We start from the raw sequence: 56261 nt of genomic DNA, 5'->3' as shown, positions 1-56261 counted from the left end.
CGCAAGGACACCCGGGGCGGAGGCCACCATCCCACCCTGACGCAGATGTTTGCCCGGGGCTACCCCCTCACCAGGCACTCGGTACGGCGGAGGTCTCCCTGTCCCAGCGGCCAGGGCTTTTGGCGTGCCCCGGAGTACCCAGCAGGAACGCCTACATACTTTGCGTTTAGCGGGTCACACTCTTGACATTGAATGTGAGCTGGCGCACGATTTTGTTGCATACAGCGAAGGTTGTTGATCATCACGGAACGAAGCTCACCCGGATATGCTCCTCCCGTCCCCCGGCTCACCCGTGATGACTTTGGGGAACAGACGAACGAATTCATGATGGCCGATCCGAAAGGGGCCCTGGCCCGTGCATCGGCCGCACAACGCTGCCAGCATCCATGCGGCAGCGCCAGATCACCAAAGGAAACTGTCTATGACTATCAGGGATGGCAGCACCATCGATCAAAGCAGCGCGGGGCGCCGGAACCGGGGAACGACGCCGAAGTCTGTCCGTGGGTCCAGGAAACAGCGCTCTGGCGCCTTCAGCGGTTTGCGCTGAAGCCGGAAGGGAACAAATCTCAATGATCAATCCAACCAAGACGACGGGCCCCGTCGACACCTCCTCATCAAAAGAGACCAGCTCCAAGTTCAAACGCCGCTTCATGGTGCGGCTTGTCGCTGTCTTCATCGGCGGGATGTTCCTCGACGGCTACATCCTCGGCATCATCGGCCCCGTCACCGGACCCATGCGGTCAGATCTCCAGCTCGACGCCCTGTCGCTGGGCATGATTGCTGCAGGCCCGCTGGCTGGCATTTTCATCGGCTCCCCGCTGGCCGGGTGGGCTACTGACAAATTCGGCCGCAAGCCCATGTTCCTCGTGGACATGGGCCTGTTCCTGATCGCCTCAGCGGCCCAGTTCTTCGTAACCTCCGGAGACGGCGCCGTGATCCAGCTGGCGCTCATCAGATTCATGATGGGCGTCGCGATCGGCGGCGAGTACTCGATCGGCGGCCCGCTGCTGTCAGAGTTCTCCCCTCCGAAGCTCCGCGGGCGGCTGCTCGGGCTGACCCTGATCGCCTGGTACGTCGGCTTCATGATGGCATTCATCATTGGCACCCTCCTGCACGACGCCGGCACCCCCTGGCGCCTTGTCATCGGCACGAGCACGATACTGGCCTTCGTTCTGTTCATCGCGCGCATAGGCCTCCCCGAATCGCCGAGCTGGCTCATCACGAAGGGACGGCGTGAGGAAGCACTCGCGATCGCCCACAAATACGTCGAATCGCCACAGATGCACGACAGCATCACCGAGGAGATCGACCTGAGGATGATCCAGGAGGCCCAAGCCGCGAAGGGCAGGACCAAAATCAAGAACGCCTCCTTTGGAATGTTGTTCTCGAGGGAGCACTGGCGGACCACCCTGTTCACCGCGGGTTTCTGGTTCTGCGCGGTCACCCCGTACTTTGCGATCGCGACCTTCGCCGACGACGTGCTCAGCCAATTCGGCTTCGGCGGCGGCTGGGCCGGTGGAGTCGGCCTGTCCGCACTTGCGGCCGCGGGTGTTGTCACCACCGTGCTTCTGATCGACAAGCTGGGCCGCCGGATCCTCACCGTGCCCGGACAGTGGCTCTGCGCAGGCATCCTGCTGGTCATCGGCGTATGGGCGGACGCACCAGCGATCCTCGTCCTCGCCCTGTTCCTCGCGTTCTCCTTCTTCAACGCCGGCTACACCACATTGACCCAGGTCTATCCGGCCGAGGTATTCCCCGCCCCCCTGCGCGGCATCGGCATGGGCTTCGCCGCGGCTTTCAGCCGCATCGGAGCCGCACTCGGCACCTTCGCCCTGCCGTGGGCAATCAGCAACATCGGCCTGGGCCCAAGCATGGTCGTGGCCGCCATCGTTGCATTGCTCGGTGCAGTCCTCTCGCAATGGCTCGCGCCTGAGACGAAGGGACGCACCCTCGCCGAGATCTCTGCAGACGTTTCCCACTGACACCGGGACCGGACGGCCTCACGCCGCCGGATAACCGGAGCTGCACAAAGAGGCCTTCGCCGCACCAGCGGCGGGGGCCTCTTTGCCGCCCTTCGACATAGCGCTGCGGACCGTCGCAACAAAGCAGGAAACCCTTGACATCCCATGTGAGCTGAGACACTCTGTTGCATATAGTGATGCGCGTTGCTCATAGCGAAGCAAATTCCATCACCCGGTCAGGCGGATTCCAGCACCAACCAGGAGAACCAAAAATCATGAGCGCATCACCCCGCGTCGTCATCATCGGAGCCGGCATCGTCGGCACCAACCTCGCCGACGAGCTGGCAAGCCGCGGCTGGAACGACATCACCGTCGTCGAACAAGGACCGCTGGAGCTCGCCGGCGGCTCCACGTCGCACGCACCGGGCCTGGTGTTCCAGAACAATCCGTCCAGGACCATGACGGAGTTCGCCACGTACACCGTCAACAAGCTCCTCGCCCTGGGCAAGGACGGCCAATCCTGCTTTAACCAGGTGGGCGGCCTGGAGCTGGCAACCACTCCCGAACGCCTGGCCGACCTCAAGCGCAAGATGGGCCTGATGACCTCCTGGGGTGTCGAAAGCCGGATCATCGACGCCGACGAATGCGAAAAGATCTACCCGCTGCTGAACACCGGCAAGCTCACCGGCGGCCGCGAGGTCCTGGGCGGCCTGCTCATCCCCACCGACGGACTCGCGCTGGCGGCCCGTGCGGTACAGCTGCTGATCGAGCGCACGCGCGAACAAGGCGTCACCTACCGCGGCTCCACGACCGTCACCGGCATCGCCCAGGAGGGCGGCAAGGTCACCGGCGTCGAAACCTCCTCCGGCGTGATCCCCGCCGACATCGTGGTGTCCTGCGCAGGATTCTGGGGCCGTGAGCTCGGCCGGATGGTGGGCCTGGAAGTGCCTCTGCTGCCACTGGCCCACCAATACGCGATCACCACGCCCCTCGCCGAACTCGAGGGCGCCAACGAGCTTCCCAACGGCGCCGGCAAGCCCATCCTGCGCTACCAGGACAAGGACCTGTACTACCGCGAATGGGGCAACCGCATCGGCATCGGCAGCTACGCCCACCGCCCGATGCCCGTGGACATGTCCGCACTGCCGAAGGTCGCTGCCGAGGAGATGTCGGACCACCGCATGCCCTCCCGCCTGGACTTCACCCTTGAAGACTTCGTGCCCGCGTGGGAGGACAGCCGGGACCTGCTGCCGGCACTGCGCAGCACTGAGATCCAGGACGGTTTCAACGGCATCTTCTCCTTCACCCCGGACGGCGGCCCGCTCATGGGCGAGGCACCGGACCTCGAGGGCTTCTTCGTGGCCGAGGCCGTCTGGGTCACGCACTCGGCCGGCGTTGCCAAGGCCATGGCAGAGCTGATCATCGACGGCCAGCCGCAGACTGACCTGCACGGCTGCGAGCTGACCCGTTTCGAGAAGGTGCAGACCTCCGACGCGTACGTCAGCGAGACCTCGCAGCAGAACTTCGTGGAGATCTACGATGTGATGCACCCGCTGCAGCCCCGCGAATCGCCACGGGACCTGCGCGTCAGCCCGTTCAACGTCCGCCAGAAGGAGCTCGGGGCGTTCTTCCTGGAGTCCGCCGCCTGGGAGCGCCCGCACTGGTTCGAAGCCAACCGCGGACTCCTGGCCGAACTCCCGGAAGAATGGCGGGCCCCGGAGCGCGAAGAGTGGGCCGCCATGTTCCACTCCCCCATTTCCGCCGCCGAGGCGTGGAAGACGCGTACCGCCGTCGGACTTTTCGACATGACGCCGCTGAAGCGGCTCTCCGTCACCGGCCCCGGTGCCCAGGCACTGCTGCACCGGCTCAGCACGGGCAACATCACCAAGAAGCCGGGGGCCGTGACGTACTGCCTGCTGCTGGAGCACGACGGCGGCATCCGCAGCGACGTGACCGTGGCCAGGCTCGCGGAGGAAGAGTTCCAGCTGGGCGTGAACAGCAACGTGGACTTCGATTACCTCCGGGTGGAGGCCCGCCGGCAGTCAGCAGCCGATCCCGCCCAGTGGGCGCACGTGACCGACATCACCGGCAGCACCTGCTGCATCGGCCTGTGGGGCCCGCTGGCCCGCGAGGTCATCGGCAAGGTCAGCACGGATGACCTGAGCAACGACGGCCTGAAGTACTTCCGGACCAAGGAGATCTCGGTGGGCGGCATCCCTGTAACGGCGATGCGGCTCTCCTACGTAGGCGAACTCGGCTGGGAGCTCTACACCACCGCCGAGTACGGGCTGAAGCTCTGGGACCTGCTGTTCGAGGCCGGCCGGGAGCACGGCATCATCGCTGCCGGACGCGGCGCCTTCAACAGCATGCGCCTGGAGAAGGGCTACCGGCTGTGGGGCACGGACATGACCACCGAGCACCACCCGTACCAGGCCGGCCTGGGCTTCTCCGTGGCCAAGGACAAGACCGGGTTCGTGGGCGCCGAGGCACTTGCCGGACTCAAGGAACAGCCGGCGGCCAAGACGCTGCGCTGCCTGACGGTCGACGACGGCACGTCAGTGGTGCTGGGCAAGGAACCGGTGTACGTGGCCGGCGAAGCCGTTGGGTACGTCACCAGTGCGGCCTACGGCTTCACCGTCCGCAAGCCCATCGCCTACGCCTGGCTGCCCTCGTCGGTTTCCGAAGGGGACTCTGTGGAGATCGAGTACTTCGGCCGACGCGTGGCGGCCACCGTGTCCGCTGAGCCGCTGGTGGACCCGGGCATGGAACGCCTCCGCGGCTGATCTGCCCCAGCCACACCAGGTGGTTGGGCCTGCTTGAGACCGGCAGGCCCAACCACCTTTTTGTTGCCCGCGAACAGCGGGCACTGCGGCAACGAAAAAGGAACCAGTCCCAAGGTTGATCCTTGGGACTGGTTCCCATTCTCTTAAGAAACCGGGCTCCGGATATCAGTTGTTGAGGTAGCCGTTCGGGTCCAGGACATACTTCGTGGCAGCCCCGGCGTCGAACTCCGCGTACCCGCGCGGGGCATCGTCGAGCGAAATGGCCGTGGCGTTGACCGCCTTGGCGATCTGGATCCTGTCATGCAAAATCGCCATCATCAGCTGCCGGTTGTACTTCATCACCGGGCACTGGCCCGTGGTGAAGGACAGGGACTTGGCCCACCCGGTGCCCAGGGACAGGGAAAGGCTCCCCTTCCGGGCGGCCTCGTCCGCAGCTCCCGGGTCGCCCGTGACGTAGAGGCCGGGAATGCCCACGGAGCCGCCGGCGGTGGTGAGGTCCATCAGCGAGTTAAGCACCGTGGCCGGTGCTTCCTGGGCGCCGTGGCCGTGTCCGCGGGCCTCGAAACCGACCGCGTCGATGCCGGAGTCGACTTCCCGGACGCCGAGGATCTGCTCGATCTGGTCGGCGGGGTCGCCGTTGGCCACATTGACGGTTTCACAGCCAAAGGACCGGGCCCGTGCCAGGCGGTCCTCGTTCAGGTCGCCCACGATGACCACCGCGGCTCCCAGCAGCTGGGCGCTGGCGGCCGCGGCAAGGCCCACGGGACCGGCTCCGGCAACGTACACGGTGGACCCGACGCCGACGCCTGCCGTAACAGCGCCATGGAAGCCGGTGGGCAGGATGTCGGAGAGCATGGTCAGGTCCATGATCTTCTCCAGTGCCTGGTCCCGGTCGGGGAACCGCAGCAGGTTCCAGTCCGCGTAGGGAACCAGCACGTACTCCGCCTGGCCGCCCACCCAGCCGCCCATATCGACATAGCCGTAGGCTGAGCCGGGACGGTCAGGGTTCACGTTCAGGCAGATCCCCGTCTTGCGCTCTTTGCAGTTCCGGCAACGCCCGCACGAGATGTTAAAGGGGACCGAGACGATGTCCCCGACCTTGATGAACTCGACATCGGGCCCGGTCTCGATGACTTCGCCAGTGATCTCGTGCCCCAGAACCAATCCGGCGGGGGCGGTGGTCCGGCCGCGGACCATGTGCTGGTCGGACCCGCAGATGTTGGTGCTCACGGTGCGCAGGATGACGCCATGGGGAACCTTCCGGCCAATATTGGCGGGATTGACGCCGGGTCCGGCCTTCAGTTCAAATGTGGGATACGGGGTGTCGATGACCTCGACGACTCCGGGCTCTTTGTAGGCAACAGCTTTGTTTCCTGACATGGGCATGGCTCCTATCGTTGGCGTGCGATTGCCACGGAAGGCCTGACGCTAATGCCTCAGGCCTTCCGTGTGGTGTTACTTTTCACTTGCGGTGAATCTTTGGGGGTGCGCTCGGCTCCCGCCGTTCCAGGGGCCTACGCGTCGATCACCATGTCGGTGCGCGCGGTAGAGCAGCAGGGAAGGAACTTGCCCGCATCGATTTCCCGTTTGCGGATTCCGCCCTGGTGGTTCATGTCGATCTCCCCGGACAGCTTGACCACCTTGCAGGAGCCGCACATGCCCTCCTTGCAGTTGGCGCCGATCCGGACACCCGCGCGCTGGGCCACCTCAAGGATGTGCTCCTCGGGGTCGATCCGCACATTGATCCCGGTGCGCATGAAGGACAGGGTGAGGCTGCCGGTTCCCACGGTGTCGAAGCTTGAGGCATCAGGGGTCTGCGCCTCCGGGGCCGCAGCCGGGGTGCCGGCGGCGGCTTCCGGGGTGGCGGCTTCCAGGGCCAGTCCCGTGGCCTGCAGGGTTCCATCCTCGTCGTAGCCGGGCTCGTAGATCCCGAACGCTGCCGGCTGGCCTTCGAAGTAGTCCTCAGCGGACTCCGCGATTTCCTCCGCGATCTCCTCGGCGATGTCCGCCGCCAGGGCGAGCTCGGCCTGATATTCGAGGAGGGTCTGCCGGTCGCCGGAGAAGAACTCCATGTAGATGGACGTGTCGTCGACGCCCACGTTTCTGAGCAGCTCAGTGGCGGTGTTCAGGTACCCCTCCGGTCCGCAGGCGTACACCTGCCGGCCGTTGGCGTCGGGCGCCACCTCATCGATCATGGCCGCCGTCAGCCGTCCGCTGAAGCCTTCCCAGTCCTCGGGCCTGCCGCGGTCACCCAGGGCGTAGAAGACCTTGACCCGCGAGTCCACGGAAGCGATGTAAGCCAGCTCCCGGTGGAAAGCAAAGCCGCCGGCCTCCGCACCGTGGTAAAGCACCACCACGTCGGCGGTTCCCGGCAGGGAGTGGATGGTCCGCAGCATCGACATGATGGGGGTGATGCCGGCGCCGGCGGCCAGGAACAGGTACCGGGCGCGCCGGTCGGCATCAGGCAGGTGGAACGCCCCAACCGGTCCCAGCATGTCCAGGACGGTGCCGGGCCTGACATTCTGGTGTACCCAGGGTGAAACCAGTCCGCCGGCATCGCGCTTGACGGTGACGCTGAAGGTCCACGGTTCCGTGGGTGAACTGGACAGCGAGTAGCTGCGGTCCACCGGTTCCTGGTCCTCGCCGTTCACCGGGAAGGCGATGTTCACGTACTGGCCTGGGCGGAACGCCAGCGGTGCACCGTCGGAGCGGCGGAACACGAAGGTCATCATGCCGCCCGCTTCGGGAACGGTCTCGACGCATTCGGCCATGAACTCCTGCGGATGCCACGGGCCCAGGGCCTTGGCCGCGCTGGCCGGTCCTTCGATGCTGCCCATCACCCGGTTCCACGGCATTTCAAGGCCGCGGATGCGCTGTGGTTCCTGGACGGGCGTCTCGGTGAGGACCTCAATCATGCCAAGTGCTCCTGCACGCGCTGGACGTACCAGTTGATGAAGGCCTCCACCTGGTATTCGCTCTTCATGTACGGGCCGGGTTCGTAGGCGGGGCTGGCAGCGCCCTGCTGGCACAGCTCAACAAATGCCTTGTCCTGGATGTTGGTCTGCTTCCAGGTGTAGGTGAGCTTGTCGAGGTCGTAGTCGACGCCTTCCTCGGCGTCGTCGGCCACCAGCCACGTGGTGCGGACCAGGGACTGGTGCTCGTTGATGGGGAAAACGCCGAACGTGATGACGTGGTCGCCCAGGAAGTGGAACCAGCTGTTGGGCTGCAGGTGCATGGAGCAGCGGCCCAGGCGGAAGTCCCGCAGGTCCCCGAGCAGCTTCTTGGAAAGCCTGCGGCCGTCGGCCGAGAACGATTCGCCTTCTCCGTCAAGGGATTCCCGTGAAATGCGGATACCGGCAATGCGGGTGTCGAGTTCCTCCACCACCTCGTAGGGGAGGCCGTAGCGGCGGCAACGCTCCTCAAGCGAGGACTGGGCTTCCTTGTTGCGGTCCCAGACCTCTTCGAGGTGGGTCGGGATCAGGCCTTCCGTCAGGCCCCAGGTGGGGAAGAGGGAGCAGGCGAGTTCCGGGTGCCCGTCGCAGTGGTAGCACTCACGGTTGTTCTCCATGACGAGCTTCCAGTTGCCCTCTTCGATGATGTTCTGCTGGTAGGCAATCTTCGTCTTGGACAGGTCGTGGGGCGCGAGGTAGGGCTCGAAGATCTTGGCGGTCTCGTCGAAGTCTGCGGGCGGAACGTCTGCGATGCAGACGAAGATGAGCCCGGCAACCTCGCGGCTGTGGGCGCGCTTGAGGGCAAAGCAGTTCTTGTCGAACTTGGCCTCGCCGGGGGCGGAGGCGTGGATCAGGTTGCCCTCGGGTGAGTAGGTCCAGGAGTGGTAGCCGCAGACCAGGTTCCCGGTGGAACCGGCAGCTTCGGTCAGGACACGTGCACCGCGGTGGCGGCAGACGTTGTGCAGGACGTTGACCTCGCCCTCATCGGTGCGCAGCACGATCAGGGAGTAGGGGCCGTAGTCCACCGTGATGTAGTCGCCCGGCTCCGGAAGCTCGGCAACGCTGCCGGCAAAGATCCAGTGCTGGCCGAAGATGGCCTCCATGTCGAGCTTGAAGATTGTCGGGTCGGTGTAGAAGGGGGCGTCGAGGGAGTAGCCGGTGCGCCGCAGGGCGAACAGCTCCGTAATTTCAGCCAGCTGCTCGGCAGGCAGTGTTGAGGCGAGCTTTCCGCGTGCGCTGAGCGGCGCGTTCACTGAGGTAGTCATGTGTTTTCCTCCCGATAGGGCTGGATATTGAGCGAATTGAGGTGATTACGGAGCAGGTGGGGCAACAGGGGGTGTCCAAGACGCTCTGTTCATGAATGTGGGGAGGTCCATCAGCAACAGAAGCGATGACTCCAGTGGAAGACTGGAAGCATTCAACGCAACAGCGATCACCATATGCAACAGTGTGACGCCTGCCACGCCCACTGTCAATCAATTTCGGATGTGACGAAAAAGCGTCGCATCAGCGGCGCCCCACCCCACAACAACCGCCAGCCACCAACATCAGAACGGCGGCACACCGGGCTACCGGTGTGCCGCCGTCGCGGGCTTTGCTATGGATGTAATCGCGCGGCTAAGCCAGCGTCCCTGCCAGCTCCCCTGCAGACGCCTGGGCCGCCGCTGCAGAGCCCTGGTGCGGCTCGAAGCGGACGAACATGGCCTTGAAGCCCGGGGTGTTGGACACGCGGGCCACGTTTTCCTTGTGGACCAGGGCGTTGGCCTCCGGGAAGTACGCCGCGGCGCAACCCTTCGCGGTGGGGTACGCCACCAGGCGGAACTTATCCGCCCTGCGGTCCACGCCCTGGAACGTGCTCACCACGTCCACGAGTTCCCGGTCCTGGAAACCCGATTCAGCGAGGTCCTCGGGGTGGATCAGGATCACGCGGCGGCCATCGGAGATGCCACGGTAGCGGTCGTCCAGGCCGTAGAACGTGGTGTTGTACTGGTCATGGCTGCGGATGGTCTGCAGGACCAGGTGGCCCGGCGGCGGCGTCAGGTATTCCAGCGGGCTGACGGTGAACCGGCCCCGTCCGATGTCGGTGGCAAAGGACCGGGTGTCCCGCGGCGGGTTGGGCAGCACGAACCCGTTCCTGGTCCGGACCCGGGCGTTGAAGTCCTCGAAGCCTGGCAGGACGCGGGCAATGTGGTCGCGGATCACGTCGTAGTCCTCGGCCATGCCGCGCCAGTCCACAGGATGGTCCGGTCCGAAGGTCGCCTCCGCCATCCGCGCCACGATCACGGGCTCGGCGAGCAGGTGCTCGGAGACGGGGGTGAGGCGGCCCTGGGTGGAGTGGACCACGGACATCGAGTCCTCCACGGACAGGAACTGCGCGCCCTTGGGATGCTTGTCGTCCTTGTCCGTTCGGCCCAGCGTGGGCAGGATCAGCGAGGTGCGGCCGTGCACGATGTGCGAGCGGTTGGGCTTGGTGGAGATGTGCACCGTCAGCCCGATCCGCTGCATCCCGGCTTCAAGGGCTTCGGTGTCCGAGCAGGCAAGCGAGAAGTTGCCGCCCATCGAGACGAACACGTCCACCTCGTCGCGTTCGAAGGCCTCCATCGACTCGACGGCATCGTGGCCGTGGTGCCGCGGGGATGAGATGCCGAACTCGGAATCGAGTGCCGTGAGGAGCCATTCCTTCGGCTTTTCCCAGATGCCCATGGTCCGGTCGCCCTGCACGTTGGAATGCCCGCGGACCGGGCAGGCACCGGCACCTGGCTTGCCGAAGTTGCCCTGCAGCAGCAGGACGTTGACCATTTCCTTGATGGTGTCCACCGAGTGCGGTTGCTGCGTCACGCCCAGCGCCCAGCAAAAGATGGAGGCCTTGGACGCCACCAGCACCCCTGCCACCTTCTCGATCTGCGCGCGGGAGAGTCCCGTGGCCTTCTCGGTTTCGTCCCAGTCAAGCTGCGCACGGGCGTCGCGGTAGGCAGCGAACCCGTCGGTCTGCGCGGCGATGAAGGAATGGTCGACGACGGTTCCGGGGTTCTGCTCCTCGGCCTCCAGGAGCAGGTGGCCCAGTGCCTGGAACAGCGCCAGGTCACCGCCCACCTTGATCTGCAGGTATTCGTCGGCGAGCGGGGTACCGCCGCCTACCACGCCCGAGATGGTCTGGGGGTCCTTGAAGTTGAACAGGCCGGCCTCGGGCAGCGGGTTCACGGCCACTACCTTGCCGCCCTTGTCCTTGCATTCCTTCAGCGCCGACAGCATGCGGGGGTGGTTTGTGCCGGGGTTCTGGCCGACGACAAAGATCAGTTCGGCGTCGTGGATGTCATCCAGGGACACGGTGCCCTTGCCGATGCCGATGGTCGGATTCAGGGCCGATCCGGAGGACTCATGGCACATGTTGGAGCAGTCCGGCAGGTTGTTGGTGCCCAGCGACCGGGCGAACAGCTGGTACAGGAACGCGGTCTCGTTCGCGGTGCGGCCGGACGTATAGAAGACGCTGCGGTCCGGGGTCGTCGCCCGGAGGTGCTCACCGATCAGCTCGAACGCGTCATTCCAGGAGATCGGCGAGTAGTGGGTGTCACCCTCCCGGATCACCATCGGTTCGCTGAGCCGGCCCTGGTTCCCCAGCCAATACTCGGTCTTCCCTGAGAGCTCGGCAATGGAGTGCTTCGCCCAGAACTCCGCGCCCACGGTCCGCAGGGTGTTCTCCTCGGCCACGGCCTTGGCACCGTTCTCGCAGAACTCGGCAGCTTTGCGCTTCTTGTCCGATTCCGGCCAGGCGCAGCCCGGGCAATCGAACCCGCCTCGCTGGTTCAGCCGGAGCAGTGACTGTGCCGTGCGGGTGACGCCTGCCTGTGCCACCGCGCGCTCCAGGGCCACCATGACGGCCTTGACCCCGGCGGCCTCAGTCTTGGGCTTATGGACCTCGAGGTTGTCCTCGTTGATGTCCTCGACGGGGGCAGGCTGCTTGCCGAACTTCATTGTTCCAACTTCCTCGCCGGCACCCGGGAACTCCCTTGCCGGCAGCTATTGTTCACTTGCACTGGAGGCGCGCCGGACGTTCCCGGCGCGCCTCCACGGGCACTCTCTGCTGGTTTCCCTGCCGGCTACTGCGGAACCTTGGCCAGCGTTTCCTGCTCGGCGGCGATGGTGGTGTTGTCGCCGTGGCCGGTGCGGATCACGGTGTTGGCCGGCAGCGCCAGCAGCCGCTCGCGGATGGACTTCAGGATGGTGGGGTAGTCGCTGTAGGACCGGCCGGTGGCGCCCGGCCCACCGTTGAACAGCGTGTCCCCGGTGAAGACCGTCCCCTCGCTCTCCAGGTAGAAGCAGGTCGACCCCGGGGAGTGCCCCGGCGTGTGGATGGCCCGCAGGGTTGCCCCGCCCACCTCGAACACGTCCCCGTCGGAGTGGTACCGGTCAGGTTTGACGTCAGGATAGACCTGCTCCCACAGCACCAGGTCCTCCTGGTTCAGCAGGACCGGGGCGCCCAGGGCGTCAGCAACCTCCCGCGCGGCACCGATGTGGTCATTGTGCGCGTGGGTGAGCAGGATGGCCTTGACCTTCCGGCTGCGGACCTGGTTGAGGATCGCGGCGGCGTCATGCGGCGCATCGATGATGATGCATTCCTCGTCGTTGCCCACGATCCAGACGTTGTTGTCCACGTCCCAGGTGCCGCCGTCGAGCGAAAACGTGCCCGAGGTGACCAGGTTCTCGATGGTGACACTCATGCCGACGCCTGAGCGGGCTGGATCTCGACGACCGAGCGCAGGACCTTGCCCTCGTGCATCTTGCCGAAAGCTTCCTCCACCTGGTCGATGCTGATCCGCTCGGACACGAAGGCGTCCAGGTCCAGGTTGCCCCGCTTGTAGTGCGAGACGAGCATGGGGAAGTCACGGGACGGCAGGCAGTCGCCGTACCAGGAGGACTTCAGCGACCCGCCGCGGCCAAAGACATCCAGCAGCGGCAGTTCCAGCGTCATCTCCGGCGTCGGCACGCCCACCAGGACCACCCGGCCGGCGAGATCGCGGGCGTAGAAGGCCTGCCGGTACGTTTCTGGACGGCCGACGGCGTCAATCACCACGTCCGCGCCGTGGCCTCCGGTGAGGGCCCGGATGGCTTCCACCGCGTCCTCCTGCTTGGAATTCACGCCATGGGTGGCACCGAGGGACTTGGCCATCTCAATCTTGTTGTCGTCGATGTCAACGGCGATGATCGTCGTCGCACCGGCCAGCTTCGCCCCGGCGATCGCCGCGATGCCAACACCGCCGCAGCCGATCACTGCCACGGACTCGCCGCGCTTGACCTCGCCGGTGTTGATCGCCGCGCCGATGCCGGCCATGATGCCGCAGCCCAGCAGCCCCACCGCGGCCGCATCAACCTCGGGATCAACCTTGGTGCACTGCCCCGCGGCCACCAGGGTCTTCTCCGCGAAGGCACCGATGCCCAGGGCGGGAGAAAGGACCGTGCCGTCCTCAAGGGTCATCTTCTGCGTGGCATTGTGGGTGTTGAAGCAGTACTGCGGCTGGCCCTTGGCACACGCCCGGCACTCGCCGCAGACCGCACGCCAGTTCAGGATCACCCGGTCCCCCGGCGCCACGGAAGTCACGTCCGGACCAACTGCGGAGACCACGCCGGTGGCCTCATGGCCCAGCAGGTACGGGAAGTCATCGCCGATGCCGCCCTGCTTGTAGTGCAGGTCCGTATGGCACACACCGCAGGTCATGATGTCCACCAACGCCTCGCCCGGGCCCGGATCCGGCACCAGGATCGTCTCGAGCGACACCGGAGCGTTCTTCTCCCGCACAACGACAGCTTGAACTTTATGGGCCATGGTTCTGTGTTCCTTTCCTGGACCCGGCCGGATCCGGTGAGTCGGCACCAAGTGCCAATCTAGCTGACATGCCGCGTTCGGGGACCAGATCGTGCCCTACGATGAAGGCGCGTTGAATTGCCTATTACACAACAGAGCGCGCAGAGTGCTTACTGGAAATATGACAGCGGCCACACTTCATGTCAATAGATATATCAGTTGCAGGGGGCGTGGCTATCACAGGCTGGCCGTACCCTGCCGTCATTTTCCAGGGCCCCGAGGCCCCTGCTTCCCGTCGCGCGCACGACAAGTCCTGGCAGTAGGCTGGATGGCATGGCTTTTGAACAAACCCCTGCCGAGCAGCGCGAAGTGACCGTCCGCCGCGCTCCGAAGTATGTTCCCTTTTTGATTGTGGGGGCACTGGCAGGCATTATTGCCGCCGCAGTGGTGGCTTACGCCCTCCCTGGCGATGCCACGTTCGATCCCGGCGCTGTCTTCGGATTCTTCATGGTGATGTTCGCGGCTGCGGGCGCCCTCCTGGGCGCCCTCCTGGCGCTTGTCCTGGACCGCCGCAGCGTAAGGCGGCAGGAACGGGCAGTCGTGGAGGCCGTCCCGGAATCGGAACCGGATACCGATACCGATCCCCAGCCCTAGCCGGGTCACAAACTGAAGCGGGGGAAAGTCATACCCCATATCGTGCGATAATCGATCAGTGGCACGCGGCGATGGCAAACTTTCCCATGATCTTCTTCCCGGCGAAAAAGGACCCCAGGATGCCTGTGGCGTCTTCGGTGTTTGGGCACCCGGTGAAGAAGTAGCAAAACTTACCTATTACGGGCTGTATGCACTGCAGCACCGCGGTCAGGAGTCGGCTGGCATAGCCACCAGCGACGGCAAGCGGATCAACGTCTACAAGGACATGGGCCTCGTATCCCAGGTCTTCGACGAGACCACGCTGAACACCCTGACCGGGCACCTGGCCGTGGGCCACTGCCGCTACTCCACCACCGGCGCCAGCCACTGGGCCAACGCGCAGCCCACCCTCGGCGCCACCTCCACCGGCACGGTGGCCCTGGCGCACAACGGCAACCTGACCAACACCGCTGAACTCAACGCCATGATCACCGAGCGCAACGGCGGGCAGCTCACCGGCGAAATGAAACAGGGCAACACTTCAGACACGGCCCTGGTCACCGCCCTGCTGGAGGGCGAGCCCGGCAAGAGCCTCGAAGAGACCGCCACCGAACTCCTGCCCAAGATCAAGGGCGGCTTCTGCTTCGTCTTCATGGACGAAGGAACCCTCTACGCAGCCCGCGACACCTTCGGCATCCGCCCGCTGGTCCTGGGCCGGCTGGAGCGCGGCTGGGTTGTTGCCTCCGAACAGTCCGCACTGGCCACCGTCGGTGCCAGCTTCATCCGCGAGATCGAACCGGGCGAGTTCATCGCCATCGACGAGGACGGCGTGCGGTCCAAGAAGTTCGCGGACCCGACGCCGGCAGGTTGCGTTTTCGAGTACGTCTATCTTGCACGCCCGGACGCCGCCATCGCTGGCCGCTCCGTCTACGAGTCCCGCGTGGAGATGGGCCGGCAGTTGGCCCGGGAAAACACGCAGCAGGCGGACATCGTCATCCCCGTCCCTGAATCCGGCACCCCCGCAGCAGTTGGCTATGCAGAGGAATCCGGCATTCCCTTCGCCCATGGCTTCGTCAAGAACTCCTACGTGGGCCGTACCTTCATCCAGCCCTCGCAGACGCTTCGCCAGCTGGGTATCCGGCTCAAGCTCAACGCCTTGGAGTCCGTGATCCGCGGCAAGCGCGTTGTGGTGGTGGATGACTCGATCGTCCGCGGCAACACCCAGCGCGCCATCGTCCGGATGCTCCGCGAAGCCGGTGCCGCGTCCGTTCACGTCAAGATCTCCTCCCCGCCCGTCCAGTGGCCCTGCTTCTACGGCATCGACTTCGCCTCCCGCGCCGAGCTGATCGCCAACGGCGCCACCATTGAGGAGATCTCGCAGGCCATCGGCGCCGACTCGCTGGCCTACATCTCGGAAGACGGCATGATCGAAGCCACCCGGCAGCCGCGCGAACGCCTCTGCACCGCCTGCTTCACGGGCAAATACCCCATCAAGCTGCCCGACGCAGACAAGCTGGGCAAGAACCTGCTGGAGCGTACCGACCTGGGCGGCCTGAAGCCCTCCCCTTCGGCCCTTCCCGGCGAAACGGCCGCCCTGGCAGTCGACGCCACCGAGGACCCGGCGGAGAAGGCCGGTGCCACCGGCTGCGACCCGGGCCCGGACTCCGAATTCGAGAACCTGCTGACCGAAGCCGACCTCGTGCCCGACGTACACGCCGCCACCGGCGCCGACAAGAAGGACTCCGTATGACTTCCGCCAACACCGCCGCAGACAACTCCGGCATCACCTACGCCTCCGCAGGCGTGAACGTTGAAGCCGGGGACCGCGCCGTCGAGCTCATGAAGGATGCCGTCAAGGCAACCCACAACTCGTCGGTGATCGGCGGGGTGGGCGGCTTCGCCGGCCTCTACGACGTCTCCAAACTGCTGACCTATAAGAAGCCGCTGCTCGCCACCTCCACGGACGGTGTCGGCACCAAGGTAGCCATCGCCCAGGCCATGGACATCCACGACACCATCGGGTTCGACCTGGTGGGCATGGTGGTGGACGACATCGTGGTGGTAGGCGCCGAGCCGCTGTACATGACCGACTACATCGCCTGCGGCAAGGTGGTTCCCGAGCGCATCGCCGGGATCGTCCGCGGCATCGCCGCAGCCTGCTCCGTGGCCGGCACTGCCCTGGTGGGTGGCGAGACCGCCGAGCACCCGGGCCTGCTGGGCGAGCACGAATACGACGTGGCCGGCGCAGCCACCGGCGTCGTGGAAGCCGATGCACTGCTGGGCCCGGACCGCGTCCGCGCCGGCGACGTCGTGATCGGCATGGCCTCCTCCGGCCTGCATTCCAACGGCTACTCCCTGGTCCGCCGCGTGATCAACCACGCCGGCTGGGCCCTGGACCGCCAGGTCTCCGAACTCGGCCGCACCCTGGGCGAAGAGCTGCTCGAACCCACGCGCGTCTACGCCGCCGACTGCCTGGACCTGGCCCGCACCTTCCCGGTCAGCGCCGGCGCGGCCGTCCACGGCTTCAGCCACGTCACCGGCGGCGGCCTTGCCGCCAACCTGGCCCGCGTCCTGCCGCAGGGCCTGGTGGCCACAGTCGACCGCGCCACCTGGGAGCTGCCCGCCATCTTCAAGCTGGTGTCCGAGCTCGGCAACGTTCCGCTGGCCGACCTGGAGCGCACCCTGAACCTTGGCGTGGGCATGGTGGCCATCGTGTCCGCCGAAGCCGCGGATGCCGCCGTCGCGCGCCTGAACGAACGCGGTCTGCCGTCCTGGATCATGGGCACGGTCACCGCGGATTCGGACTCCATCCTCAAGTCCGGCCCGGACTACGTCCAGGGCGCCAAGGGCGTGGACGGTGGAGCTGTCCGCCTGGTCAACTCCTACGCCTAAGCCTCCCATCGAGTGCTGGGTACTTGTCGTTTTCACGCCCGGGAACGACAAGTACCCAGCACTCGATGCATTTAATCAACCTGGATGAGGTTGAGGACGCCGCCCTGCGGGTCCTCGATGGTGGCCAGTGAACCATCGCCCGGATGCTCGTCCGGCTCAACGAGGACCCGGCCCCCTGCGGCCTGGGCCTCCGCTGCCGCCACGGCAACATCTGCCACCCCGTAGTAGATCTGCCAGTCCGCTTCGTCGACCTCATCGGCAGGGATGATCCCCGCCACCTCGTTGCCGTCGATGAGCAGCGTACTGTAGCTGCCGCCGTCATCCTGGGGATACTCGGTGACCTCATGCCCGAAAAGCTGCTGGAAGAAGCCGACGGCAGCCTGGGGCTCGGGCGTGAAGAGTTCCGCCCAGGCCAGCGCGCCAGGCTCGTTGAAGAGTTGGCTGCCGTAGTGGCTTCCTGCCTGCCAGATTCCCGTGGTCCCGCCACCGGGAGGAGTCAGGAAGCCCAGCACGCCGGTATCGCCCACCTTCTCCGGCCCGAACTGGGCGGTACCTCCTGCGTGGCCAGCCTCCTCAAGCAGGCGGGCAGCGTCTGCGGCGGCGAAGTAGACGTTCCACTTTGCGGACGTGCCAGCCTGCAGTTGCAAGGGGCTTTGCGGTGCAATGGTGGCCACCAGTTGCCCGCGGACAAAGGCCTGCGCGTAACTGCGGCCGTCCGGGGTGGGAAAGTCCTGGAAGGTCCAGCCGAAGAGCCGCCCGTAGAAGTCCTTGGCTGCCGCAACATCGGGGGTCTGCAGATCCGCCCAGCAGGGCTCGCCCTGACGGTATCCCTCAACTAATGCCATGGAGGCAACGCTACACGGACCCCTTGAGCAGCAAAGGGGCAAGAGGCACAATAACCCCCACACGGTTGAAAACGGGAGAACACATGGCCGGCACCATAGACATTGATGGACACCCGACGTGGGTGGAGGACCGCGGCGGCAGTGGCCCTCCACTGCTCCTGCTGCACGGCGGCCTCAGCAACAGTGATGCCCTTCTTGGCACAATTGGCACCGGACTCGCGGAACACTACCGACTCCTCGCCTTCGACCGCCGCGGCCATGGATACACCGCCGACACTGACGCTGACTTCCATTACGACGATATGGCGCGGGAGACAATCAGCGTCCTTGAGAAGGTGGCCGCCGGCCGCGCCCATCTCGTCGGCTGGAGCGACGGCGGCATCATTGCCCTCCTCGTAGCGCTGGCGAGGCCGGACCTGGTGGCAAAAATGGTGGTCATCGGCACCAACTACCACGTGGACGGCATCCAGCCGGTGGACATGGACCCGGACTCGCCTGTGTTACAGGAGCTTGGCCGGGCCTACGCCGAGCGGTCCCCTGACGGACCCGGGCATTTTGAGGCAGTAGTCCGGAAAGGCATGCAACTGATCAGCACCGAGCCTTCGCTCACTCCCTCCCAGATCTCCCGGATCCAGCAGCCGGTACTGGTGGCGGTAGGGGACGACGACGTTGTGACCCTGGCGCATACCGTCTCCTTGTATGAGGCACTGCCCAATGGGCAGCTGACGGTGATTCCCGGGGCGTCCCATGGCCTGCCGCTGGAGCAACCGGCCACGCTCACCAGCCTTATGCTTCCATTCCTGGCTGCGGACGGCCCACCACGGACCTTCATGCCTGTCAGGCGCCGCACGCGTTAGGCAGGAACCACGAAAAGGCCCGTTGGGGGACATACCCAAAACAGGCGTGTTCCCAACGGACCCCTTGACTGCGGTCAGCACCGTTAGCGCTGCAGAAAAAGCAGCGAGGCGAAGATTATTGAAACTGACGCGCAAACTGCCTAAAGGGGCAGTTTGCTGTCGGCGACAACTAGCCGATGCGACGGTTGTCTACCTCGTCGTCATCGTCATCCAAATCATCCGCGTACTTATCCACATAAGCCGAATAGTCCGGTTCAACCGGCTCATTCGAGTAACGGCTCGTCGAACGACTGCCCGGACCCGTCAGCTCACGCTGAAGTGCCGAGTAGTCAGTGTTCGGGGAGTAGTACTTAATGTCCCGAGCCTGCTTGGTAGCTTTTGCCTTTTGACGGCCGCGCCCCATGGCGTGACCCCCTTTTGTACTTGGACCGGAGGTGGTCACCTTGGCGATCGGTGAGGCCCCGGAATGTTTGGTCAATTTGTCGTACACCTAGATTACATGCTTTCGGCGGGCCCTGCTTGCCGCCTCATGGCCCGGGCGCCCTCGTGGGGTACCATCACGCACCTGCGCCCGCGGGATTCCGGGATTTTTCTTCGGTAGAGTCACTTAAGAACTGCCGATTTTGTATGGCCTTTGGCGAGCCGCGGTACCAAACCCAGGAGGATGCGCACCCGTGAACCACCAGGACATCCCGCCGAAACCAGCCTTGCCGCCGCGGACCGGAAGCCTGCCAATAGTCCAGGGCGGCGACGCCGGTTCAGCACCCGCTCCGGAGTCTGTGACCTGGTCCCAGCCGCGCCAGGATCCCGGGCCCGAAAAGCGGGCCAACAGGAGGCCGGCGTTCTGGAAGGCGTTCCTCATCGTCGTCATCCTCGCCGTGGCCGGCTCACTGGCGTGGCTCGCCGTGTGGCTGAACTCTGCTCCCGGCATCGATACAGCGAAAAGTGCAGCGCCGGGCGTGCTGCAGACCGCCGTCACTCCGCCGGCCACTCCCCAGCCGCTGCCCCGCGACGGGGTCGCGCCGGCAGCCTACGCGGTAGGTGACTGCTTCAAGGACTTCGACCCCCAGGCCCTGGCGTCCACGGTGGTGCCGTGCGACACGGGCCATTCCGCGCAGCTGGTAGCCACCCTCCACTACCCGGACAGCGCCAAGTATCCGGGGGCTGACCCGCTCAAGGCCAAAGCGCTGGAAGTTTGCCAGGCAGCGAAGCTCGGCCCGGCGGCCAAGCAGTTCCAGCTGAACTACCAGCGCAGCTTTCCCAGCAACACCAGCTGGGAGTCCGGGGACCGCAGGGTGGACTGCTACGTCAATGCCGACGGCGGCAACGTGATCAACGCGAGCGTGCTGCCCTGACGGCCAAACCGCCAGGGCAGCAGTCCCCCAGCCCTGCAGGCCGGCTAGTCCTTCCGCCGCACTGAGAGGCCGGAGCTCGGGGCACCCGTCAGCGCGTCGAAGTTGCCCTCGGTGAGTTCGCCCAGGTCAGCTGCGGTGTCAACCATCACGGTGTCGCCGTCGCTGATCTCGCCGGCAAGGATGGCCTTGGCCAGCCGGTCGCCGATCTCACGCTGCACCAGGCGCCGCAGTGGCCGGGCGCCGTAGGCGGGGTCGTAGCCGGACAGTGCCAGCCAGGCCTTGGCCCCGTCGGTGACTTCGAGGGTGAGGCGCCGTTCGTGCAGCCTCCGCCCCAGCTCTGCCACGTGCAGCTCCACGATGTGGGCCAGTTCGTCTACCGTGAGGGCGTCGAACAGCACCACTTCGTCGAGCCGGTTGAGGAACTCCGGCTTGAAGGACGCGTTCACCGTGGCCATGACGGCATTGCGCTTGGCCGTGGCGTCCAGGGACTGGTCCACCAGGAACTGGCTGCCCAGGTTGGAGGTCAGCACCAGGATCACGTTACGGAAGTCCACGGTGCGGCCCTGCCCGTCGGTGAGGCGGCCGTCGTCGAGCACCTGCAGGAGGATGTCGAACACCTCGGGGTGCGCCTTCTCCACCTCGTCCAGCAGCACTACGGAGTAGGGCCGACGGCGGACGGCCTCGGTCAGCTGGCCGCCTTCCTCGTAGCCCACGTATCCCGGAGGCGCCCCGACCAGCCGGGCGACGCTGTGCTTCTCGCCGTACTCGGACATGTCGATGCGCACCATGGCGCGTTCGTCGTCGAACAGGAAATCGGCCAGTGCCTTAGCCAGCTCGGTTTTTCCCACGCCGGTGGGGCCCAGGAACAAGAAGGAGCCGGTGGGGCGGTTGGGGTCGCTGATGCCGGCCCGGGCACGGCGGACAGCGTCGGACACCGCGGTCACGGCCTTGGACTGGCCGATCAGGCGCCGGCCCAGCTCTTCTTCCATGTGCAGCAGCTTCTGGCTTTCACCCTGCAGCATTCGGCCTGCCGGGATGCCGGTCCAGGCAGAGATGACTTCAGCGATATCCTCGGCAGTCACTTCCTCCGCCACCATCTGCGCGGACTTGTCCGTCACGGCGGCCTCGGCCTCGGCAGCGGCATTCACCTCGCGCTCAAGCGCCGGAATTTCCCCGTAGAGGATCCGGGAGGCAGTTTCGAGGTCGCCCTCGCGCTGTGCTTTGTCAGCAGCGGAGCGCAGTTCGTCCAGCTTGGCCTTCAGGTCACCCACCCGGTTGAGGCCGGCCTTCTCGGCTTCCCAGCGGGCGTTCAAGGCCGAGAGCTCCTCCTCCTTGTCAGCCTTGTCAGCGCGGAGTGCGGCCAGTCGCTCCACGGATGCGGGATCCGATTCACCGGACAGGGCCAGTTCCTCCATGGTGAGGCGGTCCACCTGGCGCCGCAGCTGGTCGATCTCCTCCGGAGCAGAGTCGATTTCCATGCGGAGGCGGGACGCGGCTTCATCGACGAGGTCGATGGCCTTGTCCGGCAGCTGGCGTCCAGAGATGTAGCGGTTGGACAGTGTGGCGGCGGCCACCAGGGCGGAGTCGGCGATGGAGACCTTGTGGTGCGCCTCGTAGCGCTCCTTGAGGCCGCGGAGGATGCCGATGGTGTCCTCCACGCTCGGCTCGCCCACATACACCTGCTGGAAGCGGCGTTCCAGGGCCGCGTCCTTTTCAATGTTTTCGCGGTACTCATCCAGGGTGGTGGCACCGATCAGGCGGAGCTCACCGCGGGCCAGCATGGGCTTGAGCATGTTGCCGGCGTCCATGGAGGAATCGCCGGTGGCGCCGGCACCCACCACGGTGTGGATTTCGTCGATGAACGTGACGACTTGGCCTTCCGAGCCCTTGATCTCCTCAAGGACCGCCTTCAGCCGCTCCTCGAACTCGCCGCGGTACTTGGCGCCGGCCACCATCGAGCCGAGGTCCAGGGAGATGAGCGTCTTGCCGCGCAGGCTTTCCGGGACGTCGCCCGCCACCATGCGCTGGGCCAGTCCTTCGACAACAGCGGTCTTGCCCACGCCGGGTTCGCCGATGAGCACCGGGTTGTTCTTGGTGCGCCGGGACAGCACCTGGACCACGCGGCGGATTTCGGAGTCGCGTCCGATCACGGGGTCCAGCTTGCCGGCACGGGCCATGGCAGTGAGGTCAGTGCCGTACTTCTCCAAGGCCTGGAACGTGTTCTCGGGGTCGGGGCTGTCCACCTTGCGGTCGCCGCGGACCCCGGGGAGGGCCGCGAGCAGCGCCTCACGTGAGGCACCGGCTTCACGCAGCAGGCGCGCAGCGGCATCGTTGCCGGCGGAGAGGCCCACCAGGAGCACCTCGGTGGATACGAAGGAATCCCCCAGCCGGTCCGCCTCCTCCTTGGCATGCTGGATGTCCTGCAGGGCAGGCCGGGACAGCTGCGCCTGCTGGCTGGAGCCGCCTGACGTGGCCGGCAGGGCCTTGATGGCGCTGCTCGCCTGGACGCTGACGGCGTCCGGGTCCGCACCGGTGGCCCGGAGGAGCGCAACGGCGACGCCCTCCCGCTGGTCCATCAGCGCCTTGAGGAGGTGGGCCGGTTCCACCTGGGGATTACCGGCCGTCGAGGCGTTCATTGCCGCCGCGGAAAGAGCCTCCTGGCTCTTGGTGGTGAATTTGACGTCCAAAGAGAGCTCCTTTCGGGGGCTTGTTGACTAGGTTGAGTGTACTACGCTCAACTTTGCAGGGCGAGATTCCTTAGCCATGTTTGCCCACGGCGAAACAGCTGTCCAGAGCCGGAGGTCCTCCCTGCGGTCCAGCCCGGACCGTCCGCGCCCTGGCGCTAGGTTCCGTACACGGAAACGGCGGCGGCCTTGACCACGAAGTGCACCGTCATGCCCGGAGCAAGGCCCAGGTCCGCGGAGGCAGCAGGCGTGATGTCGGCGGCAAGGCCGCCCGCCCTGACGCGGACCTGGTCGCCGTGGGGCTCGAGGTCGGTGATGGTGACGGCGAACGAGTTCCGCGGGCTTCCGTGGGCGTCGTCAAGGAACACGGAAACGGCCGACGGCGGGAACACGGCCACGCCCGCACCCGCCGGCTCCGGCAGCCGGCCGGGTTCGCCGTCGCCGCCCAGTTCCTCGTCGTGCCCCGCGATCCGCAGGCCCTGGCTGGTGCGGACACCAGTGCCGTCGAGGGTCCCGGGGATGAAGTTCAGCCCGGCAAGTCCGGCAGCGAAGGAACTGTGCGGGCGTTCCAGCACGGCACGCGTGGGCCCTTCCTCTGCAATCTTCCCGTTTTCCAGGATGACCACGCGGTCGGCGAGCACCAGTGCATCCAGGACGTCATGCGTGACAATGATCGCCTGCCGTCCCGCGAGGACCCGCTTGAAGAGGCGGCGCAGCAAAGGGGCGGCATGGATATCCAACGCGGCGAGCGGCTCATCGAGCAGCAGCAGCGCAGGATCGGCGGCGAGCGCACGGGCCACGGCCACCCGCTGGGCCTGGCCGCCGGAAAGCTCGGCGGGACGGCGTCCGGCGAGGTGTCCCGCTTCCACCTCAGCCAGCCAGCGCATGGCTTGATCCTTGGCATCCCGCTTGGGGACGCCGGCGCTGCGTGGCCCGAAGGAGACGTTGTCCACGGCGCTCAGGTGCGGGAAGAGCAGGGGTTCCTGGGCCAGCAGGGCGGTGCCGCGGTGGTGGGGAGGGACCCACGTGCGCTTTCCGCCATCGAGGTCGAACAGTGTCCTGCCATTGAGTTCGGCGCGGCCGCTGTCCGGCCGCAGCAGGCCCGCGATGCTGGCCAGGAGGGTCGATTTGCCGGCGCCGTTGGGGCCCATGACGGCCACCGTTTCACCCGGCCGGACGGCAAGGTCCACGTCGAACCCTCGCCCGGCCACGGCGGCCTGGAAGGACAGCGTCACCGGACGTCCCCTCCAGCCGGCGCGGCCGCCGTCGTCCGTTGCCCTGCTCCGGCACGGGCCGCTGCCGGTTGCCGGTATGCGAGCGCCACCACGGCGACAGCGACGGCCACCAGCACCAGGGACAGCGCGACGGCGGCGTCCGGGTCCGTTTCCCGCTGCAGGTAGATCTCCAGCGGCAGGGTCCGGGTCACCCCTTGGAGGCTGCCCGCGAAGGTCAGGGTGGCGCCAAACTCACCCAGGCTGCGGGCGAAGGACAGGACGGCGCCGGAGGCCAGGCCCGGCAGGACCAGCGGCAGCGTGACCCGCCGGAACACGGTGCCCGGCCGCGCCCCCAAGGTCGCGGCCACGGCCTCATAGCGGGAGCCGGACGTCCGCAGCGCTCCTTCCAGGCTCACCACCAGGAAGGGCAGCGCCACGAACGTCTGGGCCAGGACCACCGCCGTGGTGGAGAAGGCGATGCGCAGCCCGAGCACCTCCAGGGTCTGCCCCAGCAGCCCTTGGCGGCCGAACGTGTAGAGCAGGGCGATGCCGCCCACCACCGGGGGAAGCACCAGGGGCAGGAGTACCAGCGAGCGCAGCAGCCCCTGCAGCCGGAAGGAGTCCCTGGCCAGGACCAGGGCCAGGGGAACTCCCAGCGCGATGCAGAGAAGGGTGCTCGCCGCCGAGGTCCGCAGGCTCAGCCCCAGCGCCGTCAGGGACGGCTCCGACGTCACCAGCGGAATGAACTGCGCCCAGTCAACGCGCAGCACCATGGCCAGCAGGGGAAGCACAACGACGACGGCGGCCAGGACTGCCAGCGCACGGACCCATGCGGGGATGCCGGAGTAGGCAGCGGCCTGGGTGCGCGGCCGCGCCTGGGGCGGCGGCCCGTGCCGCTGGATCACTTGCTGCCTGGACTGGAACTGGCCGGGGCAGAACTGGCTGACCCGGAACCGGCCGGGCCGGAACTGGCCGGGCCGAATCCCGCCGCGGCGAGGACCTTCTGGCCCTCCGGGCCGGTGACGACGTCCAGGAAGGCCTGGGCGGTGGCCTTGTTACGGCCGCCGGCGACGCCCGCAATCGGGTAGGTGTTGACCGCACTCACCGATTCCGGGAACTGGATGCCTGCCACCTTGTCCCCGGAGGCCTTGATGTCTGTGCCGTAGACCAGCCCCGCGTCCGCCTCGCCGGAGGCGACCTTGCCCATGACGTCGGTGACGGCGTTCTCCTCGCTGACCGGACTCAACGTGAGCCCCGCTGCTTCCGCCACTTTGGCCGTTGCGGCTCCGCAGGGGACCTGCCGGGCGCAGGTCACCAGCCTGATGCCCGGCCGGGCCAGGTCCTGCAGGGATGCAACTCCAGCCGGGTTGCCCGGCGGCACCGCGATGGCCAGGGTGTTGGTGGCAAAGTCCTGCGGCATGCCGTCGGTAAGGCCGGCGTCCTGCACCTTTTGCATGTTGGCTGTGTCCGCGGAGGCGAAGACGTCAGCGGGCGCGCCTTGGCTGATCTGGCTGGCCAGGTCCGAGGACCCCGCGAAGCTCAGGGTGACCGTGGTGCCCGGATGTTCGGCTTCGAAAGTGCTCGCGAGTTCGGTAAAGGCCTGCTTGAGGGAGGCCGCCGCGAAGACGGTGATGGCGCCGCTTGGCTTGGCGCCGGAACCGGTGGCCGCGCCGGAACTTGTCCCCGCGTCCGGGCTCCCCGACGGGGTACAGCCGGAAAGAACGGCCAGCAGCAGCACAGCCAGCGGGAGGACGGCGGCCCGAATGATGCAAGCCGCGGACCGAACGGGTTGCCGGCTCATGCGGTGGTCCGGCCCTTCGGCGACTCGATGATGACGGTCGTTGCCTTGACCACGGCGGTGGCCACGGCACCAGGCTCGAGCCCCAGCTCACGAACGGCTTCGCTGCTCATCAGCGAGACAACCCGGAAGGGCCCGCACTGCAGTTCCACCTGCGCCATGACCTTGTCCGTGATGACGTTGGTCACCAGCCCCACAAACCGGTTCCGCGCCGAACTGCTGCCACTTTTGGGGTCGTCGGGGAGCTGCGCGAGCTTCCGGGCGTGCGCTGCCAGCTCCAGCCCGTCCACTGCGAGACGGCCGGAGGGGTCCCGGAGTGCGGTGAGGGTTCCCTGCTCCGTCCACCGGCGCACGGTATCGTCGCTCACCCCCAGGAAACGGGCAGCCTCTGCAACGCGAATAAGTGCCATTCGGTGATTCTAGTCCGCAAATGAGGGTTAGCGGCACGTTTTAAGACGCACCAGCGGTCATGAACGTGCCACCCGGCTGCGCGGCGATATACGGAAGGGCAGCACTAGACTCCTTGCATGGCCATCTACATCGACCCGCCGCTGTGGCCTGCACACGGAACACACTTTTCGCACCTGGTCTCGGACGCGTCCCTGGACGAGCTGCATTCGTTCGCTGCGGCCGCGGGGATCCCTGAGCGGGCGTTCGACGGCGACCACTACGATGTGCCGGAACGCCGCTTTGCCGACCTGGTGGCGGCGGGCGCGGTCTCGGTGGAGGGCCGCGTGCTGGTCCGCAGGCTTATCGCCAGCGGGCTGCGGATCCCGGCACGCCGCCGGAACAAATCGCTGAAGGTCCCGCTGCTGAACCGTTGGGAAGCCGTCATGCCCGGCCACGACGCACTGTTCCTTGACCTGCTGGACCGGTGGAGCGAACCGCACCGCCACTACCACGGCTGCACCCACCTGCTGTCCGTGCTGGAGGCGCTGGACCTGCTCACGGAACCGGCTGAAGCACCGCGGACAGTGCTGCTGGCTGCCTGGTTCCACGACGCCGTGTACCGCGGTGCTGCCGGCCAGGACGAGGAGGAGTCGGCCCGGTTGGCGGAGGAACGGCTTGCCGACGCCGGCCTTCCGGGGTCAGAGGTGGCGGAAGTGGCGCGCCTGGTCCGGCTGACATCGGACCACCGTCCGGAGCCAGGTGACGACGACGGCGCCCTCCTCTGCGACGCGGACCTCTCCATCCTCGGCGGCGAACCGGAGGAATACGCGCGCTACGTCGCTGCCGTGCGGAAAGACTATGCGCACATCGGCGACGCGGACTTCGCAGCCGGCAGGGCCGCCGTCGTCCGCCAACTGCTGGAACTGGACCCTCTCTTCCATCACCAGCGGTCCAAAGAACTATGGCAGGACGCGGCGCACTGCAACCTGGAAGGCGAACTGCAGTGAACGCGCCCGGTACCAACCCACGGCACACGTACTCCGCCAATGCGGCACACCGGCAGCTTCCCTTCACCGTCCGGCTGGACTGGGGACTGGAGGGTGCCAGGACGGTGGCCGCCGGGGCTGACATCGCCGTCGTGGTGGACGTCCTGTCCTTCGGAACCTGCGTCAGCGTCGCATTGGACCGGGGCGCGGAAGTCTTTCCGTACCGCTGGCGCGACACCACCGCAGAGGACTTCGCCGCCCACCACCAGGCCCAGCTCGCCGGCCCACGGCACGGCGGCGGCCTCAGCCTGTCCCCCGCCAGCCTCCGGGCGGCCGTTGCGCTGGAACGGGTGGTCCTGCCCTCCCCCAACGGTTCTGAGCTCTGCCACGCGCTGGCGGCGGAAGTTCCACTGGTGGCCGCCGTTTGCCTCCGGAATGCCGCGGCCACGGCAGACTGGGTGGCCGCCAACCTTCCTGGCGACGCAGTAGTTGCGGTTGTCGCCGCGGGCGAACGCTGGCCGGACGGCACACTGCGCCCTGCCGTGGAGGACCAGATCGGCGCCGGAGCTTTCATCGCAGGACTGGTGGCCACCGGCAAGGGCGGTTATGAAGCCGGGGACGGCAGGCACGGCTACGCTCCGGAGGCCGTGGCCGCCATGGCTGTTTTCGAGGCGGCCGAGCCGCGCCTGCGCGAAACGCTGCAGCACTGCGCCAGCGGCCGGGAGCTGTCCGGGGCCGGCTACGCCGAGGACGTGGACATCGCCGCCGAACTGGATGGCAGTGACTCCGCGGCCATCCTGCGGGGCGGGGCGTTCCGTCCGCTGTGACGGGACGGCACTGCCCGGCAAAGCGGGCGGTCCCGCCTAACGGTAGGTCCGGACGGGATAGTTGCTCACAAAAGGCGTGTTGGTGGGCACAATCTGCTTGCCCAGCGGCATCAGGGATACCGGAATGAGCTTGAGGTTGGCGATGGCCAGCGGGATGCCAACGATGGTCACTGCCATGGCGAACGCGGTCACCACGTGTCCAATGGCAATCCAGATCCCGGCCACCAGCAGCCAGATCACGTTGCCCAGCAGCGAGAAGACACCCGTACCGCCGGGCTTGTCCACCACCATCCGGCCAAACGGCCACAGCGTGTAGGCGGCGATCCGGAATGAGGCAATGCCCCAGGGGATGGTGACGATCAGCAGGCAGCAGACCACGCCCGCCAGGAAATAACCCAGGGCCAGCCAGAAGCCGCCGAAAACCAGCCAGATGATATTCAGAAGTGTCTTCATGCACCCATTGTGCCCTCGCCCCCTGACAAAGAGGGCCTGTGGCCAAAAGATGGGGGACATCCCTGATCCTGCCCTGACCCCGCAGCCGTCCGGGGCACAGAGGCTTCGGCGGCTAAACCGTGGCAGCCGCTTTGGCAGCCTGCACGAAGGCCCGGATCTTGGCCAGGTCCTTCACTCCGCGGGACGCTTCAACCCCGGAGGAAACATCCACGCCCCAGGCATGCGCCGCGGCTGCTGCCTGGCCCACGTTGGCCGCCTCAAGGCCGCCGGCGAGCAGCCAGTTCCGTCCCTTGAGCACGGGCAGGGCTGCCACGGAGGCGTAATCCCAGGATTCCCCGGAACCCGGCACAGCGGCATCGATCAGGAGCAGGTCCTCACCCCAGTCGTCGAACTCGTCCTGGCCGGCACCCATGGTGATGGCCCTGACCAGCTTCATGCCGGCGTCGTGCACTGTTGCGACGTCCGCGGGTGACCGGTCGCCGTGCAGCTGGATCCACACCAGGCCCGCGGCGCGGGCGATGGCAATGGCATCGGCCACAGGCTCGTCCCGGAAGACGCCGATCGGGGTGACGCTCTCCGGAAGCCCGGCCAACAGGGAAGCTGCCTGCGACGGCGAGACAACCCTGGGGCTGGCAGTGAGGACGAATCCCACCGCATCTGCACCGGCGTCCACTGCTTCGCGGACCGATTCGGGCGTGCTGAGACCACACACTTTGACGAACATTCCCGGGCTCCTTCAGGCTGTTTTCGTGTTGACCCCCCGGAGGAGATTAGCAGGGACCGGACACAACTGCGACGGGCGGCCATGTCAGGGAACTAGGCTGGGCTGATGCAGATCATCCGCTTCGCTGACCTCAAGGCCGAACCATGGCGCAACGGCGGCGGGGTGACCAGGGAAATCGCGCGCCAGGCTTCACCGGACGGCGGCTGGGACTGGCGGGTGAGCATCGCCGATGTGGCCAAGGCCGGCGACTTTTCCGCTTTCCCCGGCATGGAGCGCGTGCTGACGGTCATCGAGGGGGAACTGCTGCTGCTCAGCGTGGGCGGCGCGGAACAGCCGCTTGAAAAGTACCGTCCGTTCCGGTTCGACGGCGGCGCCGCCACCACGGCGACACTTCCCACGGGCGACATCCGTGACCTCAACGTCATCACCCGGACCGGTGCGTTCAAAGCCTTTACCTCCATCATCGAGCTGTCCAAAAAGCGCGCCCACCCCGTCTTCGAAGGGCAGGTGGGGGTGCTGCTGCAGGGACAGGCGAAGGTCAGCCAAGCCGGCGCGGAGGCGGTGGAGCTGGGCAGATACGACGCAGTGACCGGCTCGGACGACGACTCCCCCGAGATCCTTGGCCGGGGATTCCTGGCCGTCGTGTCCATCGACCCAGTGGACACCACGGCGTAGGCACCCCTTCAGGTGGTGAGGTTGCGCACCACCGGTGGCAGCCCGCCGTCGTGCCTTGCTACCTTGGAAGCCAAGGCCCCCACCCGGGCCTCCGGACGACGGTTCAGTACCCGGCACGCGACAAGACTGGCCAAAGGAACTGTCATGCCGTGGATCATCCTTATTCTTTCCGGCGCGCTGGAGGCCGTCTGGGCCGCGGCGCTTCACCGGGCCGCGCAGGTTTCCGGACGCCGCCGAATCGCCCCCGCAGCCCTGTTCCTGGCGGCCGTTGCTGCCAGCACCGGCGGCCTTGCCGTGGCCATGCAGTCCATTCCCACAGGAACGGCCTATGCCGTGTGGGTGGGCGTGGGGGTTGTCCTCACCTCCGCCTATGCGATGGCCACCAGGGTGGAACGTCCGACGGCGGCGCGCCTGCTCCTGCTGTCCGGCATCGCCGCGTGCGTGGTTGGCCTCAAGGTGGTGGCGTGATGCTGAAACGCAGCCTTCCGTGGCTGGTGCTCCTGGCCTCCGCGGTCCTGGAAGCAGTCTGGGCCACGGCCCTTGGCCTGTCCGATGGCTTCAGCCGGCCGGTGCCCACCATCGTCTTCGCCGTCACCGCCACGCTCAGCATGCTGGGCCTGGGCATGGCCATCCGCAGCATTCCGCTGGGCACCGCCTACGCCATCTGGGTGGGCATCGGCGCCGCACTGACCGTGGGATGGGCCATGGCCACCAGCGTGGAGCCCTTCAGCGTGGTGAAGCTGCTGTTCATTGCGGGGATCGTGGGCTGCGCCGCGGGCCTGAAGGCGTTGCCGGCAGAAAAAGATGCGCCGCGGGTGTCCAGCGGTGGCTAGGCTTTTGCCATGCACTCCCCCGAGATCACGATGGCCGTGGATACGCTGCGGCGCCGGCTGCTGCCCGGAACGCGGACCATCCTGGGCATAGCCGGGGCACCGGGGTCCGGCAAGTCCACCTTCGCCGCCTGGCTCCAGGAGCAGTTCAGTCCCGGAACCTCCGTGGTGGTGCCGATGGACGGCTTCCACCTGGGCAACGCGATCATCGAAGGGACCCCGCTCCGGCAGCGCAAGGGCGCCATTGATACGTTCGACGGCGGCGGCTACCTTTCGCTGCTGCGCCGCCTGGCGCTCCGGGACGAGGCAGTGGTATACGCACCGGAGTTCCGGCGCACCCTGGACGAGCCGGTGGCCGCTTCCATCGCAATCCCGGCCGAGGTACAGCTGGTGATCACCGAGGGCAACTACCTGCTGGCGGACCAGGAACCGTGGAAGGACGTGCGGGCGCAGCTGGACGAGGTGTGGTTCCTCGAAACCCCGCCCGCGCTTCGGCTGCAGCGCCTGGTGGACCGGCACATCTCGTTCGGCATGGAGCGGGAGGCTGCGGTGGCCTGGGCTGCTGGACCTGACGAAGCCAACGCCCGGCTGATCCAGGCCACCCGCCCGGCGGCGGACCGCGTCATACCTTGGCTGTAATTTTCAACGCAGGAAACGAACAGGAGAACCATGGCAAACGCATCCCCCGAATTCGGCAACACCCACCCCGGCAAGCCCGAACCCGGGAGCACTGTCCAGCTTGGCGACGGCCTGACCGTCAGCCCCCTCGGCTTCGGCGGCATGGCCCTCACGCCCGTGTACGGCGAGGTGGACCCCGCCGAGGCGCTGCAGACCCTGCACCACGCCGTCGACGCCGGTGTCAGCTTCATCGACACCGCTGACATCTACGGCGGCGGCAGCAACGAGGAGCTGATTTCCCAGCTGCTCAAGGAGCGGCGGGACGAAGTCCAGCTGGCCACCAAGTTTGCGCTGGTGGGAACGCCCACTGACGGCTACACGGATATCCGCGGCGATGCCGGGTATGTTCGCGAGGCCGTGGACCGGAGCCTGCAGCGGCTGGGTACCGACGTGATCGACCTCTACTACATGCACCGCCGCGATGTCCGGGTCCCCATCGAGGAGACCGTGGGCGCCATGGCGGAGCTGGTCAAGCAGGGAAAAGTCAGGCACCTGGGCCTGTCCGAAGTGACGGCCCAGGAACTGCAGGACGCATCGGCGGTCCACCCGATCGCGGCGGTCCAAAGCGAATGGTCCATCTGGAGCCGGGACGTGGAACGCAACGTAGTCCCCGCCGCCGCAGGCCTGGGTGTGGGCTTCGTCCCGTACTCGCCGCTGGGCCGCGGCTTCCTCACCGGAACCGTGGACACCTCAAGCCTGGGCGCCAAGGACTTCCGGCGGAACATCCCCCGCTTCGCCCCGGACGCCGCAGACGCCAACCAGGCCGTGGTGGTCGCCGTCCGGTCCGTAGCGGATCAGCTCAACGCCACGCCGGCGCAGGTGGCCCTTGCCTGGCTGTTCGCGCAGGGCAGGCGGCTGGGCCTGCCCGTGGTTCCCATCCCCGGCACCCGCAAGGCTGCCCGGATCGACGAAAACCTCGGGGCACTGGCCCTGGAGCTTACCCCGGCGCATCTGGAGGCCCTGGACGGAGCGTCGGACGCCATCGTCGGCTCCCGTTCCGCGGACCCCACCTGGGTGTCTGAAGGACGGGAATAGCGCCCTTCCACCAAACCCTACGTTTTGACCGATACCCCGAGGAGCCGCATGACTGCCATCGTCCACTTCGAAGTCCAGTTCAACCCCGACTATGTCGCCGACGCCGCCAAGTACCTGGCTGAAACCCTTACCGCCACCCGGGCGTGGCCCGGCAACCAGGGCATCGAAGCGCTGGTGGACGACGCGGACCCCTGCCACATCCTGGTGGTGGAAACCTGGGCCACCACCCAGGACCACGACGACTACGCCGCGTGGCGGGCCACGCCGGACGGCAGGAGCGCGCTGCACGAGGTTCTCGCCGCGAAGCCATCCAAGCAGGTTTACTCCACCACCCTGCCGTTAGGCCTGTAGCCCATGGACTCACTTCGATACGACCTGCCCGCCCTCACCATCCGCAGCATCTCCGTCAGCGAGATGGACAACAATGTGTACCTGCTAACGGCCAAGGAGAGCGGCGCGCAGGTGTTGATTGACGCCGCCGACGACCTTCCTGCCATCCGGCAGCTGCTGGCGGATGGGGCTGCGGACACGGGCGCCGGGGCGCACCTGGCCCTCGTGGCCACAACGCACCAGCACTGGGACCACGTGCGCGCGCTGAAGGAACTGGTGGATGCCACCGGCGCACCAACCGCTGCCGGAGCGGACGACGCCGACGCGTTGCCCGCTGCAGTGGACCGGCGGCTTGTGCACGGGGACACGGTGGCCGTCGACGGGTTCGAGCTCACCGCCGTGCACCTGCGCGGCCACACGCCGGGCTCGATCGCCTTCGTCTACCAGGACCCGGAAGGACCTGCACACATCTTCTCCGGGGACTCACTGTTTCCGGGCGGCGTGGGCAATACCCAGAAGGACCCGGAACGGTTCAATCAGCTCCTGTCCGACGTCACGGAGCGGTTGTTCGGCACCTACCCGGACACCGCCGTCGTGCATCCCGGGCATGGGAACCCCACCACGCTGGGTGCCGAGCGGCCGCAGCTTGGGCAGTGGCGCGCCCGCGGCTGGTAGCGGTTAAAAACGAGTGCTCCGCAGTTGTCGTTTAGACGCGTCTAAACGACAACTGCGGAGCACTCGATGATTGGCTGGACTGGGCCTAGCGGCCGCGGCGCTCGTTCGAGGCCGGGGCGGACGCGCGCCGGGGGCCGCTGCGCGCGGGACGGCCCGAGCCGCCGTTGCCTGCGCCGAAGGAACCGCCGGAGGTGCCACCGGTGTTGGAGGACCACACGGCCTTGCTGCCGCCGGTTGCGCCTGCACCGGACGAGCGCTGTCCGCCGGTCCGCGCACCTGCACCGGCCGCGGCACGCTGGCCCGTTGCCGGGCGTCCGCTGCGCTGTCCGCCCGAAGAAGCGGGGCGGCCGGAGGATGCGGGGCGGCCGGTGCCGCCGCGGGGAGTTTCGCTGCGGGTTACGCGTGAATCAGTACGGCCATCCGAACCGCGGCCGGCCGATGAGCGGCCACCTGCTGCGGGGACGTCGTTGCGGTGGGTGCCGGCAGCAGTGCCGCGGCCGCGGGCGTTGCGGCGGGCAGCGGCTGCTGCCACTGCGCGGTCCTCGTTCTGCTCTGCATTGCGGTCAAATGCTGCCCGGGCTTCCGTGCGGCCTTCGAAGGCAACAGCCCGGCGCTCGGCGCGGGTGGCGTCGCTGCGGGCGGGTTCGGCCGAAACCTTGCCGCGTCCACCACGTCCGCCGCGCCCACCGGTGGTGGGAGCAGCCTGGCGGCGTGCACGCTTCCGTTCGGCGTTGGCGCCCGTGGAGGTACCGCCGCCCTGCTTGGGGGCCTTGGCGGCCATCAGTGCGGCGCGGGTGCGGGGGTCAACCTTGTCGGCGATTTCACCGGTCAGTTCGCCCACGATCGGCGAGCTGGCGGTAACGCGCTCGAAGTTGACCTCAACGCCGGCTGCCTTCATGAGCTTCTTGACGTCGGTCTGCTGCTCCGGGAGGGTCAGCGTCACAACGGTGCCGTCCGAACCTGCGCGGGCGGTACGGCCCGAGCGGTGCAGGTATGCCTTGTGCTCGGTGGGCGGGTCCACGTGGATGACCAGCTCGACGTCGTCCACGTGCACACCGCGGGCGGCCACGTCGGTGGCCACCAGGACGCGGACGTCGCCGTTGGAAAACTCGGCCAGGTTACGGTCACGGGCATTCTGCGACAGGTTGCCGTGCAGATCGACGGCCGGGATTCCGGCGTCGGTCAGGGTCTTGGCCAGCTTGCGGGCGTGGTGCTTGGTGCGCATGAACAGGACGCGGCGGCCGGCGCCGGAGGCGAGCTCCACGATCAGCTGCTTCTTGACGGTCTGGTCGTTCACCACCAGCACGTGGTGCTCCATCGTGGTCACCGCTGCCTGCGGATCGTCCACGGAGTGGGTGAGCGGGTTGGACAGGTAGCGCTGGACGATCTTGTCCACGCCGTTGTCCAGGGTGGCGGAGAAGAGCAGGCGCTGGCCCTGGCTGGGGGTCATGTCCATGAGCTTCTTGACCACCGGCAGGAAGCCGAGGTCAGCCATGTGGTCGGCCTCGTCCAGGACGGTGATCTCCACAGCCTCAAGGGTGAGGATGCGCTGGCGGATCAGGTCCTCCAGGCGGCCGGGGCAGGCGATGACGATATCGACGCCGGCGCGCAGCGCCTTTTCCTGCCGGGCCTGGGAGATGCCGCCGTAGATCACGGTGGTGTTCAGGCCGGCGGCCTTGGCCAGCGGCTCGATGGTGGCGTTGATCTGGGTTGCCAGTTCACGGGTGGGCGCCAGGACCAGGCCCATGGGGCGGCCGGGCTTGCAGAAGTACTTGGCTTCCCGCTCAGCGAGTCTTGCTACAAGCGGGATGGCGAAAGCAATGGTTTTACCGGATCCGGTCCGGCCACGGCCCAGGACGTCACGGCCGGACAACGTGTCCGGAAGGGTCTTCACCTGGATGGGGAACGGTTCAACGATCCCCTGGGCGGTAAGGGTGTCTGCAAGGGCCTTGGGAGTACCGAGGGCAGCAAAAGTAGTCATGTAGTTTTTTACGGTCTTTCTGGCGGTATCCGGGCGGATATCGGCCCCCGATGCCGGTTGGACCAGGGGTTTCGCCGAAGAAAAGTCAGGTGATCAACCGGGCGCTGTAAATCAGGACAGCCGGCCGGGACCAAATGGAACGCGTTCATCGACGCAGGATGTGCCTCTCACATGAAGAAAGCCCACTCCCTGGAAGGAACCTCCAGATCCGGAGCAGGCGGGCATCACTGCACATCAAGTTCCTCCAGTCTAGCATCCCGACGCCGGGCACCCGTCCCGGGCGTTGCCTTCGGGGGCGCAGCGGGGCAGTGTTGAGCCATGAACGAGCAGCCGGGGCGGCACCAGGACACGCACCAACACGAAGGCCACGCGCACGACGGCGGCGGTCCACCTGAGGGGGTCGGTGGCGGCATTGACGCGGCGTCCGCCTGGGACGAGCGGTACCGCACCAAGGCGAGGCTCTGGAGCGGGAAACCGAACCCGCAGCTGGTCCGTGAGGCAGGTGGCCTGCGGCCGGGAAAGGCGCTGGAGCTGGGATGCGGCGAAGGCGCCGACGCCATCTGGCTGGCGCAGCAAGGCTGGTCAGTAACCGCCGTCGACGTCTCCGCCGTTGCCCTGGAGCGGGCCCGCTCCCACGAACTGGCCGAACTGGCGCGGGAAAGCGTGAACGCCTCGGACAACAATATTGAAAGCCGGATCACCTGGCAGCTGGCGGACCTGACGCAGTGGCAGCCGGAGGCATCTTATGACCTGGTGACGTCGCAGTTCCTGCATTCGCAGGAACTTGACTGGCGGATCCCGCTGCGGACAGCGGCCTCAGCCGTCGAACCCGGCGGAACGCTGCTGGTGGTGGGCCACCACCCGGACCGGCTGCCGCCATGGGGCCCGGGGCACCACCATGCAGATATGTTCTACACGGCGGACGACCTGGTCCGCGAACTGGGGCTTGGCGGGCCGGAGTGGCAGATTGAGGTCCTGACCAGCCGGGAACGGCCGGTGACGGGACCCGAAGGACAGGAGGCGACCATCGCCGACGTCGTCCTGCGCGCCACCCGGCTTTCCTAACCCGCCCGGCCTTCCTAGCCCGCCGGAGGAGCAGGGGTGGTGACGCGCGGTGCCACCAGGGCCGCGGCGACCCCGATGGCGGCGGTGAAGGCGAAGACCCCTGCGAAGGACTGGACCGGCGTCGTGAATGCCGCGAACACAATCCCTGTGGTGGCCAGGGACAGCGCGCCGCCCAGGGAGTCAGAGATGGACATGGCGGAGCTGTTGAAGCCTTCGTTCTCCTTGGTGGACAGGGCGAGGGTCATCACGCTCAGGCGCGGGTAGAGCAGGCCCATGCCGCCGCCTGCCAGGACCCAGCCAGCGATGGCGGTGGCGGCCGGCCAGTGCAGCGCTGTGGTCGCCAGGGCCAGGAGCACTGCCGCCAGGACCATGAACGATCCCGTCTGGACCGCTCGGCGGTGGGGCAGCCGGGTACCCAGCCGCCCCTGGACGGCCGCCGCCCCGGCCCACGCCAGCGCCCCACCCGTGAGGGTCAGGCCGGCCAGGGTGGGCGGGAACGAGTACTGGTCAATCAGGAGGTAGGGAAGGTAGACCTCGGCGCCAAAGAACGACGCCGATGCGAGCCCCCGTGCCAGGATCACACTGGGCAGCCCGCGCCGGGCAGCGAGGGTTCCGGAGGGCACCAGGGGGCGCACAGCCACCAGGGCAAGGGCGACGGCGGCAAGCGCCAGGAGTGCCGTGGCTGCCGGGAAGGCGGGGATGCTTGCATCCACGGAGAGGTTGAGCCCCAGCACCGCAAGCGCAGCCAGCGCCGCCCATCCCAGCCTGCCAAGGGCCCACGGCGGGGCAGTTTCCTTGAGCCGGCCTGCCCCTTCCGCCCGTCCGGTTTCTTCAGGCCCGTCCAGTCCGCGCAGCACCGGGACGATCATCGCCAGTGCGGGAATGACCAGGCCGACCACGCCGAGGAACACCCAGTGCCAGCTGAAGACCTGGGCCACCAGGCCGGCGGCGAAGGGGCCCACCAGTGATGGGACCACCCAGGCGGCCGAAAATGCGGCGAAGATTTTTGCATGCAGCGGGCCGGGAAAGAACCGCGCCACCAGTACGTAGAGGGCAACGGTGAGGGCGCCGCCGCCGAGCCCCTGCACCAGGCGGCCGGCGACGAGCATGGGCATGGAGACCGACGTACCCGCGATCAGAAGTCCCAGCACGAACAGCGCCACGGAGGCATACAGCGGCGATGCAGGCCCGCGGCGGTCGGACCAGTTTCCGGCTCCCACCATCCCGATCACGCCGGTGGCCAGTGGCCCCGCGAAGGCCAGCGCATAGAGGCTTCCGCCGTTCAACTCCCGGCTGACGAGGGGCATGATGGTGGTGACGGCCAGGGACTCGAAGGCGGCGAGGAACACCAGGGCGCACGTCCCTACGGTCACCCAGAGATACGGGGGCCGAAAGATCCCGGCGGCGTCGCGGGTTCCCGGCAACGTGGAGTCCTGCACAGCGGTTCCTACTCCACGAACCGGTTCCGGCCGGACCGGTAACCGAAGACAGCCGCGAGCAGGCCCACCACCATGAACAGGATTCCTGCAGGAACGAACGACCCGGTGGCCTGGTGCAGCTGCCCCACCATGAGGGTGCCCGTGGAGCCCACCCCGTAGCCCACACCCTGCATCATGCCGGAGAGGTGGGCTGCGGTGTGCCCGTCGCGGGTTCGGAGCATAATCAGGGTCAGTGCGGCGGCGGTGAGGCTTCCCTGCCCCAGTCCGAGCAGGCCGGCCCACACCCAGATGAGGTCCAGCGGGCCCAGGATGCTCAGCACGAATCCCCCGCCGGTCATCAGTGCCACCACCACGTTGATGGCGCGCTGGTCGGGGAACCTCGCGGCAAGTGCCGGTGCAAACAGGGACCCCAGCATCTGGAGCACGATGCATACGGCGACGATCAGCCCTGCGGTGGCCCCGTCCACGCCTCTTTCGCGGAGGATGGGCGCCAGCCAGGCGAAGCCGCTGAAGGACATCATGGCCTGCAGCACCATGAAGATGGTCACCTGCCAGGCGACGGGAGAGCGCCATACATTCACGCCGTCATGGACCGCCTGATGCCGGACCGTGCCCTGCTTCACGGCCACGGGGAGGAACAACAGAAGGACGACGGCGGCGGGCACCGCCCAGACCCACAGCGCCTTTGTCCACTCCCCCGTCGCCGTGTAGACCGGATAGGTGAAGCCCGCCCCGAGCGCCGCGGAGGCGCAGATGGCGGTGGTGTAGAGACCGCCCATGAGCCCCAGCCGGTGGGGAAAGTCGCGTTTCACCAGGCCCGGAAGGAGCACGTTGCACAGGGCGATCGCCGCGCCGCAGGCTGCCGTGCCCAGGAGGAGGGCCGGCAAGTGGCCCGCACCGCCGGCGGCTGCCCCGGCGTCAACGGGCCGCAACAGCAGCCCGGCGGTCAGCAATGCCATGGCGCCCAGCAGGACCCTTTCCGCGCCGAACCGGCGGGCCAGGACCGGGGCGAGCGGCGCGAAGACGCCCAGGAGTGTCACGGGAACTGTGGTCAGCACCACCACGGACCAGCCGGGCAGCCCGGCCTGCGATGTCACCTCCGGCAGTACGGCCGAGAGGCTGGAAAAGACGCTGCGCAGGTTCAGCCCGATCAGGACCAGGCACACACCCAGGTAGGCCAGGGCGCGCCGGCTGCCCACGCGGGTGGGTTCCGCCGCCGGCAGCTCGTCAATTTCTGCATCCACCAGGGTGCTGAGGTCCACCAGGCTGCTGCCCGCCCTGGTCCGGCCATGGGCTTCCCCGGAGTCAGCCCTTCGCTGCTGCATCCCCTGTTCGGCATTCGGTGCGTCGGTCATCCGCCCATTCTTGCAGGCAGGCGCCGCCGTGGAGTTTTCCACATACGGCCCGGCGCACCTTCCGGCGCACCAGGCAGATTCATAGGTTGTAACCAGCCGCGGCCACGTACCTGGCCGCACCTAGCAACGGGAGCACCATGGAAACTACGCCGCCGCCGGAATCACGCCCCACCCTGCCGGAGAGCCGGCCGCCGGAGACACGACTACCTGAGACCAGGCCACTGGAGGGTGCACGGCTGGAAGGTGCACGCCTGGAAGACGCACCGCCGGACGGGACAGGCCCGCCTCCCTCTCCGGGCGGCCCTGGCCAAATGCCGGGGGCGCCCAATCACAAAGGGGCGAGCAGCCTGGTCCTGGCGATCCTTGCCCCGGTCAGCATGTTCCTGACCGCGCCGTTCGCCGGGCTGGCCATGCTCCTGACCTATTCGGACAACGGCCGCTCCCCCACCCCCTGGGTAACTCCCTTCGTGCTGTTCAGCCTGCCTCTCCTCTTCGCCTCACTAGGTCTCCGGCTGGCACTCCCAGCACTGAAACAGTTGCCCCAGGGGTCAGGAAGCCGGTCCGCGGCGGCAATTGCCCTCTGCATCTGCGGCGTGGTCTTCGCCTTGGCACTCGGTCCTGCACTCGACCTCATAGGCGTGTTCTGAGCATCCGAGTGCTCCGGGCAAAGGTGTATTCCGTTCGCTCCGATCTTCCGCCGTCCCCGCGGCGCTATTCTGGAAGGGATGAGCGAATCCCCTGAAAACCCCCAGCAACCGCATGTCCCGCGGCCTGTCACGCCCGGCACCCAGGCCTCCTTCGGCACGTACGGGGGCCGCCCGGTCAGTTTCGTGCGCCGCGGCACCAGGCTGCAGGGGCGCCGGCAGGCTGCCTGGGCCGAGCACGCCGAGCGGTGGGCGGTCGACGTGCCGCGGCACGTGGCCAACACCTCTGTCCACCCCGACTACACCTTTGACGCCGCCGCGGAATTCGGCCGTGAAGCCCCGCTCATCGTCGAGATCGGATCCGGGCTCGGCGACGCCATCTGCCATGCGGCGGAGCAGAACCCGGACACGAACTTCCTGGCCGTGGAGGTCTACACGCCGGGGCTGGCCAACACCATCATCAAGATCAACGGCCGGGGGTTGAACAACGTCCGTGTGGTGGAAGCGAACGCGCCCGAAGTTCTGGCCACCATGCTGCCCGAAGGCTCGGTCAGCGAACTGTGGGTCTTCTTCCCGGACCCCTGGCACAAGTCGCGGCACCATAAGCGCCGCCTCATCCAGCCCGAGTTCGCCGGGCTTGCGGCACGCGCGCTGAAGCCGGGAGGCCTGTTCCGGATCGCCACCGACTGGTCAAACTACGCCGTCCATGTCCGTGACGTCATGGCGGGCTCAGGGGACTTCGAGAACCTGCACACCGGCGAGCGCCGCGGCCCCGAGAGCCCCCTGACGCAGGTGTGGCAGTCCGGCGTCGAATCCGTGGTGGGCGGGGCACCCGTGCGTGAGGGACGCGCCCCGGTAAGCACGGAACACACCGGGCCCAACGAAGGCGTGGACGAAACAGGCGGCTGGGCTCCGCGTTTCGAGGGCAGGATCCGGACCAGCTTCGAGGCAAAAGCCCACGAGGCCGGCCGGCTGATCTTCGATCTCTGCTACCGCCGCCGCTGAGCGGCGGGCCGTCGAAAGCTTCTAGCCGATATTGATGGCGGCCACGATCTCTTTGAGCATGTCCAGCCGGGGTTCCGCTTCCGGGTTCAGGTAGGGCCAGACGACCACGACGCCGATGAACCGGCCGCTTTCCCACACGCCCACGGTGGCTGCCACCTTCGCCGGCCCGCCGTCGTCGCCGTATCCCACCACCACGGCGTAGGCCGCCTTGCCGGGCAGGTTCAGCTCGCCTTCTGCCAGGAGGGTGCCGCCGCGGTCCTCGAGGTAGAAGCCCGACATGAGGTGGGCCCAGCCGTTGGCCTGCGGCGCATCCTGCACGGAGGTATCGTCCTTGATCACGGTGACCAGCACGTTGCCCAGCAGGCCGTACTGCTCGCTGTTGGGCCCGGCCGTGGAGTGGTCCAGGACCTGGGTGTGCTCGGGAAAGTCTGCGGTGAAGCCCAGCGGGGATTCGATGTGCACTGACATTGGTTTCAGAGCCTCTCGAGCTTGGTGTCGTTGGGGACTTTATAGTACGTGGACACGTTGGTGGTGGACTGGTTCTCGGTTTTGACGTCCACTTCACCCACTTTGACGTCGAACCCTGCCTCGTTCGTGGCTGTCAGCACGGAGTTCACCTGCACGGTGGCGGAACCGGCCTCGTACAGCCGGGCAGCCTCGCGGGCTGCACCGGCGTCATTGCCCAGGGCCACATTGCGCAGGTAGCTGTCGATGACCGGGCGGTTCTCCGGAGTGTAATCGACATCGATCTTGACGCTGCCCTGGGTACCGGCGGTAACGGTGGAATCGAACTTCGCAGCCTCGGTCTTCACACCGGAAGTGACGCCCTGGGCCACGGTCCCGTCCATGGAGACGGACACGGAACCGATGTTGTTGTCCTTGTCCAGGTTGACCTGCAGCCCGCCCTTGCCGGAGGCTTCGAAGACGCGGCCGTCCAGCTTGAGCTGGCCCTGGGCGGAGATCTCACCGCTGGCTGTCGAGGTGCCGTCCGTCAGGTTCCGCTCATAGGCGAGGTCCAGCTTCGCCGCACCGGACGCCGTGCCGGACTCGCCGCTGGCATCCAGCGAGAACGTGCCCTTGGCCTTGTCCGCCTGTCCGGTGGAACCGTTGTCCTTCGCGGCATCATTGATGGTGTCCAGGATGTATCCGGGAGGGTTGCCGGCCACCTCCTTGATTTCGCCGATGCTGTCTGGCGGAAGGTCGCGGTACATCTGTTCGCGGGCGGCCATGGCTTCCTCCACACTGGCGAACGTGTACTCGCGGGAGACCTCACCGGTGAGTGTTGCCCCCGCCGTGCCGGTGGTGTCGTTGACACCCAGGCCCATGTTCCCGTACACCTTCACGGTGGCGGAGCCGTCGGCGTTCTCCACCACTTCGGTACCCACTTCGGCGCCACCGTGGACCCACGCAACCCGGGCTTCAATGGAGGCCTTGCCCGTTTCCGAGTAGACCGGAATGTCCGCCCTGGCCAGATCCTGGAGGTGCTGCTTGGCCAACTCCTGCGCGGATACGGGAATGCCGCCGTCCATGCGCATGAGGTCTTCGGCGAACGGGCCATCGCTGCCTTCGCCTTGGATCAGGTACGTCCGGTCGGCATCGGACAGGCCGGCCCACCACTTTGCCTGCTCTTCCGGGCTGGCGTTGAGCATCCGGTCCAGCCCCGCTTCGAGCTCCCGGCGGTGCTCCGCGGCCGCCCTGGATTCTTCGGCCCTTTCCTTGAACCACTCCTTCGCCTGCGCGGCCATCGAGGTGAGCCGGTCCCAGGTGCTGCCGCCGGAGCCTCCGGTTCCGGCGGTTGACGCCTTTTCCTGCTCGTCGGCATGCTTCATCAGGATCTTCGAGTTTTCCCGCAGGCTGGCCACCACTTTGTCCAGGCTGGGGCGGTGGCTGGCGCTCCACTCCTGACGGAAGCGTTCACCATCACGGCCCTTCCACGGCGCGGACTGGATCTGGCTGTGCAGCGACCCGGCGCGGCTGCTCAGCAGTGCCGCTGCCTGGTCGGCGGCCTTGGCCAGCGCCCGCAACTGGCTGATGTCTGCGCCGTAAAAAGTCATGGTTTCCCCCGGAAAGAGTGCGGTACGTGTCTATCGCTGGTCCTTATGGTCGCACGGGCGGCGGAACCCGGCGATGGGGATCCCTCCCCATCGCCGGGTAGGCCGGACCAACTGTTCCGCGCCCGGACGGCGTGGGACGATTGGCCTTGTAAGAAGGGCACGCACACCAGCGCATTACCGCGCCTGTCCAAAGGAAAGACGATCAAAGAAGAACTGAAGCAGGTGGTCGACAAGGCCGAGGACGTCACCAATTCCCCGGTCCTTGAGTTCCTGGCCCGGGCCGGGTTCGCGGCCAGCGGTATCCTGCATTTGCTGGTGGGTGCCATCGCCATCCGGCTGGCCATGGGCGGCACGGGGCACGCCGATTTCAGCGGTGCGGTGGCTGAGCTTGCCACCACGCCCGTGGGTCCGTTCCTGCTGTGGGGAAGCTTCGCCGCCTGTGCAGCCTTATCGCTCTGGCAGGCCGGCGACGCAATTTTCGACTTCAACCACCAGGCCACCAAGAAGAAGATCAGGAACAAAGCCAAGGCCGCGCTGCAGGCAATCGTGTATGCGGTGCTCGCGCTGACGGTGTGGCATTTCGCCATGGGTACCGGTACTGGTGATGACAACCGCAAGGCCGCCAGCGATTTCACCGTCTCCATGATGGCGGCCCCGGGCGGTGTGGCGCTGCTGGTCGTGATTGGCCTGGCAGTCGCTGTCACGGGGGTGGCCTACGGTATGCGGGGCCCCAAGAAAAGCTTCGAGAAGCAATTGCGGATGCCTGCCGCCGGCGCAGCCAGGACGGCAGTGCTGTCCTTGGGCATTGCCGGCTACCTGGCCAAAGGATTGGTGCTGCTGCTCACCGGGCTGCTCATCGTCATCGCCACCATCAAGGAGCACCCGGAGGACTCCACCGGCCTGGACGGCGGCCTGCGGGCCCTCCGCGACCAGCCTCTGGGCCCCTACCTCCTGGCCGCGGTGGGAGCCGGATTGGTCTGCTACGGCGCCTACATGATCATGCGCGCCCGGCTGGCCAAAATGACAAAGTAGCGGCGGGCGGCGTTTATTTCCGCCCAGTGCTTCCAACGGCGGATCGAGGTGTTCGCCTGTGCGTGCCAGGACCCTGCCTCGGTGGCGGAATTCCGGGTACTTGGAAAAACCGGGGAAGCAGCCGCTCAGGACGAGGACCGCGCGCCTACGGAACGGTGATGACTGCCACGGCCCGCTGGGCACCGTCCCGCAGTTCGACGCTCGAGATGCTGCCCAGCTGGATGGGCGTGGCCCCGGTGACTTTGACCTTCCCGCTGGGGGTGGCGGTCCAGGCGCAGGCCCGGTCCTCCGCGCCCGCCCGGTCCCGTACCCACAGCGAGAGCGTCCCTTCGGCCGGCAGGCTGCTGCCACTGACAGCAAGCTCGGTCCCCCAGGTCTTCCTGGCCATGTCGATGTTCACTTGGAGCCCTCCACCGGAGGCCACGGAATAGGTTGCGTCCGGCTGCGGCGGCCTGACAAGCAGTGGCCCCACTGCCAGGCCCACAGCCAGGCACGCGGCGGCAAGAGCCCCCGCCAGTGCAGCCCACCGCCGTCGTAATGTCCGGCGGCGGCGCGCCAGTTCGTCCAAAAGCCGCCCAGGGGCGTTGGCGTCAGCCGCCTCCCTGCCTGGGACGCCATTGCTGCCTGGAACGCCACTGAGCGCCATGGCGTCAGGAACGGGAACGGAATCGAGGAGCATGGGGACTTTCTCCAGCACCGCCAGCTCCTTGCGGCAGGCCGCGCAGTCCTGGAGATGGGCCTCGAACAGGGTGAGGTCGACGGCGTCGAGGCCCCCCAGGACGTAGGCGCCCAGCAGGTGGTGCGGGTTGATGTTCACCGTTCCACCCCCATCTCGTCCAGGATGGTGCGCAAGGCCCGGATGGCGTAATAGGCGCGGGACTTGACCGTGCCGCTGGGGATATTGAGCTGGACCGCCGCTTCATTGACGGTGAACCGGCGGTAGTGCAGGGCCACCAGGACGTCCCGGTGTTCCTTGCTCAGCCGCAGCAGTGCTTCCTCCATCAGGACCCGGTTGAGCAGCTCGTCGACGCGGCCCATTACCTCACTGGGGTAGTTGAGGTTGGCGGGGTCGGTGAGGCTGCTTTCCAGCGCCTCATGCGGGCGGCGCTGGCTCCTGCGGTAATTGTCGATCATGATGTTCCTGGCTGTGCGGTACAAGTAACTGCGGAAGCTGCCGTTGACCTCCGGGGCATGCTGCCAGACGCGGAGCACGGTTTCCTGGACCACGTCCTCCGCGAGCTGTGGATCCCGGGTGGCACTGAGCACGAAACGGCGCAGGGCGCTGCCGTGTTCACGGTAGATGGCCTCCACCACGTTGTCGTCGAGCGGCATGCCGCTCCTCCCGTCACTGCCCTGCCCACTTCACCGTCCCTGGGAACGCCACGGAATGCTGCGCTTCCGGCAGTTACCACGACAGGAAGCAGGAATCGGTTCAATCGAACCCCGCACGTCGTACCTGTGAACCATTCTTTACCCGGAGGCGTCGTAGGAGTTAGCGCCCGGTGATCCAGCGCCGGGCGCCGGGCCGAAGAGGCACCAGCCAAGCAATCACACAGCCAAGGAGCACACCATGAAACACCATCTCGGGGCAGGGCTTGCCATCCTGGCCCTGGCGGCAGCCCTTACCGGTTGCGGCAACAGCACCGGCACCACGCCGGCGGCCTCCAGCCCGGCAGGGGGCGGCTCAACCAGTGCAGCCGGCACTTCGTCCGGGACGTTATCCACCAGCCCCTCCGCAACGTCCGCGGCATCATCGCAGGCAAGTTCCGCCGTCGAGATTAAGACAGCGTCCTCCCCGGAAGGCAGCATCGTGGTGGATGCGAAGGGAATGAGCCTCTACTTCTTCACCAAGGACACCAAGGACTCCGGCAGCAGTGCCTGCACCGGTTCCTGCCTGGTCCAGTGGCCGCCGCTGACCACCACGTCAGGCTCCCCCACCGCAGAGGGAGTGACCGGGAAGCTGGGCACCATCACCACACCTGACGGCAAGAAGCAGGTGACGTTGAACGGCATGCCCCTCTACTACTTCGCAAAGGACACCAAACCGGGCGACATCCTGGGCCAGGGCGTGGGCGGAGTCTGGTACCTGTCCGACCCGTCGGGCGCCATGGTCAAGGCAGCGCCGGCCCAGGGCTACTAGGCAATGCTGGCCTGGCAGGTGGCGCCGGCCTGTCTTACTTCAGGGGAACGTCTGGGGCCTTGCCCGGGAGCGGTATTTCGGTGGGCAACGGAACGGGCAGTTTGGGGCCTTGTTCCAGGCCTTTCCTGACGTCCTCCGGAACATCCGTGGGCAGTGCCGGCTCCGCAGGAACCTCAGCGGGCTTCTGCGGGGGCGCCCCGTGGCCGGGTGTGTTTCCCTGCTGCGCCGGAACGCTCGACGGCGCTCCGGCGGCAGGTGCCGAGGCGGGCGCGGGTGCCGGCGGGACGGCATCCGCGCTGCTGGTTGTGGAGGGCCGGGGTGCGGCCGGCGCAGGCACCGGAACCCGCGTGGTGTCATTGTGGACGGGAGCCACTGCGGAACCGGTCACGAAAGAGGTGACGGCGTGGTTCAGCTGGGAGAGGGAGTCGCGGAATCCCTGGTCGGAGGCGGCAGCCACTGCGCCGCCGGCTGCGAGCGAGGCAGCCACCGAGAGCGTGGTGAGCGTGATGCGGCGCTTGGCCCTGCGGCGGGCTGCAAGTTCATCAGCAGGTTTCCCCGGGGTGGGCTGGCCTGCCCGGCGCTGCCCGGCCCCAGCCTCCGTGGCGGTGATGGCCGGGAGGGCGGTGGTGGCGGCAGCTGACGGGCCTGCCATCAGCGCAGCGATTTCGGCGGAGGGCGCCGGGGCCTCTGCCGCCAGGGCATGCAGGTTGAGCAGGGCGTCGCGGAGCTGGCCGTCGTCGTCCATGCCTGCCTCCAGCAGAAGCTGGTCAACGGCACCGGTGTTGCGGGATCCTGCGGTGTCACTCATGATGTGCCTGGTTTCTCTTGAGCGTTTGTGCCTTGAGGTTCTGCAGGGCCCGGCGCTGGAGCTGTTTGATGGCTCCGGCGCTCTTGCCCATGATGGCGGCCACCTGGTCGATGGACAGGTCCGCCACGACGCGAAGGGCGAGGACCTCCTGGTGTTCTTCGCTGAGCCCTTCGAGCATGGCTTCTGCTCCGGCCGTCAGTTCCAAGGCGCGGTCCTCCGCAGAGGGTGTGGTCCGGCCGTCGTGCTGGGGGTCGTACGGTGTCAGCTGCGGCCTGCGCTCCACCCGCCGGTAGTGGTCCACCATGCGGGCGTGGGCGATCGAAAAGATCAGCGATTTCGCGCCCTGCAGGCCGCCCGTGAGCGTGCCGATCCTGGAGTAGAAGGCCAGAAAGACGTCCTGGGTGACAGCCTCGGGATCATCGAGTCCGCGTGCTTTGAGGTAGCCCTGCACCGGGCCCGCAAAGGTTCGATAGGCAGCAGCGAACAACGCGGCCGGATCAGTTCCGGCTGCGTTGTCGAATATGTCGATCTCTTCTTGGGCCAAAGTGTCCAGCACCAGCGGCTCCTCCATCCCGGGTCCGGGCTTACGCCTGGTCCCGGTTCCAGGTTGGGACTGCCAGTCCCCGTGGTATTCCGGCTGCCTTTTGCGGGTATGCCAGGGGCTCTTCCAAAGGTGCGCGCCCCGGCCGGCAGCCCGGACTGCGGCCGCAGCCGCAGTCCAGACTAGCCAATAAGCCTTAGCGGGCCGAAACTGACGGGGTGTGGACGGTGTTGCCGCCCACAGCGGGAACAGCAGGAACGGCGCCCGCGCCGTCGACACCCGGAACGGCCGGAACGGCGGGCACTGCGGGAGCCGACGGAACGGCCGGAAGCTCGGGCTTATCAGCCTCGACCGACGCGGAACCCTTGGCCTCGGCACCGGCCTTCGCTGCGGCGTCGGCCGTGGCCACGACGTCGGCGCAGTAGCTCTCGACGTTCGCGTCACCCTGCGCCGCGATGGACAGCGAGGAGAACGCCTTGGAGGAGGCATCCAGGCCGCCGTGGGTGAAGGCGGTGCAGAGGCCCAGGGCTGCAGGACCGGCAGCGTCAACGGCGGTGTTGGCCGTTGCGGACCCGGCTGCGTCGGCGGTGGCCTTGTCGTCAGAAGCCTTAGCCGTTGCGGAGGCGTTGGCGGTGGACTCTGCGGTGGCGTCGGCGCTCTTCAGTGCGTCGGTTACCGCTGCCGTGGCCGTGGGGGCCGGGGTGGCCTGGGCATCAGCTGCTGCTTCGGCGGAAAGCTTGGGGGCAGGTGCACCGAAGAGTTCGTGGGCGGTCTGCTGGGCCTGGGTGGGAAGGACGCCGGAGACGGCGGCGGCGCCGGTTCCTCCTACTGCCAGGGTTCCGGCGGCCAGGACTCCGGCGGCGACTTTGCTGGTGGCGAGAACGGTGAACACAGACATTTACTTCTCCAAAACCTAGACAACACATCGGACTGGGCCCGCCTGGCGGACCCATCACGGACTACATCGCCTGCGGTGCCGGAAAGGTTACGGGTGTCCCGAGATTCTTTTTCACGTCGTCCATGGCCGTGTCTTTCAATGCCCTGTTTTCCAATACCAGGGCCGCGAGCCGCTGGATGTACGGGCCCACTTCCTCGTCGTCCAGGACCAGCAGGTCCGGCTGGCCGCGCAGCCACCGCGCATTGAGGGCTGTGATGTTCTCGTGTTCCAGCAGTTCCTCGAATTCGCCGTCAAGCTCCCCCACGCGGAGGACGGCGCGGCCAAGAGGGCCGCCATCATCGGTGCCGCCGCCCAGGTAGGACGCTTCGGTTCCGGCGGTCAGCACGCCGTAGGCCTCCGCGGCACGGTTGAACAGGTCCAGGTGCGCGGCGGCGCCCATCCCCGCCATGCCTTCGCGGACCAGCGGGTCCGTGGCGATCCGGCCGCCCGCCATGACGGCATACTGCGCGAAGCCGCCCTCCAGCGCCTGGCTCAGGTAGAAATCCACCAGGCAGCTTCGGACGGCCACCGGGGACATGTCCTCCAGCGGCAGCATGGCCTTGCGCATGGCGTCGATGATGGCCGCGTTGGCTTCCACCACCTCCTCGTCGCTGCCTCCGATGCTGCTGCTGGTCAGGACGACGGGCTGGGACGTGATGGTCATGGCAATCCTTGCTGGGCGGTGGTGGTGCTCGGGCCGCTTTCACGCTACGACGGCCGGTTCACGCCAGCACCGGGAGGAAATGAACGTCAAGCGAAGTTTTCGGGACGGCCAAGGCAAGGGCCCGGCGACATGGGCCTGCCGCCGGCCGAACTAAGATGGATCAGATAACCACCCACCGGACCCGGCCCCGCCGTGGCCTGCCGAAAGTAGCGCTCACCATGCCATCCCAACCGGACGAAAGTGCGGACCTGGCAATACAGACACCCGCCATCAACGACCGCTCGCTGGCGGCCGGGCTGGCGTATGCCATGGCGAGCAGGGTCTCGGGCATATCGTTCGACGGCGGCACGGGGCTCATGCTGGGAAAGGTCCGGGGCGGCGCGGAGGTTCCTTACTCCACCACAGCAAAGCTGGTCCGGAAGGCCGGCGGCTGGAGCTGCACCGTGGGCATCTGCAGCTGCCCGGTCCGCAAGGACTGCAAGCACGTAGCGGCCCTGCTGTTCGCGGCCGAGGACAACCCCTCCATCCGGGTACAGCTGCTGGCACCGTCCACCTCCACGCAGGTGTCCCGCGCACCGTCCGCGGCCCTCTCCGACTGGGAGCAGGCCCTCAGCCCACTGATCTCCCAGCCCGGTTCCGCCCCCTCCACCAGCGGGATTCCCCTTGCCCTGCAGTTCGAAGTGGAGGAACCACCGCCGCACTTTTCCTACACAGGCCGCCGTGACCCGGTCCGCGGCGTCCGGCAGCTCAAGGTCCGGCCCGTGATCATGGGGGCCAAGGGCAAGTGGATCCGCGGGGACGTTTCCTGGAACACCCTGAGCTACCTGAACTTCCGGCGCGAATCGAACCAGGCGCACGTGGAATGGCTGCAGGAGTTCCTGGCCGGCCACTCCTCCTCCGCCAGCCGGATGCACAACTCCGCCGGCCTCTGGCTGAGCCTGAACTCCTATGCAGGGAAGAACCTGTGGAGCCTGCTGTCCGACGCCCGGAAGATCGGGCTCGCCCTGGTCCACTCGCGCGGCACCGAGCCGGTCCGGGTGGCCGAGTCCCCTGCCGCCGTCGGACTTTCCCTCAGCCGGTACGGCAGCCCGGTAACCGAACCTTCCACAGCGGAGCCTGCCGCCAGCGCCAACGCAGAGGCGTCCGACGGCGGCCTGGAGCTTTCGCCCACTATCACCGTAGAAGGGGAAGAGGTTGATCCGGCTGCGGTTGGCACCATCGGCAGGCCGGCGCACGGCCTCTTCTTCACCGCCGGGGAAGCGGCCCTCCCCGGGGTCCCCGACCCCAACGGGACCATCACGCTGGCCCAGCTGGAGAACGGGCTGAGCGAGGAGCTGCTGGCGTTTGTCACCGCGGGAAGCATGCTGCACATCCCGGCCAGGGACGAATCGCGGTTCCTGACCGGCTTCTACCCCAAGCTCAAGCAAACGGCCCGGGTCACGGCGCGCGACAAGTCCGTGGAACTGCCCGAACTGGCTGTCCCCACCCTGTCCCTTCTGGCCAACTATGGCGCGGACCACCGGGTGCGGCTGCACTGGGAGTGGCACTACAAGACCGGCAAGCTGGTCACCGCGCAGCCGCTGTGGCGGCACCCGGGCGACCAGGGCTACCGCGACGACACCGCGGAGGCCCGCATCCTGGAAGGCATCGGCCACCCCTGGGATGTGGTGCCCGCGCTGGGTGAATCAGCGACGGGCCGGTGGGGCACTCCCCGGCTGGCGGCCTCCGCCGAGCTGACCGGCCTGGACACGCTGGCGTTCACCGAGGAAGTACTGCCGCGGCTGCGGGAGGCCCCCAACGTGGACGTGGAGACGGTGGGCGACATCGCCGACTACCGCGAGGCCGAGGAAGCGCCGGTGGTGTCCATCTCCACCAAGGCCACCGAACAGCGGGACTGGTTCGACCTGGGCATCCAGATCTCGCTGGAAGGCCAGCCCGTCTCCTTCGCCGCCGTGTTCTCCGCCCTCGCCGCGGGCCAGACCAAGATGCTGCTGCCCAGCGGCGCCTACTTCTCCCTGGACCTGCCGGAGCTGCATCAGCTGCGGGCCCTGATCGAGGAAGCCCGCTCGCTGCAGGACAACAAGGACGCCCCCCTGCAGATCAGTCGGTTCCAGGCGGGGCTCTGGGACGAGCTGGCGCAGCTGGGCATTGTCGACGAACAGGCCGCCGCCTGGCGGTCCGCGGTGGGCGGACTCCTGGAGGGTGGCACGGACGGGCTGCCGCTGCCGTCGTCGCTCAACGCCGAGCTGCGCCCGTACCAGCTGGAGGGGTTCAACTGGCTCAGTTTCCTGTACAAGCACGGGTTGGGCGGCATCCTGGCCGACGACATGGGCCTGGGCAAGACCGTGCAGGCCCTGGCACTGATGTGCGCGGCGAAGGAGCTGGCCGTCGCGGCTGCGTCGTCCCTGGAAACGGCCGACGGCGGTGCTGCCGCTGACGCTGGAAGCGGGCCCGCCGCCGTCGCGCCCTTCCTGGTGGTGGCCCCCACCAGCGTGGTGGGCAACTGGGCCCTCGAAGCCGCCCGGTTTGCGCCCGGGCTGACCGTGCGGACGGTCGGCGAGACATTTGGCAAGAGCGGCCAGAACGTGGCGGAGGCCCTGGGCGGGGCAGACATCGTGATCACGTCCTACGCCCTGTTCCGCATCGATTACGAGGCCTACGCCTCGCGTACCTGGAATGGGCTGGTGCTGGATGAGGCGCAGTTCGTGAAGAACCACCAGTCCAAGGCCTACCAGTGCGCGCGCAAGCTGCCGGCGGCGTTCAAGCTGGCCATCACGGGCACCCCGCTAGAAAACAACCTGATGGAGTTCTGGGCCTTGACGTCCATCGTGGCGCCGGGCCTTTTCTCCAGTCCAAAGCGCTTTGCGGAGTATTACCAGAAGCCCGTGGAGAAGAACGGCGACAAGGGGCAGCTGGAGAAGCTCCGGCGCCGCGTGCGGCCGCTGATGATGCGGCGCACCAAGGACCAGGTAATCAAGGACCTGCCGCCCAAGCAGGAGCAGATCCTGGAGGTGGTGCTGAATCCGCGGCACCAGAAGGTGTACCAGACGCACCTGCAGCGCGAACGGCAAAAGATCCTGGGCCTGATTGAGGACGTCAACAAGAACCGGTTCACCATTTTCCAGTCGCTGACCCTGCTGCGGCAGCTCAGCCTGGACGTGTCGCTGGTGGACCCTTCCCTGTCCGCGGTGCGGTCCTCCAAGCTGGACGTGCTGTTCGAGCAGCTCGAGGACCTGATGGCCGAGGGGCACCGTGCCCTGATCTTCAGCCAATTCACGGGGTTCCTGGGCAAGGTGCGGGAGCGGCTGGACCAGGAGGAGATCGAGTACTGCTACCTCGACGGCGGCACCCGGAACCGCGCCGACGTGGTCAGTGAGTTCAAGAACGGCAGCGCGCCGGTGTTCCTGATTTCGCTCAAGGCGGGCGGGTTCGGCCTGAACCTTACCGAGGCCGACTACGTCTTCCTGCTCGACCCCTGGTGGAATCCGGCGTCCGAAGCCCAGGCCGTGGACCGGACGCACCGGATCGGGCAGGCCCGGAATGTCATGGTGTACCGGCTCGTGGCCAAGGACACTATCGAGGAAAAGGTCATGGCGCTGAAGACCCGGAAGTCGCAGCTGTTCGCCGACGTCATGGAAGGCGACGCCCTGGCCGGCGGAGCCATCACGGCGGAGGACCTGGCGGGGCTGTTCAAGGAGTAGGAGCCAGCAAGCCCCTACCGGCACGCAGAAGGGCCAAACCCTGGAACTATAAGCCGGCGGCTCCCGGCACCGGTCCAAGGTTTGGCCCTGACTGTCGGGCTGGGACTAGACCCGCTGCGGCGAACCCAGTTCCACCGGATCATCGTCCATCAGGTACGCCAGTTCGGAGTGCGCCGCGAGGTCGATCCCGCGCAGTTCGTCCTCGGGCTTGATGCGGAGGCCGCCCATGGCCTTGTCCAGGATCTTGGCCAGGATCCAGGTAACGCCGAAGGAGTACACCAGCACCGTGACCGTGGCCAGTGCCTGGACGCCCAGCAGTTCGAAGCCGCCACCGTAGAAAAGGCCGCGGACCGCGTTGGGCGCCGCATCGGTGGCGAAGAGGCCGATCAGCAGGGTGCCCAGGATGCCGCCGACAAGGTGCACGCCGACGACGTCGAGCGAGTCGTCGAAGCCCAGCCGGAACTTCAGTTCGATGGCCAGGGAGCAGACGGCTCCGGCAATGGCACCGATGGCTACGGCGCCCAAGGGGCTGACGGCACCACAGGCCGGGGTGATGGCGACCAGCGCGGAGATCAGCCCAGATGCGGCGCCCATGCTCGTGGCCGCGCCGTGGCGGACCCGCTCAACGAGGGCCCAGGCCAGCAGCCCGGCGGCGGCAGCCACGGCGGTGTTCAGGAAAACCACCGACGCCGACTGGCCGGCGGAGAGGGCTGAGCCGGCGTTGAAGCCGAACCAGCCAACCCAGAGCAGGCCGGCGCCCACCAGCACCAGCGGCCGGCTGTGGGGCTTGGCGTGATCCACCTTGGGCCAGCCGGAGCTCTTGCCCAGGACCAGTGCCAGTGCCAGTGCTGCGGCGCCGGCGTTCATGTGGACCGCGGTGCCGCCCGCGAAGTCGATGGCCTTGATGCCGTTGGCGATCCAGCCGCCCACGGAGCTGCCGTCCGCCGAGTTGAACGCGAACACCCAGTGGGCGATGGGAAAATACACCACCGTGGCCCAGATGCCGGCGAACAGCATCCAGGCGCCAAACTTCATCCGGCCCGCGGCGGCACCGGCAACGAGCGCGGTGGTGACGCAGGCGAAGAACAGCTGGAATGCGGCGAACAGGATGACGGGGATGGACGCGGAATCGTCCTTGGCCAGCAGCTGCCCCATGCCGGGGAACTCGGTGACGTCACCGATGAGTCCCAGTCCGCCCACGGAGTTTCCGAAGGCCATTGAGTAACCGAACAGTGCCCAGAGCACGGCCACCAGGCTGGCGCCGCCGAAGCACATCATCATCATGTTCAGGATCCGGCGGGACCCCACCATGCCCCCGTAAAACAGGGCCAGGGCGGGAATCATCATGCATACCAGCGCCGAGCTGGCCAAAATCCAAGCGACATTTCCCGAGTCCATGGGAAACCCCTTTCAAGATGCGAAAAGAACGGTAAGTTGCCGTCAGAGCCTTTCCGCCAGGTGGATGTGGGTGGAGGAACCACTCCCGGCGGAGGGGCGGCTTTTGCCGTCTGGTACCAATGTATGGCGGCTATTTTTGGGTAGGTTTCGGCTGTGTTAAATGGTGGTTTCAGCCAATTGCACGCGAGTTTCAGGTGTCACGCGGCGCGCAGCAGTTACTTCAGGACCAGGGCAGCGCAGGGCTAGGCTGGAAAGCATCCGGTCAGCCAGCCACGCCGAAGGAGCCAGCCCTTGAACAGCCAGCAATCCCCTCCTGTAACGCCGAGTGACTTACGGGTGGGCGTGGTGGGCATCGGCTGGGCCGGCCAGCAGCACCTCAAGGCCTACTCGGCACTCGACGGAGTAAGCATCGTCTCGGTGGCAGGGATGGAGCAGGACCTCCGCGACTCCCTGCAGGCCGAATACGGCATTCCGAACGCTTTCGCTGACTGGCAGGACATGCTCGATCACGGCGGCCTGGACGCGGTGAGCGTGGCAGTGCCCACCTTCCTGCATGCACCCATCGCCGTCGGGGCCCTGGAACGGGGAATCCACGTCCTGAGCGAAAAGCCCATCGCGCGCAATGCCGCGGAGGGCCAGGCCATGGTGGACGCGGCCCGAAAGGCCGGCCGCGTCCTGGACGTCGCCTTCAACCACCGGCGCCGCGGCGACATCAAGGCGCTCAAAGAGGTCATCGACGGCGGTGGGCTGGGCCGGCCTTACTACGCGAAGGCGTCATGGCTCCGGCGCGCCGGCATTCCCACGTTGGGCAGCTGGTTCACCAACCCGGAGCTCGCCGGCGGCGGACCGCTGGCGGACATCGGCGTCCACGTGCTTGATTTTGCCCTGTACCTCCTCGGCGAGCCCAAGGTGGTGGCGGTCTCCGCGGCCACCCATGCCGAACTGGGCCCGCAGGGGCGTGGCGGCGGAAGCCGGTTCTCCGCCCAGGCCACCAGCCATGCCTTCGAGGTGGAGGACTTCGCCTCGGCGTTCCTGCGGCTGGAGGGCGGCGCAACGCTCCTGGTCGAGGCGAGCTGGGCGGCCTACCGGGAAACGGATGACCAACTGGACTTCACGGTGTACGGGACTGACGGCGGCGCCGAACTCAGGGTGCACGGCGCCCCCTTCCCGGCGGTAGGCCAGCTGCGCGTGTTCACCGACAAGGACGGCGAGTCCGCGGACTACCTGCCCCCTGTCCTGCCTGGCCGCGCGCATGATTCAGTGGTGGAGGATTTCGTCACCGCTGTGCGCGCCGGGGCGCAGGTCTGGGCCAAACATGACGGATCCCTGGCGCTGTACCGGGCACAGGTCATCGACGCGTGCTACCAGTCCGCGCGCGAGCAAAGGGAGGTTCGGCTTTGATGAACGGCACACTGAGGATCCTGGTGTGGAACGAAGGCGTCCACGAAGCCAACAACGAGCCGTCCCACATCGGGGAGATCTACCCGGACGGCATCCATGGCGCCATTGCGGCCGGCCTTCGTTCCCACCTTCCGGACGCACACATCACGACGGCGGTCCTGGCCACGGCGCCTGACCATGGCCTTGCCGAGGAGGTGCTCGCGGAGACGGACGTCCTGTTGTGGTGGGGCCACGTCGCGCACGGGGAGGTGGGTGACGCCGTCGTCGAATGCGTCCACCGGCACGTGCTGGGTGGAATGGGCCTGATCGTGCTCCACTCCGGGCACTTCTCGAAGATCTTCACCAAACTGCTGGGCACCAGTTGCTCCCTGGCCTGGCGCAACGACGGGCAGCGTGAGCTGGTGTGGTCCGTGAAGCCCTCCCACCCCATCGCGGAGGGCGTGGCCAGCCCCATCGTTATTCCGGAGCAGGAGATGTACGGCGAGCTGTTCGACATCCCGGACCCGGACGACCTGATCTTCATCAGCTCCTTCGCAGGCGGCGAGGTGTTCCGCTCCGGCGTCACGTTCACCCGTGGCAAGGGCCGGATCTTCTACTTCAGCCCCGGCGACCAGGAGTACCCGGTGTACCATCATCCGCAGGTCCAGCGGGTCCTGGCCAACGGGGTGCGGTGGGCTGCGCAGCCGGGGCTGGACCGTTCCGCCCCCTCGGTGAGCAACC

52 protein-coding genes and 1 riboswitch (2 of these 53 running past the window's edge) are annotated in these 56261 nt (G+C 67.1%); of the genes, 25 read left to right on the top strand and 27 right to left on the bottom strand.

What is annotated here, in order from left to right; translation table 11 throughout:
- From ACTHQS_RS06370 to ACTHQS_RS06360, 3 genes are all read left to right on the top strand, one after another.
- Positions 1-40, top strand: partial view of a molybdopterin molybdotransferase MoeA gene (locus tag ACTHQS_RS06370; RefSeq protein ID WP_440167099.1) — the 3' end only. 1292 nt of this gene lie to the left of the window's left edge; the window shows 40 of its 1332 coding nt (coding positions 1293-1332); the start codon falls outside the window, past its left edge; its stop codon occupies positions 38-40.
- Between the two features lie 529 nt (positions 41-569).
- Positions 570-1982: an MFS transporter gene (locus ACTHQS_RS06365; RefSeq protein ID WP_440167097.1), complete on the top strand. Its 1413-nt coding sequence runs from the start codon at positions 570-572 to the stop codon at positions 1980-1982.
- Between the two features lie 254 nt (positions 1983-2236).
- Positions 2237-4744, top strand: coding sequence for a GcvT family protein (locus ACTHQS_RS06360; RefSeq protein ID WP_440167095.1), 2508 nt, complete (start codon positions 2237-2239; stop codon positions 4742-4744).
- A gap of 165 nt (positions 4745-4909) precedes the next feature.
- Here ACTHQS_RS06360 and fdhA read toward each other — a convergent pair whose 3' ends face one another.
- The 6 genes from fdhA to ACTHQS_RS06330 all read right to left on the bottom strand — a co-directional run bounded on the left by fdhA (position 4910) and on the right by ACTHQS_RS06330 (position 13516).
- Complete coding sequence (gene fdhA, locus ACTHQS_RS06355; protein ID WP_440167093.1) at positions 4910-6124, bottom strand: formaldehyde dehydrogenase, glutathione-independent; 1215 nt, start codon at positions 6122-6124, stop codon at positions 4910-4912.
- 134 nt (positions 6125-6258) lie between these two features.
- Entirely contained in the window at positions 6259-7659 is a 1401-nt protein-coding gene (locus tag ACTHQS_RS06350; protein ID WP_440167092.1) for a ferredoxin reductase, read from the bottom strand.
- Complete coding sequence (locus tag ACTHQS_RS06345; protein WP_440167090.1) at positions 7656-8960, bottom strand: aromatic ring-hydroxylating oxygenase subunit alpha; 1305 nt, start codon at positions 8958-8960, stop codon at positions 7656-7658. The genes ACTHQS_RS06350 and ACTHQS_RS06345 overlap by 4 nt, the downstream gene beginning before the upstream one ends.
- A 352-nt stretch (positions 8961-9312) precedes the next feature.
- Complete coding sequence (locus ACTHQS_RS06340; RefSeq protein WP_440167088.1) at positions 9313-11667, bottom strand: FdhF/YdeP family oxidoreductase; 2355 nt, start codon at positions 11665-11667, stop codon at positions 9313-9315.
- A gap of 125 nt (positions 11668-11792) precedes the next feature.
- Positions 11793-12413, bottom strand: coding sequence for an MBL fold metallo-hydrolase (locus ACTHQS_RS06335; RefSeq protein WP_440167086.1), 621 nt, complete (start codon positions 12411-12413; stop codon positions 11793-11795).
- Positions 12410-13516 (bottom strand): S-(hydroxymethyl)mycothiol dehydrogenase, encoded by a 1107-nt coding sequence (locus ACTHQS_RS06330; RefSeq protein WP_440167084.1) that lies wholly within the window; start codon positions 13514-13516, stop codon positions 12410-12412. Before ACTHQS_RS06330 ends, ACTHQS_RS06335 begins: the two co-directional genes overlap by 4 nt.
- Before the next feature lie 312 nt (positions 13517-13828).
- Here ACTHQS_RS06330 and ACTHQS_RS06325 point away from each other — a divergent pair, with 312 nt between their 5' ends.
- The 3 genes from ACTHQS_RS06325 to purM are packed head-to-tail and all read left to right on the top strand — an operon-like array spanning position 13829 to position 17020.
- Entirely contained in the window at positions 13829-14149 is a 321-nt protein-coding gene (locus ACTHQS_RS06325; RefSeq protein WP_440167083.1) for a hypothetical protein, read from the top strand.
- A 58-nt stretch (positions 14150-14207) separates the two neighbouring features.
- The gene (gene purF, locus ACTHQS_RS06320; protein ID WP_440167081.1) at positions 14208-15878 is read left to right on the top strand and encodes an amidophosphoribosyltransferase; all 1671 of its coding nucleotides are present in this window, start codon (positions 14208-14210) and stop codon (positions 15876-15878) included.
- Positions 15875-17020, top strand: a complete 1146-nt coding sequence (purM, locus tag ACTHQS_RS06315) for a phosphoribosylformylglycinamidine cyclo-ligase (RefSeq protein ID WP_440167080.1) — start codon at positions 15875-15877, stop codon at positions 17018-17020. Before purF ends, purM begins: the two co-directional genes overlap by 4 nt.
- Positions 17021-17091: 71 nt before the next feature.
- On the opposite strand, the gene ACTHQS_RS06310 is transcribed toward purM, so the two are convergent.
- Positions 17092-17865 carry a VOC family protein gene (locus ACTHQS_RS06310; protein WP_440167078.1) on the bottom strand — a complete coding sequence of 258 codons (774 nt, stop codon included), beginning with the start codon at positions 17863-17865 and terminating at the stop codon, positions 17092-17094.
- A gap of 83 nt (positions 17866-17948) precedes the next feature.
- Between ACTHQS_RS06310 and ACTHQS_RS06305 the strand changes: the two genes are divergently transcribed.
- On the top strand, positions 17949-18722 hold the full coding sequence (locus ACTHQS_RS06305; protein WP_440167076.1) for an alpha/beta fold hydrolase: 774 nt from the start codon (positions 17949-17951) through the stop codon (positions 18720-18722).
- Between the two features lie 169 nt (positions 18723-18891).
- On the opposite strand, the gene ACTHQS_RS06300 is transcribed toward ACTHQS_RS06305, so the two are convergent.
- Positions 18892-19125 (bottom strand): DUF3073 domain-containing protein, encoded by a 234-nt coding sequence (locus ACTHQS_RS06300; protein WP_159635036.1) that lies wholly within the window; start codon positions 19123-19125, stop codon positions 18892-18894.
- Positions 19126-19396: 271 nt separating this feature from the next.
- Here ACTHQS_RS06300 and ACTHQS_RS06295 point away from each other — a divergent pair, with 271 nt between their 5' ends.
- Positions 19397-20077, top strand: a complete 681-nt coding sequence (locus ACTHQS_RS06295; RefSeq protein WP_440167075.1) for a septum formation family protein — start codon at positions 19397-19399, stop codon at positions 20075-20077.
- Between the two features lie 44 nt (positions 20078-20121).
- Here ACTHQS_RS06295 and clpB read toward each other — a convergent pair whose 3' ends face one another.
- From clpB to ACTHQS_RS06270, 5 genes are all read right to left on the bottom strand, one after another.
- Positions 20122-22764: an ATP-dependent chaperone ClpB gene (clpB, locus tag ACTHQS_RS06290; protein WP_440167073.1), complete on the bottom strand. Its 2643-nt coding sequence runs from the start codon at positions 22762-22764 to the stop codon at positions 20122-20124.
- A 155-nt stretch (positions 22765-22919) separates the two neighbouring features.
- Positions 22920-23996: a sulfate/molybdate ABC transporter ATP-binding protein gene (locus tag ACTHQS_RS06285; RefSeq protein WP_440167071.1), complete on the bottom strand. Its 1077-nt coding sequence runs from the start codon at positions 23994-23996 to the stop codon at positions 22920-22922.
- The gene (locus tag ACTHQS_RS06280; RefSeq protein WP_440167069.1) at positions 23993-24880 is read right to left on the bottom strand and encodes an ABC transporter permease; all 888 of its coding nucleotides are present in this window, start codon (positions 24878-24880) and stop codon (positions 23993-23995) included. Before ACTHQS_RS06280 ends, ACTHQS_RS06285 begins: the two co-directional genes overlap by 4 nt.
- Positions 24877-25776 (bottom strand): molybdate ABC transporter substrate-binding protein, encoded by a 900-nt coding sequence (gene modA, locus ACTHQS_RS06275; protein WP_440167067.1) that lies wholly within the window; start codon positions 25774-25776, stop codon positions 24877-24879. The genes ACTHQS_RS06280 and modA overlap by 4 nt, the downstream gene beginning before the upstream one ends.
- Positions 25773-26183, bottom strand: coding sequence for a TOBE domain-containing protein (locus tag ACTHQS_RS06270; protein ID WP_440167065.1), 411 nt, complete (start codon positions 26181-26183; stop codon positions 25773-25775). Before ACTHQS_RS06270 ends, modA begins: the two co-directional genes overlap by 4 nt.
- Before the next feature lie 117 nt (positions 26184-26300).
- Here ACTHQS_RS06270 and ACTHQS_RS06265 point away from each other — a divergent pair, with 117 nt between their 5' ends.
- Both ACTHQS_RS06265 and ACTHQS_RS06260 read left to right on the top strand, forming a co-directional pair.
- Positions 26301-27170 carry a DUF4031 domain-containing protein gene (locus ACTHQS_RS06265; protein WP_440167063.1) on the top strand — a complete coding sequence of 290 codons (870 nt, stop codon included), beginning with the start codon at positions 26301-26303 and terminating at the stop codon, positions 27168-27170.
- A complete protein-coding gene (locus tag ACTHQS_RS06260; RefSeq protein ID WP_440167061.1) occupies positions 27167-27976 on the top strand; it encodes a 2-phosphosulfolactate phosphatase in 810 nt (269 codons plus the stop codon). Before ACTHQS_RS06265 ends, ACTHQS_RS06260 begins: the two co-directional genes overlap by 4 nt.
- Before the next feature lie 36 nt (positions 27977-28012).
- Here the strand turns inward: ACTHQS_RS06260 and ACTHQS_RS06255 are convergent, their stop codons facing one another.
- Both ACTHQS_RS06255 and ACTHQS_RS06250 read right to left on the bottom strand, forming a co-directional pair.
- Positions 28013-28429 carry a YccF domain-containing protein gene (locus tag ACTHQS_RS06255; RefSeq protein ID WP_440167060.1) on the bottom strand — a complete coding sequence of 139 codons (417 nt, stop codon included), beginning with the start codon at positions 28427-28429 and terminating at the stop codon, positions 28013-28015.
- A gap of 112 nt (positions 28430-28541) precedes the next feature.
- Positions 28542-29153 carry a phosphoribosylanthranilate isomerase gene (locus ACTHQS_RS06250; protein ID WP_440167058.1) on the bottom strand — a complete coding sequence of 204 codons (612 nt, stop codon included), beginning with the start codon at positions 29151-29153 and terminating at the stop codon, positions 28542-28544.
- Positions 29154-29258: 105 nt separating this feature from the next.
- Here ACTHQS_RS06250 and ACTHQS_RS06245 point away from each other — a divergent pair, with 105 nt between their 5' ends.
- From ACTHQS_RS06245 to ACTHQS_RS06215, 7 genes are all read left to right on the top strand, one after another.
- Positions 29259-29828: a HutD/Ves family protein gene (locus tag ACTHQS_RS06245; RefSeq protein ID WP_440167056.1), complete on the top strand. Its 570-nt coding sequence runs from the start codon at positions 29259-29261 to the stop codon at positions 29826-29828.
- Between the two features lie 69 nt (positions 29829-29897).
- Positions 29898-29963, top strand: a riboswitch (guanidine-III (ykkC-III) riboswitch).
- A 9-nt stretch (positions 29964-29972) separates the two neighbouring features.
- Positions 29973-30296, top strand: coding sequence for a DMT family transporter (locus ACTHQS_RS06240; protein ID WP_387561131.1), 324 nt, complete (start codon positions 29973-29975; stop codon positions 30294-30296).
- Positions 30296-30661: a DMT family transporter gene (locus tag ACTHQS_RS06235; protein WP_440167054.1), complete on the top strand. Its 366-nt coding sequence runs from the start codon at positions 30296-30298 to the stop codon at positions 30659-30661. The genes ACTHQS_RS06240 and ACTHQS_RS06235 overlap by 1 nt, the downstream gene beginning before the upstream one ends.
- Positions 30662-30670: 9 nt before the next feature.
- Positions 30671-31297, top strand: a complete 627-nt coding sequence (locus ACTHQS_RS06230; protein ID WP_440167052.1) for a nucleoside/nucleotide kinase family protein — start codon at positions 30671-30673, stop codon at positions 31295-31297.
- 30 nt (positions 31298-31327) lie between these two features.
- Positions 31328-32371 carry an aldo/keto reductase gene (locus ACTHQS_RS06225; RefSeq protein ID WP_440167050.1) on the top strand — a complete coding sequence of 348 codons (1044 nt, stop codon included), beginning with the start codon at positions 31328-31330 and terminating at the stop codon, positions 32369-32371.
- Between the two features lie 48 nt (positions 32372-32419).
- Entirely contained in the window at positions 32420-32722 is a 303-nt protein-coding gene (locus tag ACTHQS_RS06220; protein WP_440167048.1) for a putative quinol monooxygenase, read from the top strand.
- A 3-nt stretch (positions 32723-32725) separates the two neighbouring features.
- Complete coding sequence (locus ACTHQS_RS06215; protein ID WP_440167047.1) at positions 32726-33376, top strand: MBL fold metallo-hydrolase; 651 nt, start codon at positions 32726-32728, stop codon at positions 33374-33376.
- Positions 33377-33461: 85 nt separating this feature from the next.
- Here ACTHQS_RS06215 and ACTHQS_RS06210 read toward each other — a convergent pair whose 3' ends face one another.
- A complete protein-coding gene (locus tag ACTHQS_RS06210) occupies positions 33462-35357 on the bottom strand; it encodes a DEAD/DEAH box helicase (protein WP_440167044.1) in 1896 nt (631 codons plus the stop codon).
- A gap of 318 nt (positions 35358-35675) precedes the next feature.
- Here ACTHQS_RS06210 and ACTHQS_RS06205 point away from each other — a divergent pair, with 318 nt between their 5' ends.
- Positions 35676-36422, top strand: coding sequence for an SAM-dependent methyltransferase (locus ACTHQS_RS06205; protein ID WP_440167042.1), 747 nt, complete (start codon positions 35676-35678; stop codon positions 36420-36422).
- Positions 36423-36436: 14 nt separating this feature from the next.
- Here ACTHQS_RS06205 and ACTHQS_RS06200 read toward each other — a convergent pair whose 3' ends face one another.
- On the bottom strand, positions 36437-37861 hold the full coding sequence (locus tag ACTHQS_RS06200) for an MFS transporter (protein ID WP_440167039.1): 1425 nt from the start codon (positions 37859-37861) through the stop codon (positions 36437-36439).
- Positions 37862-37869: 8 nt separating this feature from the next.
- Complete coding sequence (locus ACTHQS_RS06195) at positions 37870-39216, bottom strand: MFS transporter (protein ID WP_440167037.1); 1347 nt, start codon at positions 39214-39216, stop codon at positions 37870-37872.
- A gap of 137 nt (positions 39217-39353) precedes the next feature.
- Between ACTHQS_RS06195 and ACTHQS_RS06190 the strand changes: the two genes are divergently transcribed.
- Both ACTHQS_RS06190 and trmB read left to right on the top strand, forming a co-directional pair.
- A complete protein-coding gene (locus tag ACTHQS_RS06190; RefSeq protein ID WP_440167035.1) occupies positions 39354-39863 on the top strand; it encodes a hypothetical protein in 510 nt (169 codons plus the stop codon).
- A 78-nt stretch (positions 39864-39941) separates the two neighbouring features.
- Positions 39942-40865, top strand: a complete 924-nt coding sequence (gene trmB, locus ACTHQS_RS06185; RefSeq protein WP_440167033.1) for a tRNA (guanosine(46)-N7)-methyltransferase TrmB — start codon at positions 39942-39944, stop codon at positions 40863-40865.
- 21 nt (positions 40866-40886) lie between these two features.
- Here the strand turns inward: trmB and ACTHQS_RS06180 are convergent, their stop codons facing one another.
- Both ACTHQS_RS06180 and ACTHQS_RS06175 read right to left on the bottom strand, forming a co-directional pair.
- Positions 40887-41333: a hypothetical protein gene (locus ACTHQS_RS06180; RefSeq protein WP_440167031.1), complete on the bottom strand. Its 447-nt coding sequence runs from the start codon at positions 41331-41333 to the stop codon at positions 40887-40889.
- A 5-nt stretch (positions 41334-41338) separates the two neighbouring features.
- A complete protein-coding gene (locus ACTHQS_RS06175; RefSeq protein WP_440167030.1) occupies positions 41339-42919 on the bottom strand; it encodes a hypothetical protein in 1581 nt (526 codons plus the stop codon).
- Positions 42920-43132: 213 nt separating this feature from the next.
- Between ACTHQS_RS06175 and ACTHQS_RS06170 the strand changes: the two genes are divergently transcribed.
- Complete coding sequence (locus ACTHQS_RS06170; RefSeq protein WP_440167418.1) at positions 43133-43951, top strand: DUF1206 domain-containing protein; 819 nt, start codon at positions 43133-43135, stop codon at positions 43949-43951.
- A gap of 145 nt (positions 43952-44096) precedes the next feature.
- Here the strand turns inward: ACTHQS_RS06170 and ACTHQS_RS06165 are convergent, their stop codons facing one another.
- The gene (locus ACTHQS_RS06165; protein WP_440167028.1) at positions 44097-44768 is read right to left on the bottom strand and encodes an anti-sigma factor family protein; all 672 of its coding nucleotides are present in this window, start codon (positions 44766-44768) and stop codon (positions 44097-44099) included.
- The gene (locus ACTHQS_RS06160; RefSeq protein ID WP_440167026.1) at positions 44765-45283 is read right to left on the bottom strand and encodes a sigma-70 family RNA polymerase sigma factor; all 519 of its coding nucleotides are present in this window, start codon (positions 45281-45283) and stop codon (positions 44765-44767) included. The genes ACTHQS_RS06165 and ACTHQS_RS06160 overlap by 4 nt, the downstream gene beginning before the upstream one ends.
- A 238-nt stretch (positions 45284-45521) precedes the next feature.
- Between ACTHQS_RS06160 and ACTHQS_RS06155 the strand changes: the two genes are divergently transcribed.
- Complete coding sequence (locus ACTHQS_RS06155; RefSeq protein WP_440167025.1) at positions 45522-46091, top strand: COG4315 family predicted lipoprotein; 570 nt, start codon at positions 45522-45524, stop codon at positions 46089-46091.
- Between the two features lie 34 nt (positions 46092-46125).
- Here the strand turns inward: ACTHQS_RS06155 and ACTHQS_RS06150 are convergent, their stop codons facing one another.
- From ACTHQS_RS06150 to ACTHQS_RS06135, 4 genes are all read right to left on the bottom strand, one after another.
- Complete coding sequence (locus ACTHQS_RS06150; protein ID WP_440167023.1) at positions 46126-46899, bottom strand: hypothetical protein; 774 nt, start codon at positions 46897-46899, stop codon at positions 46126-46128.
- On the bottom strand, positions 46892-47470 hold the full coding sequence (locus ACTHQS_RS06145; RefSeq protein ID WP_440167021.1) for an RNA polymerase sigma factor: 579 nt from the start codon (positions 47468-47470) through the stop codon (positions 46892-46894). The genes ACTHQS_RS06150 and ACTHQS_RS06145 overlap by 8 nt, the downstream gene beginning before the upstream one ends.
- A 166-nt stretch (positions 47471-47636) precedes the next feature.
- Positions 47637-48338 (bottom strand): protein tyrosine phosphatase, encoded by a 702-nt coding sequence (locus tag ACTHQS_RS06140; RefSeq protein ID WP_440167020.1) that lies wholly within the window; start codon positions 48336-48338, stop codon positions 47637-47639.
- Positions 48339-48399: 61 nt separating this feature from the next.
- Positions 48400-49041, bottom strand: a complete 642-nt coding sequence (locus tag ACTHQS_RS06135; protein WP_440167018.1) for a DMP19 family protein — start codon at positions 49039-49041, stop codon at positions 48400-48402.
- 218 nt (positions 49042-49259) lie between these two features.
- Here ACTHQS_RS06135 and ACTHQS_RS06130 point away from each other — a divergent pair, with 218 nt between their 5' ends.
- Positions 49260-52742, top strand: a complete 3483-nt coding sequence (locus tag ACTHQS_RS06130; RefSeq protein WP_440167016.1) for a DEAD/DEAH box helicase — start codon at positions 49260-49262, stop codon at positions 52740-52742.
- Between the two features lie 105 nt (positions 52743-52847).
- Here ACTHQS_RS06130 and ACTHQS_RS06125 read toward each other — a convergent pair whose 3' ends face one another.
- Positions 52848-54140, bottom strand: a complete 1293-nt coding sequence (locus ACTHQS_RS06125) for an ammonium transporter (RefSeq protein ID WP_440167014.1) — start codon at positions 54138-54140, stop codon at positions 52848-52850.
- Between the two features lie 291 nt (positions 54141-54431).
- On the opposite strand from ACTHQS_RS06125, the gene ACTHQS_RS06120 reads away from it, so the two are divergent.
- Both ACTHQS_RS06120 and ACTHQS_RS06115 read left to right on the top strand, forming a co-directional pair.
- Complete coding sequence (locus ACTHQS_RS06120; RefSeq protein WP_440167012.1) at positions 54432-55541, top strand: Gfo/Idh/MocA family protein; 1110 nt, start codon at positions 54432-54434, stop codon at positions 55539-55541.
- On the top strand, positions 55541-56261 hold the 5' portion of the coding sequence (locus ACTHQS_RS06115) for a ThuA domain-containing protein (protein WP_440167010.1). It continues 38 nt past the right edge of the window; only the first 721 of its 759 coding nucleotides appear in the window; the start codon lies at positions 55541-55543; its stop codon lies beyond the right edge, outside the window. The genes ACTHQS_RS06120 and ACTHQS_RS06115 overlap by 1 nt, the downstream gene beginning before the upstream one ends.

The organism is Arthrobacter sp. SAFR-044 (assembly GCF_051965175.1).
Lineage (GTDB): Bacteria > Actinomycetota > Actinomycetes > Actinomycetales > Micrococcaceae > Arthrobacter.
Note: the sequence above shows the minus strand (reverse complement) of the source record. Positions and strands in the feature narration are given on the sequence as shown.

Coding starts and splice junctions, on each gene's coding strand:
- ACTHQS_RS06365 (WP_440167097.1), top strand. CDS start 570: ATGATCAATCCAACCAAGACGACGGGCCCCGTCGACACCTCCTCATCA.
- ACTHQS_RS06360 (WP_440167095.1), top strand. CDS start 2,237: ATGAGCGCATCACCCCGCGTCGTCATCATCGGAGCCGGCATCGTCGGC.
- fdhA (WP_440167093.1), bottom strand. CDS start 6,124: ATGTCAGGAAACAAAGCTGTTGCCTACAAAGAGCCCGGAGTCGTCGAG.
- ACTHQS_RS06350 (WP_440167092.1), bottom strand. CDS start 7,659: ATGATTGAGGTCCTCACCGAGACGCCCGTCCAGGAACCACAGCGCATC.
- ACTHQS_RS06345 (WP_440167090.1), bottom strand. CDS start 8,960: ATGACTACCTCAGTGAACGCGCCGCTCAGCGCACGCGGAAAGCTCGCC.
- ACTHQS_RS06340 (WP_440167088.1), bottom strand. CDS start 11,667: ATGAAGTTCGGCAAGCAGCCTGCCCCCGTCGAGGACATCAACGAGGAC.
- ACTHQS_RS06335 (WP_440167086.1), bottom strand. CDS start 12,413: ATGAGTGTCACCATCGAGAACCTGGTCACCTCGGGCACGTTTTCGCTC.
- ACTHQS_RS06330 (WP_440167084.1), bottom strand. CDS start 13,516: ATGGCCCATAAAGTTCAAGCTGTCGTTGTGCGGGAGAAGAACGCTCCG.
- ACTHQS_RS06325 (WP_440167083.1), top strand. CDS start 13,829: ATGGCTTTTGAACAAACCCCTGCCGAGCAGCGCGAAGTGACCGTCCGC.
- purM (WP_440167080.1), top strand. CDS start 15,875: ATGACTTCCGCCAACACCGCCGCAGACAACTCCGGCATCACCTACGCC.
- ACTHQS_RS06310 (WP_440167078.1), bottom strand. CDS start 17,865: ATGGCATTAGTTGAGGGATACCGTCAGGGCGAGCCCTGCTGGGCGGAT.
- ACTHQS_RS06305 (WP_440167076.1), top strand. CDS start 17,949: ATGGCCGGCACCATAGACATTGATGGACACCCGACGTGGGTGGAGGAC.
- ACTHQS_RS06300 (WP_159635036.1), bottom strand. CDS start 19,125: ATGGGGCGCGGCCGTCAAAAGGCAAAAGCTACCAAGCAGGCTCGGGAC.
- modA (WP_440167067.1), bottom strand. CDS start 25,776: ATGAGCCGGCAACCCGTTCGGTCCGCGGCTTGCATCATTCGGGCCGCC.
- ACTHQS_RS06270 (WP_440167065.1), bottom strand. CDS start 26,183: ATGGCACTTATTCGCGTTGCAGAGGCTGCCCGTTTCCTGGGGGTGAGC.
- ACTHQS_RS06265 (WP_440167063.1), top strand. CDS start 26,301: ATGGCCATCTACATCGACCCGCCGCTGTGGCCTGCACACGGAACACAC.
- ACTHQS_RS06255 (WP_440167060.1), bottom strand. CDS start 28,429: ATGAAGACACTTCTGAATATCATCTGGCTGGTTTTCGGCGGCTTCTGG.
- ACTHQS_RS06250 (WP_440167058.1), bottom strand. CDS start 29,153: ATGTTCGTCAAAGTGTGTGGTCTCAGCACGCCCGAATCGGTCCGCGAA.
- ACTHQS_RS06245 (WP_440167056.1), top strand. CDS start 29,259: ATGCAGATCATCCGCTTCGCTGACCTCAAGGCCGAACCATGGCGCAAC.
- ACTHQS_RS06240 (WP_387561131.1), top strand. CDS start 29,973: ATGCCGTGGATCATCCTTATTCTTTCCGGCGCGCTGGAGGCCGTCTGG.
- ACTHQS_RS06235 (WP_440167054.1), top strand. CDS start 30,296: ATGCTGAAACGCAGCCTTCCGTGGCTGGTGCTCCTGGCCTCCGCGGTC.
- ACTHQS_RS06230 (WP_440167052.1), top strand. CDS start 30,671: ATGCACTCCCCCGAGATCACGATGGCCGTGGATACGCTGCGGCGCCGG.
- ACTHQS_RS06225 (WP_440167050.1), top strand. CDS start 31,328: ATGGCAAACGCATCCCCCGAATTCGGCAACACCCACCCCGGCAAGCCC.
- ACTHQS_RS06220 (WP_440167048.1), top strand. CDS start 32,420: ATGACTGCCATCGTCCACTTCGAAGTCCAGTTCAACCCCGACTATGTC.
- ACTHQS_RS06215 (WP_440167047.1), top strand. CDS start 32,726: ATGGACTCACTTCGATACGACCTGCCCGCCCTCACCATCCGCAGCATC.
- ACTHQS_RS06210 (WP_440167044.1), bottom strand. CDS start 35,357: ATGACTACTTTTGCTGCCCTCGGTACTCCCAAGGCCCTTGCAGACACC.
- ACTHQS_RS06205 (WP_440167042.1), top strand. CDS start 35,676: ATGAACGAGCAGCCGGGGCGGCACCAGGACACGCACCAACACGAAGGC.
- ACTHQS_RS06195 (WP_440167037.1), bottom strand. CDS start 39,216: ATGACCGACGCACCGAATGCCGAACAGGGGATGCAGCAGCGAAGGGCT.
- ACTHQS_RS06190 (WP_440167035.1), top strand. CDS start 39,354: ATGGAAACTACGCCGCCGCCGGAATCACGCCCCACCCTGCCGGAGAGC.
- trmB (WP_440167033.1), top strand. CDS start 39,942: ATGAGCGAATCCCCTGAAAACCCCCAGCAACCGCATGTCCCGCGGCCT.
- ACTHQS_RS06180 (WP_440167031.1), bottom strand. CDS start 41,333: ATGTCAGTGCACATCGAATCCCCGCTGGGCTTCACCGCAGACTTTCCC.
- ACTHQS_RS06175 (WP_440167030.1), bottom strand. CDS start 42,919: ATGACTTTTTACGGCGCAGACATCAGCCAGTTGCGGGCGCTGGCCAAG.
- ACTHQS_RS06160 (WP_440167026.1), bottom strand. CDS start 45,283: ATGCCGCTCGACGACAACGTGGTGGAGGCCATCTACCGTGAACACGGC.
- ACTHQS_RS06155 (WP_440167025.1), top strand. CDS start 45,522: ATGAAACACCATCTCGGGGCAGGGCTTGCCATCCTGGCCCTGGCGGCA.
- ACTHQS_RS06150 (WP_440167023.1), bottom strand. CDS start 46,899: ATGAGTGACACCGCAGGATCCCGCAACACCGGTGCCGTTGACCAGCTT.
- ACTHQS_RS06145 (WP_440167021.1), bottom strand. CDS start 47,470: ATGGAGGAGCCGCTGGTGCTGGACACTTTGGCCCAAGAAGAGATCGAC.
- ACTHQS_RS06140 (WP_440167020.1), bottom strand. CDS start 48,338: ATGTCTGTGTTCACCGTTCTCGCCACCAGCAAAGTCGCCGCCGGAGTC.
- ACTHQS_RS06135 (WP_440167018.1), bottom strand. CDS start 49,041: ATGACCATCACGTCCCAGCCCGTCGTCCTGACCAGCAGCAGCATCGGA.
- ACTHQS_RS06130 (WP_440167016.1), top strand. CDS start 49,260: ATGCCATCCCAACCGGACGAAAGTGCGGACCTGGCAATACAGACACCC.
- ACTHQS_RS06125 (WP_440167014.1), bottom strand. CDS start 54,140: ATGGACTCGGGAAATGTCGCTTGGATTTTGGCCAGCTCGGCGCTGGTA.